Here is a 57,671-nt window from a genome sequence, read left to right as displayed (position 1 = left end):
GTGTTCGATAAGGATAAGCTGGTATTTCAGCAGGTCCCTGCAAAGATTCATATGGAGGATCTGGATCCGGCCCCGATTTACCGGGCCCACCCCGAAAAGCCAGTGGTTTCATTTTTAATCAATGTGGCCTGGGGGAATGAATACTTACAAGATATGCTTGCCGTGTTAAAAAAGAATAATGTCAAGGCCACTTTTTTCCTTGAAGGGAATTGGACCAAGAAAAATCCTGATTTGGCCAAGATGATTAAGGGCGGCGGGCATGAAATTGGAAATCATTCTTATTCACATCCCGATATGAAAAACATATCCGCACAAGCTACACGTGAGGAGATTCGAAAAACGAATGAAGTCATTGAAGCGGTTACAGGTTTGAAAATGAAATGGTTCGCACCACCAAGTGGAAGCTACCGGGATGAAACGGTGAAAATCGCGGATTCTTTCGGTATGGAGACCGCCATGTGGAGTGTGGATACGATCGACTGGCAAAAGCCAAGCCCTGAAGTCCTTCAACAAAGAGTGCTTTCTAAGATACACCCTGGAGCATTTATATTGATGCATCCGACGGAATCTACCGCAAAATCATTGGAGACGTTAATAATTGAAATAAAAAAGAAAGATTTAGATGTTGTTACCGTTTCGGAAGCAGTAGATGAAGAGCGATCGAATCCATAAAACATTGGTAACGATAGCAGCATAGAATGATTGGGAGGAATGTTAGTTGATTAAGAAATACACGTGTCAAAATGGAGTTAGAATTGTATTGGAGAATATTCCAACTGTACGCTCAGCAGCAATTGGAGTATGGATTAAGACAGGTTCAAGAAATGAAACACCAGAATTGAATGGGGTTTCACATTTCCTGGAGCATATGTTCTTCAAAGGGACAACTACGAGAAATGCGCGGGAAATTGCCGAGTCGTTCGATAGTATTGGTGGACAGGTGAATGCATTCACTTCAAAGGAATATACATGCTACTATGCCAAAGTGATGGATAACCATGCAAGCTATGCGCTTGAAATCCTTGCTGATATGTTCTTCAACTCAACATTTGATGGGGAAGAATTGAAAAAAGAAAAAAATGTCGTCTACGAAGAAATCAAAATGTACGAAGATACACCCGATGACATTGTCCATGACCTCTTAAGCAAGGCGGTTTATGAAAACCACCCCCTTGGCTATCCTATACTTGGGACGGAAAATACGCTTGAAACCTTCAATAGTGATACATTAAAAAAATACGTCCATGACATGTATACACCCGATAAAGTAGTAGTGTCCATTGCTGGGAATGTGGATGAAAAATTGATCCAGGAAGTCGAAAACTATTTTGGCTCATATCAAGGAGGGGCAGACCGTCTTGAATTGGTCAAACCTTCCTTCCATGAAAATAGGATCACCCGTAAGAAAGATACCGAACAAGCCCACTTATGCCTTGGTTATAAAGGCTTGGAAATCGGCAATGATAAAACATACAGCCTGATCACCTTAAATAATATTCTTGGAGGGAGCATGAGTAGCCGCCTATTCCAGGACGTCAGGGAGCAACGCGGCCTTGCCTATTCCGTTTACTCCTATCATTCCAGCTATCAAGATAGCGGTATGGTGACAGTATATGGGGGGACAGGCACAAACCAGCTTGACAGCCTTTATGAAACCATTCAGGAAACATTGGATACTTTAAAAAGGGATGGCATTACGGAAAAGGAATTAAGGAATAGTAAAGAGCAGCTTAAAGGAAGTTTGATGCTCAGCCTTGAAAGCACGAATAGCCGCATGAGCCGGAACGGAAAAAATGAGCTAATGTTGGGTGAGCACCGTTCCCTTGATGATATCATCATCAAGATTGACGAAGTAACAGAGGATACCGTCAATGAATTGGCAAATCAGATCTTTACGGAGCATTCCTTGTCATTAGTGAGCCCGCTGGAAAACTGGGACAAATAATAACGACTAAGCCTGAACCTTCCTTTTATTAAAGGGAGGTCAGGCTTTTTTTCTTTGAATGTGGGAGGGTCCAGTGTTTTGGACAATATTTGGATAAATGCCTTCTAAGTTTACCTTTTTCGGATATAGATTGAATAGAAGGCGAAAAAGGGGGAACCAATTTTGAGGTTAAGCGAACTGAGCGGTAAGGAAATAGTCGATGTGAATAGGGCGGAAAGATTAGGAATCCTTGGTCAGACGGATTTGGAAATAGATGAAACTGGACAAATTACCTCGTTGATCATCCCATCTGTCAAATGGTTCGGCCTTTTAAGGAATGGCAGTGAAATAAGAGTGCCATGGGATCACATAAAAAAAATCGGTGCGGATATGGTCATCATTGATTTTCAAGAAGGACTTTCACTTAAAGACGGAGAGCAAATGGACGGATAATGACGTTCGCGCCCACTCCGTGGAATTTCTCGAAATGCAATCCCGAAAACGCCTTAGCTGGCAATAGCTAAGGCGTTTTTTGATTTCTTATCACCGTTTTTTAACTAAAAACATAAGATGGCAGGGTAACTAGAGAATGTAGCAAAAACCGAATTGCTTCCTGAAGGGATTGTATCACGGGGCAAGGAATGTTTAGGATCTTTTATATAAAGAAGGTGACGGTTTTAATGCTCACAGGCATGCAAATCGCTGTAATTGGTGGAGATGCGCGTCAGCTTGAAGTTGTCCGTAAACTGACGGAGCTTGATGCAAAGCTATTATTGGTAGGTTTTGAACAGCTCGACCATGCTTTTACCGGAGCGGTTAAGGAAAAAATGGAGGATATAAATTTCAAGGAATTAGATTCAGTTATTTTACCTGTCCGGGGCACGGATTCAGATGGGAAAGTAGAAACGATTTTTTCCAGTGAAGAGGTTGTCTTAACTGAAGAAATGATAAAAAAGACCCCGGCGCATTGCACATTTTATGCAGGAATCAGTAACGATTACCTAGATGAGATATTCAAGAAAGTGGATCGCAAACTCGTACTATTGTTCGAACGTGATGATGTGGCTATTTATAATTCGATTCCCACTGTGGAGGGTGCGATCATGATGGCCATCCAACATACGGATTTTACGATCCATGGATCGAATGTAGCAGTTCTCGGACTGGGAAGGGTCGGTATGAGTGTAGCCCGGTCATTCCATGCACTGGGTGCAAAAGTGAAGGTGGGAGCAAGAAAAAGCGAAGATATTGCGAGAATCAGTGAAATGGCATTAGACCCTTTTCATTTAAATGATCTTGCTGCTGAAATGAAAAATGTTGATATATGTATCAATACGATTCCTTTTCCGATAATTACCGCACAAGTTATAGCTAAAATGCCCGTTCATACATTAATCATCGACCTTGCTTCAAAACCGGGGGGGACGGATTTTCGTTACGCTGAAAAAAGGGGAATTAAGGCGCTGTTGGCACCGAGCCTGCCGGGTATAGTTGCCCCGAAAACAGCTGGTCAGATATTAGCGAATGCACTGGGACTATTGATACAAGGCGAGTTCACGAAAAGGAAGGGGAAAATGATATGAGTCTCAAAGGTAAACGGATTGGTTTCGGATTAACAGGATCTCATTGCACATATGATGAAGTATTCCCGGAAATAGAAAAACTTGTAGATGAAGGGGCGGAAGTCATTCCAATCGTAACATCGACAGTTCAAAACACGGAGACCCGTTTTGGAAAGGGCGAGGATTGGGTCGAAAGAATAGAAAAATTGACGGGGAATCATGTCGTTGATACAATCGTCAAAGCAGAGCCATTAGGACCTAAATTGCCACTTGATTGCATGGTGATCGCTCCTTTAACGGGTAACTCAATGAGTAAGATGGCAAATGCTCTTACCGATTCGCCAGTACTTATGGCTGCAAAAGCGACGATGAGAAATCACCGTCCAGTCGTGGTCGCAATATCAACGAATGATGCACTTGGGTTAAATGGTGTCAATCTAATGAGGCTGATGGCTGCAAAAGATATTTATTTCGTTCCATATGGCCAAGATAATCCCACAGGCAAACCAAGTTCCATGGTTGCAAGGATGAGCATGATAAGGGATACGATCATAGCTGCACTGGAAAGGGAACAGATTCAACCTGTCATCGTCGAAAGATTCAAGGATGATTTAGCCTGAACTAGTATTTCTGCCTTCATCCCTCCTTCTAACGACTGACATATATGCATAAATTTGTAGGTTGAAGTTATGAAAAACCACTCCACTACCAGAATATTTTGTTAAAGTGCGACCCTTTGGAATGTTAATGTGATAAAATAAATGATATTCTGAACAAGAAGCAGTAAATCCAATAAATAACTAATTTAAGAGATAGAAAAGGAGTATGGATAAATGACTGAGACACAGGGATTGCGTATTGCAGTTGTGGGAGCAACTGGAGCGGTAGGACAACAAATGATTTCAACACTCGAACAAAGGGACTTACCGATTAAGAATATCATCTTCTTATCATCGGCTCGTTCCGCTGGAATCAAACTTACGTTTAAGGGCGAAGAAATCGAAGTGCAGGAAGCAAAACCTGAAAGCTTTGAAGGCATCGATATCGCTTTATTCAGTGCTGGAGGAAGCGTGTCTAAGGAATTGGCTCCAGAAGCAGTGAAACGCGGTGCGATAGTGGTGGATAATACAAGTGCATTCCGCATGGATGAAAATGTGCCGCTAGTCGTTCCTGAAGTAAATGAGGAAGACTTGAAACAGCATAATGGGATCATTGCAAACCCGAATTGTTCAACTATCCAAATGGTTGTGGCATTAGAACCTATCCGTAAGTCATACGGCTTATCAAAAATTGTTGTTTCCACGTATCAGGCTGTCTCCGGTGCAGGTGCAGCAGCGATAAATGAATTAAAGGAACAGGCTCGCGACTTGCTTGATGATAAAGAAATAGATCCGAAGATTTTACCGGTAAAAGGGGACGAAAAGCATTATCAAATCGCATTTAACGTCATTCCCCAAATCGATAAATTTCAAGATAACGGGTACACATTCGAAGAGATGAAAATGATTAATGAAACAAAGAAAATCATGCACATGCAAGACCTTCCAGTGGCTGCAACTTGCGTGAGGCTTCCTGTCGTAACAGGTCATTCGGAATCTGTATACATTGAAGTTGAAAACGAAGGCATTGCGGCTTCTCAAATCAAAGATTTAATGAAAACGGCACCTGGAATTGTGTTAGAAGATGAACCGGAACAACAAGTTTACCCTACGCCTGCTTCATCCGTCGGCAAGAATGATGTATTCGTCGGTCGGATTCGCAAAGATTTGGATGAAGATAAAGGCTTCCATTTATGGGTTGTTTCCGATAATCTATTAAAAGGAGCAGCTTGGAATTCCGTTCAAATTGCTGAGAGCCTTTTAAAATTAGGTTTGGTTACCGTTAAGTAATAACTTATTTTTAATGAACTAGATAAAAAATTAAATTCCAATAGGATAGAGAGTTTTTGTCAGCTTCCCTGATTGGGAGGCTGGCTTATATTTGGGGTGCTTATTATGAAAATTATCGTCCAGAAGTACGGTGGGACATCCGTTCGCGATGAGGAAAGCCGTTCATTTGCCAAGGGGCATATAGAAAATGCGATTAAAGAAGGCTATAAAGTGGTGGTTGTGGTTTCAGCAATGGGAAGAAAAGGCGATCCTTATGCAACGGATACTTTACTTTCCCTTGTAAATGGAGCGAAAGCCAGCCTTTCAAAACGGGAACAGGATTTACTTATGTCAGTTGGAGAAACGATATCATCAGTCGTATTTACGAACATGCTCCTGGAACATGGTATTGATGCGGTCGCTTATACTGGAGCCCAAGCGGGATTCTTGACGAATACCGACTATTCAAGTGCGAAAATTATCGAAATGAAATGCGACCGTCTCATGAAAGAACTTGAAGTGAAGGATGTAGTCGTTGTAGCAGGTTTCCAGGGAGCGGCTAAAAACGGGGACATCACGACCATCGGCCGTGGGGGAAGTGATACTTCAGCCGCTGCATTAGGTGCGGCATTGCAAGCTGAACGGGTCGATATTTTTACGGATGTGGAAGGAATCATGACGGCAGATCCACGTATTGCCGATCAAGCTCGTCCATTATCAATCGTTTCATATACGGAAGTTTGCAATATGGCATATCAAGGGGCGAAGGTCATTCATCCGAGAGCTGTTGAAATTGCGATGCAGGCGAAAGTCCCGATTCGGATAAGGTCAACATACAGCGAAGGTTTGGGGACCCTTGTTACAAGCATGAACAAGGGAAGCCAGGGCAGTGACATACGTGAAAGGCTCGTGACCGGGATTGCCCATGTACCAAAGATCACTCAAATCAAGGTCCGTGCGAAAAAAGATCAATATAATCTGCAGGCAGAGGTTTTCAAAGCAATGGCCAATGCCTCTATTTCAGTGGACTTTATAAATATATATCCAAGCGGCGTAGTGTATACCGTTTCGGAAGAGATGACAGAACTTGCCCTCTCGATTTTGGCCGAGCTTGGTCATGAACCGGTCATTGAAAGAAATTGTGCCAAGGTTTCAGTAGTCGGTGCAGGTATAAATGGAGTGCCAGGCGTTGCAGCGAAGATTGTCACAGCGCTTTCCGAAAAGGAAATTGCCATTCTCCAGTCAGCGGATAGCCATACGACAATATGGGTACTCGTAAAAGAGGAAGATTTAATAGAAGCTGTTAATTCCCTGCACTATGCATTTCAATTGCATGAAATGGAAGTCCAATGATCAGGGTTTTTTAATGAATAAAGGTTTTAAAAATTAAAGAGGTGTTAGATGATGATATTTGGTAGAGTATCAACCGCAATGGTCACCCCTTTCGATGGCAAGGGAAATGTCGATTTTCAAAAAACGACTTCATTGGTTAATTATTTATTAACGAATGGAACCGATTCGCTTGTAATTTCGGGAACGACAGGGGAATCTCCAACTTTATCTTCGGAGGAGAAAATTGCGTTATTGCGTCATGTTTCTAAGGTTGTAGAAAAGCGTGTGCCCATCATCATGGGTACAGGAAGCAACAATACGTATGCTTCCATCGAGTTGACAAAAAAAGCGGAACAAAATGGCGCCGATGCGATAATGCTGGTGGCCCCGTATTATAGTAAAACGAATCAAGAAGGTCTGTACCAGCATTTTAAGGCTATTGCCGCTAGTACGACTCTTCCTGTTATGATATATAATATCCCTGGGCGCGCTTCGATTAACATTGAACCGGAAACGATCATCCGCCTTTCAAAAATTCCTAATATTGTAGCCGTTAAGGAAGCGAGCGGGGATTTAAACGCTATGACCCAAATCATAGCTGGCACGGATGAAGATTTTGCGTTATATAGTGGGGACGACGCTTTAACACTCCCAGTATTGGCGATTGGTGGTGTGGGTGTAGTTTCGGTTGCTTCACATATTGCTGGTAATGAGCTGCAGAAAATAGTTGAGGCCTTCATCAGTGGGAATTTGAAAGAGGCAGCCAGGCTGCATCAGGAACTGTTACCGCTTATAAAAGGTTTATTTGCAGCGCCAAGCCCTGCACCTGTCAAAACAGCGCTTCAGTTAAATGGAATTGACGTTGGCTCGGTAAGACTTCCAATCGTGCCATTGACTGAACAGGAGCGCCTTGCATTAACCAAGGTATTAAATAAATAAAAAGACACGGAACAAGCTGATCGTTGAAGATTGGCTTGTTTTTACATAATGATGTATATGAATGGGTTATCCTTTCCGATTTCGGGATGAAAATATTGAATTTTTTAATTATCAACCGAAATAGGATAAAAGTACCGAATGTTTCTTACATAAAGGGTTGTTTTATTAAATTAAATGAAAAAGTCCCTCTGAAAATGGTAAGTGTTGTCATGTTTTTTGAACATCGGTTATAATGAATTCATTGGGAAATTATGAACGGGAATTTTTAAGGAGGATATTCGATTGGGTAAAGATAAAAATAATGGAATAAAAGTCATTTCTCTTGGAGGACAAGGGGAACTTGGTAAAAATATGTACGTCGTTGAGGTGAACGAGGACATCTACCTTCTTGATGCAGGGTTAATGCTGCCAGAAGACGAAATGCTCGGAATCGATGCGGTTATCCCTGATATTTCTTATTTGATGGATAATAAGGAACGGGTGCAGGGGATATTCATTACCCATGGTCATGAAGACCATATGGGAGCGCTTGCTTATGTCTTGAAATATTTACCAGCACCTGTTTATGGAACAAAGCTTACACTAGCTTTAATCAAAACGAAATTAAAGGAAGATGGCTTTAACGGCAGGGCAACATTCACTGAAATCGATTCGGATTCCCTTTTAAGTTTCCCTCAAGCGGCCGTGTCTTTTTTTCGGACAAACCATAGTATTCCCGATTCCGTCGGAGTCGTGATCCACACTCGTGAAGGTGCAATCGTTTATACTGGGGATTTTAAATTCGATCAAGCAGCAACAGATCTATATAAACCTGAAATCGGTAAAATGGCTGGTATCGGTGAAGAAGGTGTCCTATGCTTGCTTTCGGATAGTACCGGTGCCGAGAGGCCAGGTTATACGACATCAGAAGCAGTTGTGGCCAAAGATATTAGAGAGGTTTTTCACGCAGCCTCCGGAAGGATCATCGTAGCGTGCTTCGCTTCGAATATCAACCGGATTCAACATGTTTTCAATGCAGCGGCAGCAAGTCGCAGAAGAGTGGCAGTTGTAGGAAAAAGCCTGCAGCGCGTTTATGAAACAGCCTTGAACCTTGGCTACTTAAAGGTCGAAGAAGAGCTGATAATCCCGATTAATGAAATTAGCCAGTATGACGACCGTGAAATCGTCGTGTTATCGACAGGTCATCAGGGGGAGCCCATTGCGGCACTTCAAAAAATGGCAAAACAGACCCACAAGCAGGTAACGATCAAAAAGGGAGACACAGTTTTGATCAGTGCCTCACCCCTACAGGGCGGCGAACTTATTCTATCCAAAACCGTCGATTTGCTTTACAGGGTAGGTGCTGAAGTGGTATCTGCAAATAAATATAAAGTGCACGTAACAGGGCATGGCAGCCAGGAAGAACTTAAAATGATGATCAATTTGATGAATCCTAAATTCTTGATCCCTGTACATGGGGAATACCGCCATTTATATGCCCATCAAAAAGTTGGGGTTGCTGCGGGAATTAAACGTGAAAACATCATAATTGCCGAAAAAGGTGATGTCATCGAACTAAAGGGCAATAAAATGGGTCTTTCCGGCAAAGTCTCTGCAGGGAATATCTTGATAGATGGCAGCGGTGTTGGAGATGTGGGCAATATCGTTCTTCGTGATCGGCGCTTGTTATCCCAGGATGGCATTTTGATTGTGGTGGTCACGTTGAACCGTCAGGATAAAAGCATTGCAGCAGGACCTGAAATCATTTCACGGGGCTTCGTATATGTCCGCGAATCAGAAAAAATGATTGGGGAAGCAACTGAAATAGTAAGTGAAATCGTAAAGAAAAATGGGTCGCGCCAACCTTTTGATTGGTCCACGCTGAAGCAGGAAATGCGTGATGCGTTAAACCAATTCTTCTATGAAAAAACGAAACGCCGCCCAATGATTTTACCAATAATCATGGAATATTAAGTAAGGAACCCCTGGTTTAAACAGTCAGGGGTTCTTTTTTCTGTGTCGAACCTCTTATATCTTGAAGAATGAAGTCCGAGACTCGAGACATAATAAAGCTATAGGCTTAAGAGAAAGGGGTTGGCATAGTGGATAATGCACCATTACCAAATGAAAATGAAGGCAAGCAGGAAGGTAAGAATTCAACTTTAATCGAAAAGATCCAGCAGCTGGGGGCTACTAATGTTCCGCAACTATCTCAGGACTCAAAAATCCATTGTTTGACGATCATTGGACAAATTGAAGGACATATGCAGCTGCCTCCTCAAAATAAAACGACCAAATATGAACATGTTATTCCGCAAATTGTGGCAATTGAACAAAATCCCAATATAGAGGGGCTGCTTGTCATTTTAAATACAGTCGGAGGAGATGTCGAAGCGGGACTGGCCATCGCAGAAATGCTGGCTTCCCTTTCAAAGCCATCCGTCTCGATTGTACTAGGGGGAGGTCACTCGATCGGTGTGCCGATTGCGGTTTCGTGTGACCATAGCTATATAGCAGAAACAGCAACGATGACGATTCATCCCATTCGTTTGACAGGGCTAGTCATCGGCGTGCCTCAAACCTTTGAATACTTGGATAAAATGCAGGAAAGAGTCATTAAATTTGTTACACGGCACTCCAACGTTTCGGAAGAAAGTTTTAAGGACTTGATGTTTGCTAAAGGAAATTTAACTCGTGATATCGGCACGAATGTAATCGGAGCCGAGGCAGTTGAAATCGGTATGATCGATGATGTAGGAGGAGTAGGCCAGGCCATGAGAAAACTAAATAGCTTCATGGAAGAAAGAAGGCCAAAAATTGCCGGGGAAGAGGAGGGGCTTCTGCAATGACGCTTTATACGATCGTTCCTGAAGAAATAATTTTCCCTCATCACCATGAGAAGACGGCAAATTTAATTGAAATGATCTATAATGGTGTACATGTAATGGTTGAACATGACGGTGGCCGCACGTTTCGCATCGATCGGATTGTAAGCACAAATCCTGAAGATTATATGAATGTACACATTCAGCCGGGGGCTGTCATAAATGTGTTCGAACAGATGAATCATTTAGTAAAAACGACTAACTGAGGTAAATTATGATATACTGGAATGAAAATCAGCAGCCGCTTGGCTGCTTTATTCATTATATGGGCAAAATGTTCGTCTAAATAATAAATGGTATATATAACAAGGACATGTCCATATATATTTGATATAATCAGTGAGCGAACGTTTGTTTCGAGAAGGGAAAACATGTAGTGATGTTGAATAGGAAAGTTAGAATAGTTTCATGAAGAATCAGGTGATATTATGGCAAAGAAGAAACGCAGAAAAAAGAATAGTACAGAGAAGTTAAAACTAACGCTTAAATATGAATTGATCGGCCTCACTTTAATTGGTTTGGCCATCATTGCCATTGCCAAGCTTGGAGCAGTGGGAAACGGGACGGTCTTTTTAATCCGCTTCTTCATGGGGGAATGGTATATCCTGCTTTTGTTGGGAGCAATTGCAGCTGGCTTCTATTTGATGATAAAGAGGGAGGTCCCTTACCTGCTAAAACGGCAATTCGTCGGGATGTACTTTCTTGTCGCGAGCATGCTCCTGTTAAGTCATGTGACACTGTTTAACATGCTAGCAGATGGAGGACCGTTTACGAAGCCAAGCGTCATTTCGAATACTTGGGAACTATTCTGGATGGAAGTGACCGGCAAGGCCAGCACAAAGGACCTTGGGGGCGGTATGATTGGAGCGATATTATTTGCAGCCTCATACTTTTTATTCGACGAAGCTGGATCGAAAATCGTTTCATTCCTTTTTATCATTGTAGGTGCCGTCCTATTGACCGGGAAAACGTTAGGTGAAACCCTCGGGAAGTTTTTCAGGGGTCTTGGCGGCTTTTTCAAACAGCAATGGTCCGCATTCAGAGATGATATGAAAACGTGGAATGACGACAAAAAAGAAAAGAAAAAGAATCCCGTGAAAAAGAAGAAACGGGAAAAAGATCGTGTGGAGGAAATGGATCAGCCCCTTCATCAAGAAGAGGAAACACAGCAAATGGCGACCGAACGAATCATTTCCAGCTTTGCTGATAAAGCATATAGCGACGAAAACGAAATAATTCCCGTAGTTACGGAACCTGCAGCTGAAAGTGCAGAGGAACAGGATGATGCCGTTCCGCCAATGAATTTTACGGAAGTGGAGAATAAAGAATACCTTTTACCGCCTCTTTCCTTGTTACTGCAGCCCAAAAAAACGGACCAAAGCGGAGAGTACCAATTGATCCATGAAAATGCGGCAAAGCTTGAGCGCACCTTTCATAGCTTTGGAGTGAAAGCGAGGGTCACTCAAGTTCATTTAGGCCCAGCCGTAACCAAATATGAGGTCCATCCGGATGTAGGGGTGAAGGTAAGTAAAATTGTCAGCCTATCCGATGACTTGGCCCTTGCACTTGCCGCAAAGGATATTAGGATCGAAGCGCCGATTCCCGGAAAATCGGCTATCGGAATAGAAGTGCCTAACTCCGAAGTGGCAATGGTGTCATTAAGGGAAGTATTAGAGGCCAAAGAAGTTGACAAGCCTGACGCAAAACTGCAAATAGGCTTAGGGCGGAATATTTCTGGTGAAGCGGTTAAGGCGGAGCTTAATAAAATGCCGCATTTACTAGTGGCTGGTGCTACCGGCAGCGGGAAATCCGTTTGTATTAACGGGATTATCACGAGTATTCTGATGCGGGCAAAACCGCATGAAGTGAAAATGATGATGATCGATCCAAAAATGGTGGAGTTGAATGTCTATAATGGGATTCCCCACTTACTCGCACCTGTAGTGACCAATCCAAAGAAAGCTGCACAGGCTTTGCAAAAAGTGGTCAGTGAAATGGAAAGGCGCTACGAGCTATTTTCTCATTCCGGTACCCGTAATATTGAAGGCTACAATGATTATATTAACCGGTATAACATTGAAGAAGATGCCAAACAACCGCTCTTGCCTTATATCGTAGTCATTGTCGATGAGCTGGCAGATTTGATGATGGTCGCCTCAAATGATGTAGAGGATGCCATCACACGGCTTGCACAAATGGCACGTGCCGCGGGCATCCACTTGATTATTGCCACTCAGCGGCCATCCGTAGATGTAATTACAGGGGTCATTAAAGCGAACATCCCATCTCGGATTGCTTTTAGTGTCTCATCAATGACCGATTCGAGAACGATCCTCGACATGGGCGGAGCCGAAAAACTGTTAGGACGGGGTGACATGCTCTTCCTGCCTGCAGGAGCTTCAAAACCGGTTCGCGTTCAAGGGGCCTTTTTATCCGACAATGAAGTCGAGGAAGTTGTCACATATGTCATTTCACAGCAAAAAGCACAATATAACGAAGAGATGATACCGGATGAAATTGCAGAAACTTCAAATGGTGAAGTCGAAGATAATTTATACGGGGATGCGGTGTCCTTGATCGTAGAAATGCAGACTGCATCTGTTTCCATGCTGCAGCGCCGTTTCAGGATTGGCTATACCCGGGCAGCAAGATTGATTGATGAAATGGAAGCGAGGGGAATTGTCGGTCCATATGAAGGCAGTAAACCACGAAATGTATTGGTTACTAAAGATGAACAGGATGAAGCTCATTCATCATAGTTGAAAAAAACCGGGCAGCAGCCCGGTTTTTTAATTATTCATCGCTTCGTCTAAATGTTTAAGGCAGAAGTCGGTAATCATCGCTTCTTCATCTTCTTCTAAATCGAATTCGAGTGCGCCTTCGTTCCCTTTTTCAAAAATATCATATTTAATCAATTTGCCTTTTTGTTCTTCCACGGCAAAAAGCACCCGGATATATAAACCATTTTCTGAAAAGAGCTCATCCTCTTCAGGCACTTCGATATCCAAGAACAACTCGTAACGTTCCCCGGACAAAATACCAAATGGATCATTCAATTTTTCAATAGTGTATTCTGTAATCTTTAACATCTTGTGTACATCCCTTCAAAGAAGATAAATCCTATTATACAGGAAAACATCATCTTGAACAGAGCTGCATTCATTTTGCATTTTCAAATGAATTTATCTGATTTAGGAGAATAATCGTACAAATTCCGCAGCTGTATCTAGATTGAAAGACACAGGGAAGGGTAATTTTTCCTAAATTCTTTTAAAGTAAATAGTAAAACACTATTTATTTATGTCAAAAAAAATGTTATATTATTTTCGATTAGTAGGAATGATTCAACATCAGAGGTCTGATGTCTTAAGAAATTAGCTGGGGGAAACTGTATGTCAATAAAATCAGATAGTCGACATTTATATTTGCAGGTCATTGATTACCTGAAGCAGGATATTGAAGCAGGGGTCTATCAGGAAAATGAAAAATTCCCTTCAGAATTCGATCTTGCAAAAAAATTGGGAGTGAGTAGGGCGACACTTCGAGAAGCGCTGCGAATTTTAGAAGAAGAAAACATCATCATTCGCCGCCATGGAGTTGGGACTTTCGTCAATCCGAAACCTCGGTTCACTTCAGGTATCGAGCAATTAAAAAGTGTCACGAACATGATTGAAGAGGCAGGAATGAAACCGGGTACGATTTTCTTAAGCTCGACGGCCCTAGAACCTACAGAAGAGGATATTCGCAGGTTTTCTTGTTCAACAGATGAACGCATCGTCATCATCGAGCGAGTAAGGACAGCGAATGGGGAGCCAGTTGTCTACTGTATTGACAAAATTCCTGAATCTATACTATCAGAAAATTTTGACCGTAATGATGAGTCTCTTTTTGATATTTTGGAAAGAGATGCGCATCGGAAAATTACGCATGCCGTAGCGGAAATTGAGCCTATTGGATATCATGAGAAAGTTTCTCCTATCCTTGAATGCTCTCCAGAAGCCGCACTGCTCGTTCTAAAGCAGATGCATCTGGATGATTGGGACCAGCCTATCCTGTATTCTGTTAACTACTTTAAAGCCAATATGTTCAGCTTTCATGTTCTTCGTAAACGTGTGTAGGCCTTGCTCTGCATACGTGTGAATGCAAGCGTTTGTTTTGGATTCCGTAAAAGTCAAATCAAACGTATGCAAAAAAAATTAACGAGAAGTGAAAACGCAAACATAAATGACTTTTCAGAACATTCCTGCTCAAAAAACTATGTAAATTAGGGGGATAAAAATTGAAAAAGCGCAAATTAGGATTAGCTCTTTCACTTGTTCTTGCAGCCGGTACGCTACTAGGGGCATGTGGTAATTCAGAGAATGATGATAAAGAATCTTCAAACGGGAAAAACAAAGATAACTTCACGGTTGCGATGGTAACTGATACTGGCGGCGTGGATGACGAGTCGTTCAACCAATCCGCATGGAAGGGCATTCAGGAATTCGGTAAGGATAATGGTCTGGAAAAAGGTAAAGATGGCTATAACTATCTGCAATCTAAATCAGATGCCGATTACGCTAAAAACCTGAATACGCTTGTACGTGAAGATTACCAACTTATTTATGGGATCGGTTTTCTTTTAGCCGAATCTGTTGGTGAAGTGGCTGACCAACGTCCGGATTCAAACTTTGCTATCGTGGATACTGTTGTTGATAAAAAGAACGTAGCCAGCATTAATTTTAAAGAGCAGCAAGGTTCATTCCTTGTAGGTGTTATTGCCGGATTGCAAACGAAAACAAACAAGGTCGGTTTTATCGGCGGAGTTGAATCTGAATTAATCAAGAAATTCGAAGTTGGCTTTAAGGCTGGGGTTTTATCTGTAAATCCGGATGCGAAAGTTGAAGTTAAATATGCCGGGGATTTCAATAAAGCTGATATCGGTAAATCAACTGCAGGCTCCATGTATTCTTCTGGTATCGATATCATTTATCATGCTGCTGGCGGAACTGGAAAAGGTGTATTCACTGAAGCTGTCGAGCAAAAGCAAAAAGATCCAAAGAGGGAAATCTATGTTATCGGTGTAGATAGCGACCAAGCTAAATTAGGGGCAGTTCCTGGAACTGACGACAACATCACGCTGACTTCCATGTTAAAACGTGTTGACGTAGCAGTTAAAGACCTTTCCGAGAAAGCGAAAGAAGGAAACTTCCCAGGCGGAAAAGTAATTGAGTACGGTATCGAAGAAAATGGTGTAGGCATTTCCGATACAAAAGATAACGTAACAGAAGAATCTTTAAAAGCGGTCGAAGAGTGGACAGAAAAAATTAAATCAGGTGAATTCGTAGTTCCGGGCACGGATGAAGAATTCAAAAAACTTGGTTTATAAGCTTTAATGCCAGAAAGAATAGGGAGGCAGAAGTGCCCTCTATTCTTTCTTTTCCCAACTGAAAAATATCGAATGAAAAACTATGATAGAATCGTAGTTTTTCATTTGGTTTTTTTAAAAATCAATAAGCTAGTAGAAGCAATTAAATGATTTAAGAATATTTACACTCATTTTAGGAGTTGATAATACGTGGAATATGTAATTGAGATGCTCAATATCCGTAAGGAGTTCCCCGGCATCGTCGCAAATGATAACGTTACCCTTCAGGTTAAAAAAGGGGAGATTCACGCATTATTAGGTGAAAATGGTGCGGGTAAATCCACTTTGATGAACGTTTTATTCGGCTTATATCAGCCTGAGCAGGGAGAAATCCGTGTGAATGGCAAACCAGTCAAGATTACCAGTCCTAACATTGCCAATGATTTAGGGATTGGGATGGTCCATCAGCATTTCATGCTCGTTGACCCTTTTACAGTAACGGAAAATATCATTTTAGGAAAAGAACCATCAAAAGCGGGTAAGATCGATTTGAAAGAAGCGAGCGAGGAAGTTAGGAAACTATCAGAACAATATCAGCTTCGTGTTGACCCCTATGCAAAAATTGCCGATATATCAATAGGGATGCAGCAGCGTGTCGAGATTCTTAAAACTCTTTACCGCGGTGCGGAGATATTGATTTTTGATGAACCGACCGCTGTATTGACCCCTCAAGAAATCAAGGAATTGATATATATTATGAAAGCCCTTATCAAAGAGGGGAAATCTATCATTTTAATTACACACAAACTTAAGGAAATCATGGAGGTTTGTGACCGGGTAACGGTTATACGCAAAGGGCAAGGAATCGGTACAGTGAATGTCAACGAAACGAACCCTGCCGAATTGGCCAGCTTAATGGTCGGTAGGGAAGTTCTATTCAAGACGGAAAAAACGGCAGCTACTCCTTCGGATGTAGTTCTCGAGGTTCAGGAACTGGAAGTCAAGGATTCCCGGGGCGTTTCAGCTGTTCGGAATTTGGATTTAACTGTCCGGGCAGGAGAAATTGTCGGTATCGCTGGTGTAGATGGGAATGGTCAATCCGAATTAATTGAAGCATTGGCTGGCCTAAGGAAGACAACAGCAGGTTCGATAAAGCTAAACGGAAAAGAGATCAGGAATCTTAAGCCGCGTAAAATCACTGAAGCAGGTGTCGGCCATATTCCAGAAGACAGACATAAGCATGGTTTGGTTCTGGATTACAGCATTGGTGAAAATATTGTCTTGCAAACTTACTATCAAAAGCCTTTTTCAAAAGCCGGTATCTTGAACTCAAAGAAAATATTCGAAAAAGCCCGTTCATTGATCAAAAGTTACGATGTTCGCACCCCGAGTGAATATACCCCGGCAAGGGCGCTTTCTGGAGGGAATCAGCAAAAAGCGATCATCGGCCGGGAAGTTGATAGGAACCCGGATTTATTGATTGCCGCACAGCCAACACGCGGGCTTGATGTCGGAGCGATCGAGTTTATCCATAAACGTCTGATTGAACAGCGTGATGCAGGAAAAGCGGTACTTCTCATATCATTTGAATTGGAAGAAATCATGAATGTGAGCGATAGAATTGCCGTTATATACGAAGGGGAAATCGTCGCAATTGTCGATCCGAAAGAAACGACTGAACAGGAGCTTGGCCTTCTTATGGCCGGCAGTAAACGGACGGAAGCAGGTGGAAAACAAAATGTCTAAGTATTTATCTAAATTAACGAGTCCGTTAATAGCAGTTATCCTCGGCTTAGTCGTTGGGGCAATTATTATGTTAGTAAGCGGCTATGACCCAGTTGCAGGCTATGGCTCCATGATAAATGGAATTATTGGGGATTCTTATTATGTAGGGGAATCCGTCAGGACAATCATTCCTTATATCCTTGCTGGTTTGGCAGTGGCTTTTGCTTTCCGTACGGGCCTATTCAATATCGGTGTGGAAGGGCAATTAATTGTAGGATGGCTGGCGGCAGTTTGGGTCGGTATTGCTTTTGATCTTCCAAGGATCATCCATTTGCCATTTGCCATCTTAGCTGGTGCAGCTGCTGGCGCGTTGTGGGCATTTATCCCTGGTTATTTAAAAGCTAAGTTTCGCGTACATGAAGTAATCGTTTCTATCATGTTGAATTATACAGCTTTATATGTGACGAATTATTTAATTAGGAATGTAATGACTGAAAAACTGGATAAAACAGAAAGAATTGCTGATACAGCATCACTCCGGTCTCCTTTTTTTGAAAGCATTACGGATTTTTCCCGGATGCATTGGGGAATAGTGGTAGCAATTATTTGCGTGATCATCATGTGGTTCCTTCTTGAAAGAACAAAAACTGGTTTTGAACTGAAAGCGGTAGGTTTCAATCAGCACGCATCCGAATATGCAGGGATGAGTGTAAATAAGAACATCATACTTTCCATGGTTATTTCAGGTGCGTTTGCAGGGCTTGCAGGTGCGATGGAAGGCCTTGGAACTTTCGGTTATGCTGCTGTCAAAGGCGGGTTCACAGGCATGGGCTTTGACGGGATTGCAGTAGCCTTACTAGGAGCGAATACGGCTATTGGTGTTGTGCTGGCAGCTTTATTATTTGGGGGACTGAAAGCAGGTGCCTTAAATATGCCGCTAGAAACCGGCATACCAAGTGAAATCGTTGATATTGTCATAGCATTGATCATTTTCTTCGTTGCATCCAGTTATTTTATTCGTTGGATTGCCGCTCGATTTAAGAAAGGGGTGAAATAAGTGGATTTTTACCAAGTATTACAAATTATTATTCCATCTATGATTGCTCTAGCTGCTCCACTTATTTTTACTTCACTCGGGGGAGTGTTTTCTGAACGGGCAGGTGTCATAAACATCGGTTTAGAAGGCTTGATGGTCATTGGTGCCTTTACAGGGATTGTTTTTAACTTAATGTTTGCTGATGTATTTGGGGAATGGACTCCTTGGCTCGCTGTCTTGGCGGCAATGATTGCCGGCTTGCTGTTTTCCATTCTGCATGCTGTTGCATGCATTACGTTCAGGGCGGACCAAACTGTCAGTGGGGTCGCCATCAACTTGCTGGCAGTAGGTCTGACCATGTTTTTGGTGAAGCTGATTTTTGACAAAGGTCAAACTGATAGAATCACAGAAACATTCCCAAGGATTGATGTTCCGTTACTAAGTGATATTCCATTTATAGGACCCATCTTTTTCGCAAATGGTTATTATATCGTATATATAGCGATCCTAATATCCTTTGTCGTTTGGTATGTACTTTATAAAACACCATTCGGGTTAAGGATCCGTGCAGTGGGTGAGCATCCGATGGCTGCTGACACGATGGGTGTCAATGTTACGAAAATCCGCTATGCTGCCGTTTTATTATCAGGTGCTTTTGGCGGTATCGGCGGAGCGATTTACGCTACCATCTTTTCGAATGAATTCAATCATGCGACAATTAATGGTCAAGGTTTCATGGCCATTGCAGCCATGATTTTTGGTAAGTGGCACCCGATCGGGGCAATGGGTGCTGCCTTATTCTTTGGTTTGGCTCAAAGTTTAAGTATCGTTGGATCGAGCCTTCCCTTCTTCAAGGATATTCCATCGGTTTACCTCTTGATCGCTCCTTATGTTCTGACGATCATTGCACTAACTGGATTCATTGGACGTGCAGATGCTCCGAAAGCATCCGGACAGCCATACATCAAAGGGAAAAGATAAGTATTTAACCGGTCAGCAAACTATGCTGGCCGGTTTTTTCTTTTGAGATTGAGCCATAAGTGATGGTGAGCTGGTGAAATACCAAAAAAAGTAGCTGTAACTTGCATGATTTTTCCTTTCACATGTATATTTTAAGTAGATGTTTAAAAGGGTTCCAATCTACAAACAATAAGCTAATAAAGGTGATTTATATAATGAGGAGGATTATTCATGTCTATTGCTTCCGATACAATTACGGAAAAAAGCGGCTATAAGCTTCATGTGGTCAAGACGGATAAATATAAAACGAATACTCTCGTGCTGAAGATGAAAGCCCCGTTGACAAAAGAGGACGTTACATATCGTGCATTGCTGCCATATGTGTTACAAAGCAATACAAGTAAATACCCTACAACACCCGAGCTTCGATCTTATCTTGATGATTTATATGGAGCAGGGTTTTATGTCGATGTAGCTAAAAAAGGAGAATATCAAATCATAAGTTTTACGATCGATATCGTCAATGAAAAATTCCTTAGTGATTCAACCCCGCTTCTCGAAAAGGCTTTTGGGTTATTATCAGAGGTGATCTTTAATCCGAAGAAGAACGGCGAAGCCTTTGACGCTAAAACGGTTTCCAATGAAATCCGTTCTTTAAAACAGCGGATTCAATCCATTTCCGATGACAAGATGCGATATTCAGCTACACGCCTCGTAGAGGAAATGTGCAAAAACGAACCATATGCTTTAGAAGCGAGCGGCAATCTTCAAGACTTGGAAACGATAACTCCAGAATCCCTATACGCCTATTATAAAAAAGTGCTGACCGAGGATGAAATCGATTTATATGTAATCGGTGACATCAATGAATCGGAAGTGGAGGCTCTATCTGACAAGTATGTGTCGTTGCAAGAACGAGTGCCTGTGAGACTGTCAAGGAAGCCGGGCAAGGTAGTGGAGAAGGAAAAAGAAATCATTGAAAATTCGGATGTGAAACAAGGTAAATTGAATATCGGTTATCGAACCCAAGTTGCATACGGTGATCCGGATTATTATGCTCTTCAGCTATTCAATGGGATTTTTGGTGGCTTTTCACATTCGAAACTTTTCATTAATGTCAGGGAGAAAGCTAGCCTTGCTTATTATGCAGCTTCAAGGCTCGAAAGTCATAAAGGACTTTTAATGGTCATGGCCGGCATTGAAAATGCCAACTACAAGCAGGCATTGGATATCATCCATGCACAAATGAAGGAAATGAAGCAAGGTAACTTTTCCGAAGAAGAACTGGCACAGACAAAGGCGGTCGTTAAGAACCAACTCCTTGAAACCATTGACGTTTCGAGAGGGCTTGTGGAAATTTTATATCATAATGTGGTTTCCGGGCAGGATATATCACTCGACGATTGGTTTGCAAAAACAGAGCGGACGACAAAGGAAGAAATCATTGCAGTCGGTCAAAAGATTCAGCTTGATACGATTTATTTCCTAACGGAAGCGGAGGTGCAAGGGTGATGGAAAAAATAACATTCACTCAATTGAAAGAAGAACTTTTCCATGAAAAAATGGATAATGGTCTCGAAGTATATATTCTTCCGAAAAGTGGGTTCAATAAATCATTTGCGACTTTCACGACGAATTATGGTTCAATCGACAACCATTTCAAACCATTGAATGGAACGGAATTTTCTAAAGTACCTGATGGGATCGCCCATTTTCTTGAACATAAGCTATTTGAAAAGGAAGATGGTGATGTTTTTCAGCAATTTTCAAAGCAGGGCGCATCTGCAAATGCCTTTACTTCTTTCACCCGTACAGCATATTTATTTTCCAGCACGTCCGATTTCGATAGGAATCTAACTACATTAATCGACTTTGTCCAGGATCCTTACTTTTCGGAAAAGACGGTAGAGAAGGAAAAAGGAATCATTGGGCAGGAAATCAATATGTATGATGATAATTCAGACTGGCGATTATATTTCGGTACGATAGCCAATATGTATCATCAACACCCAGTGAAAATCGATATTGCCGGAACTGTGGAATCGATTGCGGATATTACGAAAGATATGCTTTACGAATGTTATAATACGTTTTACCATCCTAGCAACATGCTCCTATTCGTTGTAGGACCGGTAGATGTCGAAAGCACCATGAAACTGATTCGGGATAATCAAAATAATAAAGGGTACAACGAACAACCTGCAGTGGAACGTAAATTTGACGAAGAGCCGGAAGGCGTTGCCAAGGATAAAGAAGTCTTAAGGATGAATGTCCAGACACCAAAAGTGATGCTGGGCATCAAGGCCATCAATGTGCAACAATCCGGTTTACAGCTTTTGAAAAGGGAATTGGCGACCAATATTTATTTGGAAATGCTGTTTGGCAAGAGTTCACCTTTACATGAGGAGCTATATGAGGAAGGGTTGATCGATCAAAGCTTCTCTTATGATTATACACAGGAACAAGGCTTTGGGTTTGCGTTAATTGGCGGGGACAGTGCCAAACCTGATGAGTTGACGGAGTCTTTATTTGCTATCCTGCAAAAATCAAAAGCAGGAACCGGACTGAATGAAGAAAGCCTGCAAAGGACAATCAAGAAAAAAATCGGTTCTTTCCTTCGTTCCCTGAATTCGCCGGAATATATAGCGAATCAATTCACCAGATATGCATTCAATGATATGAACTTGTTCGATGTTGTATCGGTATTGGAAAAACTAACGATCGAAGATATCAGGGAGATCGCCAAGGACTTAATATCCGATCAACGGATGACTGTCTGCCAGGTACTTCCTAAATAATATAAAGGGGGGCGGCAATGTGGGGAAACGTTTTGCCCTTATTACTGGAGCCAGCGGAGGAATCGGCAGGGAAATCGCAATAAAGCTCGCCGAGGAGAGTTACTCACTTTATTTACATTATAACAGCAATGAAGAAGCGATACTTGAACTGATTGAAGAACTGAAGCCTCATCAAGTCGAACTTATTCCTGTTCAAGCGGATTTGGCTGCAGCGGATGGATACAAGAAATTGGCGGAAAATATTTTTGCCCTCCATGCAATCGTCCTTAATAGTGGCAATAGCTATTATGGGCTTATATCGGACATGGATGAGACAATCGTTAATGAAATGGTCCAGCTGCATGTAACGAGCCCTTTCCAATTAACAAAGGAACTGCTTCCAAAGCTTATGTACCAAGAACAGGCTGCCATCGTTGCGGTCACATCGATTTGGGGGCAGACAGGTGCATCTTGTGAAGTATTATATTCTATGGTCAAGGGCAGTCAAAATGCTTTTATCAAGGCACTTAGCAAAGAGGTATCGCTCAATGGGATCCGGGTGAATGCCGTTGCCCCCGGTGCGATTTCCACTTCCATGCTCGAATCATTCAGTGCGGAAGATCTGGAGATCATCAAAGGCGATATCCCGATGGGCAGGATGGGGCATTCCAAAGAAGTCGCCGAGGCCGTATACTATTTGCTTTCCGACAAGTCGTCTTATATAACCGGGCAAATTTTAGGCGTAAATGGCGGATGGTACACATGATTTTTTTTAGACATGTATAATTTTATCGGTTCCTTCACAAAATATCTATGTACTATTTTGAAGGAAAGGGTGACCATTCATGTCTGTACTGGACAATTGGGATCAATGGAAAAATTTCTTAGGCGACAGATTAAATCAAGGTGAACAACAAGGTTTGTCAGAAGGTGCTGTTAACAACTTGGCTTTCGAAATCGGTGATTACCTGGCTAATCAGGTTGAGCCCCAGAATGATCAAGAGAAAGTGCTTGCTGATCTTTGGTCGGTCGCAAGCGATGAAGAAAAGCATGCCATGGCAAGCGTCATGGTCAAGTTAGTCGAGAACAATGCAACGAAGTAAAATATCAATCCAAAAGGCCCTGTTATTAATTAACAGGGCCTTTTGGATTGAAGTGGATGACTATTTATCCCCTTATATAAAAATGAATATTTTTCTAGGGTTTTTCCTTTTAACTTATCACGAAATGCTATATTATAGAAGCTAGACAATTAATATTAAAGTGTTCAGACCTTGAAAATTTACGATGGATAAGTTTTTTGCCCCTGAGAGGGTAAAGACTTTTAGGCTTAAGGAGTGTTATCGTGGATAATAAAGAATGGTATTTTGAATATGAAATTCAAGTCAACCGTCCTGGTTTATTAGGGGATATTTCTTCCCTTCTGGGTATGCTTTCCATTAATATCATCACCATCAACGGGGTCGATGAAGGCAGGCGTGGTTTACTTTTGTTGGCGAAAGACAGCCGTAATATAGAAAGATTCGAGTCAATCCTCCGTACGATGGATACGATTAAGGTCATTAAGCTTAGGGAACCTAAATTGCGTGATCGCCTCGCAGTCAGGCATGGACGTTATATTCAACGCGATGCCGATGAGAAAAACACCTTTAGGTTTGTTCGTGATGAACTAGGCTTGCTTGTCGATTTCCTGGCCGAGCTATTTAAACAGGAAGGTCATAAATTAATTGGGATACGAGGGATGCCTCGTGTCGGGAAAACTGAATCTATCGTAGCCTCGAGTGTATGTGCTAATAAGAGATGGTTGTTTGTGTCATCGACCCTTTTAAAGCAGACTATCCGCAGTCAGCTAATTGAGGATGAATATAATAATGATAATTTGTTCATTTTAGATGGAATTGTTTCCACTCGCCGTGCAAATGAGCGTCATTGGCAATTGATTCGCGAAATCATGAGGCTTGATGCTGTCAAAGTAATCGAACATCCGGATGTCTTTGTCCAAAATACGGAGTATACCCTTGACGACTTTGATTATATTATTGAATTGCGAAACAATCCTGAAGAAGAAATAACATATGAAGTTGTCGACCAAAAAGACCAGTTTTCAGGGTCCGATTTTGGTTCCTTTGACTTTTAAAATGGCAGGTGTTTTATTTGACTGAGTTAGGTAATCGATTAAAGGAAGCTAGGGAAGCCAAAGGTCTTAGCTTGGATGATTTGCAGGAATTAACTAAGATTCAAAAGCGTTACCTCATTGGCATTGAAGAGGGAAATTACAGCATGATGCCTGGAAAGTTCTATGTACGTGCATTCATAAAGCAATATTGTGAAGCGGTCAGACTGGATTCGGATGAGATTTTCGAACAATATAAGAGTGAAATACCATCGGTCTATAGCGAGGAATTGCCAGAACAGCTTTCAAGGGTCCAATCCAGAAAAACGATACCGGCAGGGGATTCGAAGGTTGTAGAAATGTTACCGAAGATATTGGCTGTCGTTTTAGTAATTGGTGCTGCCATATTGATTTGGGTGCTGGTATCGAACTATATGAGTAACCCGGATAATGATGACAAAAAGAACGCTAAAGAGAATGAAGCCGTGGGCTACAATAAAAGTGATGGGTTTAACGAAGAAAAAGAGAATGCAGACCAAAAACAGAATGAAGAAAAATCGGATTCATCTGATGAGAAGAATGAAGATGATGCAGTTGTCAAAGATGAAAAGAAAGAGCAAAAACTTGCCGTCACCAGTTCCAGCGGTAAAAATAGTACGTATGAATTAAAAAATACCGATACCTTTAAATTAAAGGTGACCTCCAAAGGCTCACCATGGGTAGGCATTAAAAATGGTGAAGGTAAATTACTTTTCCAGGGCACTATCGACAAGGACAAAAGCCAGGAAATTGATTTCACCAATGAGAAAGAAGCTGTCATCAATATAGGCAGAGCATATGAAACTGAGATTTATGTGAATGATGAGAAGCTGGAGTATTCCATTTCACCGACTGAAGTGAATACGCAATTGGTTACGATACAATTTACGAAAGCCGAATAGTCATCTTATAGATGACTATTTTTGCTCTATTTAATAGTAAGGCGGCGTGAAATGGTTTACCCGGCATATAAGATTGGATTTTGAGTTAAATTATACATATAAGCATTATTTTAGTCTAAGACGCATTGCCCGAATGGCAGGCGTAAATTTTGGAGGTAAAAGTTTTGAATCTGCCTAATAAGATTACAGTAGCAAGAATCTGTTTAATACCTGTATTTTTAATCATCATGCTCGTTCCTTTTTCATGGGGGACGCTAACTTGGGGAGAATACAGTTTGCCAGTGGCACACCTGGCTGGAGCCATCCTCTTTATTATCGCTTCCACTACGGATTGGATCGATGGCCATTTTGCCAGAAAATATAATATGATTACTGATTTAGGGAAATTTTTAGATCCATTGGCTGATAAACTTCTGGTTTCGGCTGCCTTAATCGTTTTGGTTGATCTAGATTTAATGTACGGTCAATCTTGGATTGCCATCGTGATCATAAGTCGCGAGTTTGCAGTCACCGGATTGCGTTTGGTGTTAGCGGGTACTGGGGAAGTGGTAGCAGCGAACCAGCTTGGAAAAATTAAAACATGGGCACAAATTGTTTCCATTTCGGCTTTATTGCTGCATAACCTTCCATTTGCCCTCATTTCACTTCCTTTTGCAAATATCGCATTATGGATTGCATTAATCTTTACAATCTGGTCAGGTTTGGATTATTTTATAAAAAACAAAGAAGTATTTGTTAATTCAAAGTAAAACGAATGGTGGTTTTGAAAAGATGGATGCAGAAATCATTGCAGTGGGCTCAGAGCTTCTTTTAGGGCAAATCAATAACACTAATGGAAGATTCTTATCGCAGCAGTTTGCGGAAATGGGGATCAACGTTTTTTACCATACTGTGGTCGGGGATAACGACCGCCGTTTACAACAAGCCATAGAAATTGCTGAATCAAGGGCGAACTTGATTGTTTTTACCGGTGGACTTGGTCCTACCAAAGATGATTTGACGAAAGAAACGATTGCCCGCCATATAGGGAAAAAGCTCGTTTTTAATGATGAAGCTTTGCAATCCATTGAAGCTTACTTCCAAAAACGGGAACGTCCGATGACGGAAAACAACAAAAAGCAGGCCCTTGTCTTAGAAGGCAGTGAAGTGTTGGCAAACGATCATGGAATGGCACCGGGAATGGTCTTGTCCAAATCTGGGATTACATATATGCTTCTACCTGGACCGCCAAGTGAAATGGAGCCGATGTTTTTAAGTTATGGTTATGAAAAGATCATGAGTAAATTGGAAAAGCATGAACGGATCGATTCCAAGGTTCTACGGTTCTACGGTATAGGTGAAGCCGAACTGGAAACGGTGATTGAAGATCTCCTTGTCAATCAAACGAATCCGACAATTGCCCCTCTGGCAGCCGAAGGGGAAGTGACGTTAAGGATCACCGCTAAAGACTCATCTAAAGAAAAATGCGAAGAGCTTATATTGGAAGCGGAAAAAGAAATTCTTAGCAGGGTCGGCAAGTTCCATTATGGAAGTGATAATACTTCGCTAATAAAGGAACTTGTAAAAGAATTAACGGTCCGCAAGCTTTCAATTGCGGCAGCTGAAAGCTTGACCGGAGGGATGTTCCAAGAACAGCTGACAACCATCCCTGGCGCCGGTAAAGTCTTCAAAGGCGGGATTGTCTGCTATACGAATGATGCGAAGTCCAATGTCCTCGGCGTCAGTGATGATACCATATCCGAGTATGGGGTGGTCAGCGGTGAGTGTGCTATGGAAATGGCCTCTAATGTCCGGAGCAAGCTCGATGCGGATGTAGGCATAAGCTTTACGGGCGTTGCAGGGCCGGATGAACAAGAAGGCAAGCCTGTAGGTACAGTATTTATTGGCATTTCCTATCGGGATGGAAACACTCATTTCAAGGAGTTGAATCTTTCAGGAAGCAGGGCGCAAAACCGTATTCGGAGTGTGAAATACGGCTGCCATTACCTATTAAGGGATTTATAAACGCTATAAGCAGAGCTTTTTACAGCTCTGCTTTTTATTTTGTTTTTAGAAGTTTGTTTCTTGAAAAATAGGGAAAAAAAGAAAAAAGTTAATTCAATGAAAATGTTTTTTTGAGGGAGTAAGTGAAACGAAATGGAGATTTCCTTTAGATAAAACGCTTTTTTACAAAGAATATCCCGAAAGAAAAAAACGAATGAATGTTCGACTTTTTGCTTGGCAAAATTGTAAAAAGAGTATATAGTAAAGATAGGTTTTGAGACAGGGTACAAACCTTGATCTCAAATAATTGCTAACGTAAGTACACCTTTAATCGGGCAGCCGATTATTTGAATATAGAGGAGGAAATTGAGTGAGTGATCGTCAAGCGGCTTTAGATATGGCGTTAAAACAAATTGAAAAACAATTTGGTAAAGGTTCCATTATGAAACTTGGGGAACAGTCTGATCGTAGGATTTCAACGATTTCAAGCGGTTCTTTAGCATTGGACGTAGCATTGGGAGTGGGCGGATATCCAAGAGGCCGGGTCATTGAGATATATGGACCTGAAAGCTCCGGTAAAACGACTGTTGCATTACATGCTATTGCAGAGGTACAAAAGACTGGCGGCACGGCTGCATTCATTGATGCCGAGCATGCTTTAGATCCAGCATATTCAGAAAAACTTGGTGTGAATATCGATGAGTTACTGCTTTCACAGCCTGATACGGGTGAACAAGCCTTAGAGATTGCTGAAGCGTTAGTTCGAAGTGGAGCGGTGGATATCATTGTCATTGACTCGGTGGCAGCACTTGTTCCTAAAGCTGAAATCGAAGGCGAAATGGGAGATTCCCATATGGGTCTTCAAGCCCGAATGATGTCTCAGGCACTTAGAAAACTGTCTGGTTCCATTAATAAATCAAATACCATTGCCATTTTCATCAACCAAGTCCGTGAAAAAATCGGTGTTATGTTTGGGAATCCGGAAACGACTCCGGGAGGCCGGGCATTGAAGTTCTATTCAACTGTTCGTCTGGAAGTGCGCCGTGCGGAACAATTAAAACAAGGTAATGAAATCGTCGGTAATAAAACGAAAATCAAGGTTGTAAAAAACAAGGTTGCTCCACCATTCCGTCAAGCAGAGGTTGACATCATGTATGGTCAAGGGATTTCACAAGAAGGTGAAATAATCGATATGGGTGCAGATCTTGATATCGTCCTTAAAAGCGGCTCGTGGTATTCATACAATGAAGAGCGTGTCGGACAAGGTCGCGAAAATGCGAAGCTGTTCTTGAAAGAAAACCAGGATATCGCTAAGGAAATTTCTCAGAAAATCAGAGATCACTATAATCTTGATGGAGAGCATGAACTACCGCCAGAAGAAAATGAACCAGAAGAGCATTTTGAATTGCTTGATTAATGATATACATAAAAGGCCTAAGCTTGTTCGCTTAGGCCTTTTATGTATATTTTGAGAAAAGTGCGAAATTTTCAGCGGATTAAATGGCATTGAAATCAGATTTACAGACTTCTTCCATAATGAATGCTGTAGATTATGATGGTTGATATAAAGAAAACTTGAATAATCATTGATACATAAGGGACAAACGCTTGACAATAAAAATTCTCAACTATACAATTAATATGTATATTTTACAATTTTTCAAACTAAAATTTTGAAAATTAAGTGCTGTATATTGAATTTATGTGCAATGTACTTGCCGACAGTTCAACATTTTATGTAAAAAGTTCATAGCAAGGGGAGGTGAAACGATGGAACCCATGACAATCATCTTCACTTTGCTTGGCCTAATCGTCGGTGCAGTTGTTGGTTATTTTATTCACAAATCAAAATTTGAGAGTAAAATAGCAGGGGCAAAGGGCTCTGCAGAACACATCCTTGAGGATGCGAAACGTGAAGCGGAAGCACTTAAGAAAGAAGCCTTGTTGGAAGCAAAAGATGAAATTCATAAAGTTCGTGCCGATTCGGATCGGGAAGCCCGTGAAAGAAGGAACGAATTACAAAAACAAGAAAATCGGTTATTGCAAAGAGAAGAGAATCTGGACCGCAAGGATGAAACGTTAGACAAACGTGAGAGCCTTTTGGAGAAAAAAGAAGATTCTCTAAACCAAAGACAACAGCATATTGAAGAGATGGAAAGCAAAGTGGACGAGACGGTTCGTAAGCAGCAAACAGAGCTTGAACGTGTTTCCGGTTTAACTCGTGAAGAAGCTAAAGCAATCATTATCGACCGAATGGAAAACGAGCTGGCTCACGATGTAGCGCTTATGATTAAAGAAAGTGATACCCGTGCCAAAGAAGAAGCTGATAAAAAAGCAAAAGAAGTCCTTTCTCTTGCCATTCAGCGTTGTGCGGCTGATCATGTTGCAGAAACCACCGTTTCTGTAGTAAATCTTCCAAACGATGAAATGAAAGGACGGATAATCGGACGTGAAGGACGAAATATCCGGACGTTAGAAACGCTAACAGGTATTGACCTTATTATTGATGATACTCCTGAAGCTGTCATTTTATCCGGATTCGATCCAATTAGACGGGAAACGGCACGCTTGGCTCTTGAGAAACTTGTTCAGGACGGACGGATCCATCCGGCTCGCATTGAAGAAATGGTTGACAAAGCAAGACGTGAGGTAGACGAACATATTCGTGAAATTGGTGAACAAACAACTTTTGAAGTTGGAGTTCACGGTCTCCATCCAGATCTCATCAAAATACTAGGACGTTTGAAGTTCCGTACCAGTTATGGGCAAAACGTACTTAAACATTCAATTGAAGTGGCCCAGCTTTCAGGTTTACTGGCAGCTGAGCTTGGTGAGGATGAAGTTCTTGCCCGCCGTGCAGGTTTATTGCATGATATTGGGAAAGCGATTGATCATGAAGTGGAAGGCAGTCATGTTGAAATTGGCGTTGAATTAGCAACCAAATATAAAGAGCATCCAACTGTCATTAACAGCATCGCTTCACATCATGGCGATACGGAACCAACTTCCATCATATCAGTGCTTGTGGCTGCCGCTGATGCATTATCAGCTGCAAGACCGGGAGCTAGAAGTGAAACGCTTGAAAATTACATTAGAAGACTTGAAAAACTTGAGGAAATTTCCGAATCCTATGATGGAGTGGAAAAATCTTTTGCGATTCAAGCCGGACGAGAAGTGCGGATTCTAGTGAAACCAGAACAAATCGATGATCTTTCGGCCCATCGACTCGCACGTGATATCCGGAAAAGGATTGAAGAAGAGCTCGATTACCCAGGTCATATAAAAGTCACGGTCATCCGTGAAACAAGAGCAGTCGAATACGCTAAATAATTGTAAATGAAAGACGAAGTGGTGCAAACCACTTCGTCTTTTCTATTTTCGATATTAGTCGTTAAGCGTAATTCCGATAATTACCCCAAATTATGTTACAATACATACTTGAATAATTCATATAATTAGGTGAATCTAGAAAGGATTTTACAATGAAATTGCTATTTATTGGAGATGTAGTAGGGTCTCCCGGTCGTGACATGATCCAAGAATACCTTCCTAAGTTAAAAGAAAAGTATCGTCCGCATATCACGGTCATCAATGGCGAGAATGCAGCAAGCGGCCGGGGAATTACAGAAAAGATATACCGCAGTTTTTTAGAGTGGGGAGCGCAGGCGGTGACCATGGGAAACCATACATGGGATAATCGTGATATTTTCAACTTTATCGATGAAGCGAAATATCTCGTCCGTCCAGCTAACTTTCCAGACGGGGCACCTGGAGAAGGAATGAAATTTTTAAAATTGAACCATCATGAAATAGCGATCATCAATTTGCAAGCGAGAACGTTCATGCCTGATTTGGACTGCCCGTTCAAAAAGGCGGAAGAACTCGTGGCGGAGGCTCGAAAAAAGACACCGATCATCTTTGTCGATTTTCATGGAGAAGCTACGAGTGAAAAGCAAGCTATGGGGTGGTTCCTGGATGGGAAGGTTACAGCCGTTGTCGGTACACACACACACGTCCAGACAGCCGATAACCGTATATTACCTGCAGGCACCGCTTACATATCAGATGTAGGCATGACAGGACCCTATGATGGCATCCTTGGTATGGAAAGAGGGGCAGTCATCCATCGGTTCCTAACTAGCCTTCCTGTTCGTTTTGAAGTGCCAAAAGAGGGTCGGACCCTATTAAGTGGGGTTCTCCTTGAAATTGATGATAAAACCGGCAAGGCAATAAAAATAGAAAGGATACTGATTAACGAAGATCATCCTTTTTATCAATGATTCAAACGGATGGACAGTCAAACTGTCCATCCGTTTTTCCATTCATTAATAAATGGTGGACAATCACGGTTTTCTTTGTCATACAAGTTTTACTTGATGAATATAGTAGCAGTGGAAAGTGTTATAACTATTGAGCCAAGTTAGAATCGGCAGGGAAAACAAGGAGGACTAGGAATGGAAATATTAAAAGTTTCAGCAAAATCTAATCCTAATTCTGTAGCAGGCGCACTAGCGGGAGTGCTCAGGGAAAGAGGAGCAGCCGAAATTCAAGCAATCGGTGCAGGTGCGTTAAATCAAGCCGTCAAGGCAGTAGCAATCGCGAGAGGGTTTGTCGCACCTAGTGGAGTCGACTTGATTTGTATTCCTGCCTTTACAGATATACTTATTGATGGCGAAGAGAGAACGGCAATAAAACTAATCATTGAACCAAGATAATTTCATGTTTGGATGCCCTGTTTGTCGGAAAGGCGAGCAGGCTCTTTTTTGTCCTGAAATCCAATGACGGAAAATCAATGTCCCTTTATAATGGAATATATAATCTTAAAAAAGATACAGGAAGGGGAATTACATTGGCGATTTTTGATGCACATTGTGATGTGCTGATGAAAATGTTCATCGATCCGGATATTTCTTTTACGAATAGTGATAAATTACATATAACAAAGCGGGGATTATTGGATGAAGGGGGAAAAGTCCAATGTTTTGCAATATATATTCCTGAAAAAGTCCACCCTGATATGAGGTTTCAAGCGGCTTTGGCAATGGTGGATATTTTTCATGAAAAGATTTTATCAGAGCCGGATATGAAATTTATCAAGACCAGGGCAGACATCGAATCTTTAAAAGAACAGGAAATAGGTGCAATGCTAACTTTGGAAGGGTGCGATTGCATTGGGAATGATTTGTTAAAACTGAAAACACTTATTCATCTTGGAGTGTCCTCCGTAGGTCTAACTTGGAATTACGCTAACTTGGTAGCGGATGGGGCATTAGAAACAAGAGGAGGCGGCTTGACAGGGTTTGGAACAGAGGTAGTGGTCCTATTGAATGAGAAATCAATTTGGTGTGATTTATCCCATTTATCTGAAGCTGGATTTTGGGACACCCTAAAGTTGGCGGAATTCCCAATTGCCTCCCATTCGAATGCTTATCATCTTTGTCCGCATCCACGAAATTTAAAGGACGGGCAGATAAAGGCCCTTTTGCAGAAAAATGGGGTGATTGGCGTAACCTTTGTCCCGCAATTTCTTTCAAATGGCGGTTCGGCTACGATTAAGGATATCTTGAAACATATAGAGCATATATGCAGTTTGGGAGGGGAAAGACAAATTGGATTAGGGTCTGACTTCGATGGAATCGAACATATGGTAGAAAATTTAATGTCTTATAATGATTATCATAACTTAATCAATGAACTGAACAGGCTTTATTCCAGTGAGTTTGTAAAAGGTCTCCTTTTTGATAATTTCACTCGTAATTTTCCGCTTGAAAAGGTAATATCTTAAGTGATTTTCAATTCATACTATATAGATATGAATAAATATTCTGAAAATATAAAAAATAAAAGCAAAAAGGTTGCAATTTCATGATTTAACCGATAGAATTGAAAGCGTTTAGTACACCTTTCCTAAATTAGAACGATTAATTATACATAGTTGAATGTTCTGAAGAGAGGTGCGGTTAAATGCATTTATATACGAACGTCCTAAAGGAGTGTAAGACATGATCAATCAACTTTCATGGAAAGTTGGCGGACAACAAGGTGAAGGTATTGAAAGTACAGGAGAAATATTCTGTATTGCCCTCAATCGCTTAGGTTATTACTTGTATGGCTACCGTCATTTCTCATCCCGAATCAAGGGTGGACACACGAATAACAAAATTCGTGTAAGTACTACGGAAACTCGTGCTATCTCTGATGATTTAGACATCTTAGTTGCTTTTGACCAAGAAACAATTGACGTCAATTATAAAGAATTACATGAGGGTGGCATCATAATCGCGGATGCAAAATTCAAACCTGTCTGCCCAGAAGATACAAAGGCAGAATTATATATTGTTCCATTTACGGAAATAGCAGCCGAATTAGGAACATCATTAATGAAAAATATGGTGGCCATCGGCGCGACATGTGCTGTGCTAGGAATGGAAATTTCCGTATTCAACGATGTGGTTGATGAAATATTCGGCCGTAAAGGTGAAGAAATCGTTAAGAAGAATATGGATGCCATTACTGCTGGCTATAAGGCAATGGAAGTGTTGCTTGGAGAAAAACTGGGAGCAATGGAACTGGAAAAGGCAGACGGCCAAAAACGAATGTTCATGATCGGTAACGATGCCATCGCTTTAGGCGCAGTTGCAGGCGGTTGCCGCTTCATGGCAGCTTACCCGATTACTCCGGCCTCTGAAATTATGGAATACTTAATTAAAAAACTTCCTCAATTTGGTGGGACGGTCATACAGACTGAAGATGAAATCGCGGCGGCTACAATGGCAATCGGTGCAAACTACGGTGGTGTACGTGCCATCACAGCTTCAGCTGGACCTGGACTTTCCTTGAAAATGGAAGCGATTGGTTTAGCGGGCATTACCGAAACGCCAATTGTCATCGTCGATACTCAACGTGGCGGTCCATCTACGGGACTTCCTACAAAACAGGAGCAATCCGATTTAATGGCGATGATTTATGGTACACATGGTGAAATACCTAAAATCGTCATGGCTCCGAGTACTGTTGAGGAAGCTTTTTATGATACGGCAGAAGCATTCAACCTTGCAGAGGAATATCAATGTCCAGTTATCGTTTTATCCGACCTACAGCTATCATTAGGTAAACAAACGGTTCAGCCGCTTGATTACGGCAAAGTGGAGATAAGACGCGGAAAATTGGTTGACTTTGAAATTGAAGAGTCTGAAAACAAATCTTACTTCAAACGTTATGAAGTAACGGAAGACGGAGTCTCACCACGTGTAGTGCCTGGTATGAAAAATGGAATTCACCACGTTACAGGTGTTGAACATGATGAAACGGGCAGACCTTCCGAGACGGCATTGAATCGTAAATTGCAAATGGATAAACGGATGCGTAAGTTGAATAATTTAACTAACACATTCCAAACACCAGTATATAAAAACACACCGCATGAAGAAGCGGATTTATTAATTCTTGGCTTTAACTCAACACGCGGGACGATTGATGAAGCGATCGGCCGGTTAGAAACGGATGGAATGAAAGTGAATCATGCGCATATCCGTTTGATTCATCCTTTCCCAGCAGATGAAGTCCTATCATTGGTGCAAAGTGCTAAGAAAGTAGTAGTTATTGAAAATAATGCGACTGGACAATTGGCTAATATTATCAAGATGAATGTTGGACATGTTAATAAAATTAAAAGCATCCTAAAATATGATGGCAACCCATTCCTCCCGCATGAAATTCACACACAATGCAAGGAGATGTTCGAATATGGCAACGTTTAAAGAATTTCGGAATGATGTAAAACCTAACTGGTGTCCTGGCTGCGGAGATTTCTCCGTTCAGGCTGCCATGCAGCGTGCGGCAGCGAATGTAGGATTGGAGCCGGAGAATTTGGCCGTAGTTTCCGGTATCGGCTGTTCAGGTCGTATATCGGGTTACATCAAGTCCTATGGTTTTCATGGCATCCATGGCCGCTCACTGCCAATTGCCCAAGGAGTAAAAATGGCCAACCGTGAATTGACCGTTATAGCTTCAGGCGGTGACGGAGATGGTTTTGCAATCGGGATGGGACACACAATCCATGCGATCCGCCGTAATATCGACATTACGTATATCGTCATGGATAACCAGATTTATGGATTGACAAAAGGCCAGACTTCCCCTAGATCCGCTGCTGGATTTAAAACCAAATCCACTCCAGAAGGATCAATAGAACAAGCTGTTTCACCTATGGAATTAGCATTGTCAGCTGGTGCTACGTTTGTCGCCCAAAGCTTTTCCACTGACTTGAAAGACCTGACGGCGATCATTGAAGCAGGGATAAACCATAAAGGGTTCTCCTTTATCAATGTTTTCTCTCCTTGCGTAACATATAATAAGATCAATACGTATGATTGGTTTAAACAAAACTTAACTAAATTGAACACGATCGAAGGCTATGATTCATCAAATAAAGAACAGGCCATGCAGACTTTGATGCAACATGACAGCCTAGTGACAGGGATTATTTATCAAGACTCTTCACGCCCTTCGTACCAGGAATTAGTGCCAGGGTATGCTGAAAAAGCGTTAAATAAATCAGATTTGACACTGGATCAAGCGCACTTTGATAAGCTTGTTGCGGAATTTATGTAAAAAATTAAAAGGTTCACCCCTTAAGAGGGGTGAACCTTTTTTGTGATTAATTGGAAAGCTCAAGTAGAGAGAATCACTATCCTCTCAATATTAACTTATTAAAAACCGTTATTGCATCCACAGCCGAATGAGAAGAGATTGCAACGATTCCTTCTGCGACAATGGCGGTGGCGATCCCGGTCACGATCCCGGTCGCGATCCCGGTCCCGATCGCGGTCGCGGTCGCGCCTATTACAGCCTCTCACAGCACGACAAAAATCGTCTGCGATTCTATCGTTATCCCGATCGCGGTCCCGATCGTGGTGCCGATCGCGGTCGCGCCTATTGCAGCCCCTTACAGCACGACAAAAATCATTTGCGATTCTATCGTTATCTCTGTCCCGGTCGCGGTCCCGATCATGATGATCGTGATTATTGCATCCACATGACATATAAGTCACTCCTTAATAATTTTGTTGTACAAGATATCTTATTCGAGAGTGGACGAGATGCTATAGAAACATGCCCCATTTAACAAAAATGTACGAACGCCCTAAAAATCATCATTATTAATGTGAAAAGGCCGGTACAAAAGCGATTATGGTATTTTTGTGATTCATTTTTCATATCTTTACATATTAAGGTAGATGAAGAGAGCAGCCCTATTTCAGGGGGAATGTACATGTTGAGAGGTAAAATGAAAGCCATCGTCAAACACCACCGAGGTTATGGGGCCCAATTACAAGTGGTCGATATACCGGATATTCGTGATGACGAGGTCTTGATTCGAGTGAAGATGACCTCGATCTGCGGAACGGATATTCATATTTTCACGTGGGATGAATGGTCACAGGGAAGAGTGAGTCCGCCATACGTATTTGGGCACGAATTTGCTGGGGAAGTAATCGAGATAGGGGCAAGGGTCAGCAATGTTTCAGTTGGTGATTGTGTATCTGCCGAAACACATATCGTTTGCGGTACATGCAGGCAGTGTTTAACTGGGAAATACCATATTTGTCAGAAAACGAACATTATCGGTGTTGATAAACAAGGGTGCTTTGCAGAGTATATAGCTCTGCCAGCCAAAAATTTATGGAAAAATCCAAGTGATATGCCACTCGATATAGCTACCATCCAAGAACCGATGGGTAATGCAGTCCATTCCGTGCTGGCTGGGGAGGTGCTGGGTAAAACGGTGGCAATAATCGGCTGTGGTCCAATTGGGCTTATGGCAATTGCGGTTGCAAAGGCCGCAGGAGCTGATAAAGTATTCGCTCTGGATATTAATGATTATCGACTTCAGCTTGCAAAAAAGATGGGTGCTACAGACCTCATTCATTCAATTAAACAGGATCCATTGGAAATCACGAAAGGACTCACAAGTGAGGATGGGGTGGATGTTGTTTGCGAAATGAGCGGTAATCCTGCAGCTATCCAACAAGGGTTTAAGATGGCGACGAATGGTGGAAGAATATCAATACTAAGTCTGCCTTCTAAGCCCGTCACGCTTGATATAACGGAGGATATTGTATTCAAGGGCCTTACTGTCCAAGGGATAACCGGGAGGAAGATGTTTGCAACCTGGCAACAGGTTTCAAGTCTGCTTGAAAGTGGCAAGGTTGATGTAAAACCAATGATTACCCACCGTTTTTCACTTAGCGATTTTGAAAAGGGATTTGAACTGATGATCAAAGGTCAGTGCGGTAAGGTTCTCCTTATTCCTTAATCATCTAAAAGGTGGAACTTGCATTGTTTACATTTGAAAAATCTTGAAAGGAGAAATCGTCATCCAAAAATGAGAAGAGGCTAATTTTGTAATAGCCTCTTTTTTCATGTTCTTATTTTCCTCATTTGTGAAAAATTTCTTACAATTGAAGAAGCCATGACAGAATGATTGTTTCTTGCAGTTAAAAGCTTTATACTATAATAATGTGGATATATCACACTTAATAGCTAATATTTATTGGTAATTCTTAAAAAGGAATCCGTATAAAACCATTTGAAGATAGGTCTTGAAATAGTTGGTGAAAGAAATAAACTAACTATTTTGAAAGGAGATTAACTATGAACGAGAAACAACGATTAGAATCACAACAAGTACAGGCTGAGAACCCAGCGGACAAAAAATCCGAAAAGGACTTCAGTAAGTACTTTCAAGCCGTTTATATTCCACCTTCCTTAAAAGATGCGAAAAAGCGAGGAAAAGAAGAAGTAGAATATCATGATGACTTTGCAATTCCTGAAGGTTTCCGTGGAATGGGAGAAGGTAAAAAGTTTTACATCCGCACTTTTGGCTGTCAAATGAACGAACATGATACAGAAGTCATGGCGGGCATCTTTATGGCACTTGGTTATCAGCCGACAGACACGGTGGATGATGCTAACGTCATTTTACTTAACACTTGTGCGATTCGGGAAGGCGCAGAGAATAAAGTGTTCGGTGAATTGGGGCATTTAAAATCATTGAAATTGGAAAAGCCGGATCTACTGCTTGGGGTTTGCGGTTGTATGTCACAAGAGGAGTCAGTTGTAAAGCGGATTCTAGAGAAGCACCATTTTGTGGATATGATTTTCGGAACGCATAATATCCACCGGCTGCCGCAAATTCTTAATGAAGCTTATCTTTCCAAGGAAATGGTCATTGAGGTTTGGTCCAAAGAAGGTGATGTAATCGAGAACCTTCCGAAAGTGCGTAAAGGAAAAACGAAGGCATGGGTCAATATCATGTACGGCTGCGATAAGTTTTGCACTTACTGCATCGTACCTTACACAAGGGGGAAAGAAAGAAGCCGCAGGCCTAAAGATATCATCCAAGAAGTCCGTCATTTAGCGGCACAGGGTTACAAGGAAATAACCCTGCTTGGACAGAATGTTAATGCTTACGGTAAAGATTTTACGGATATCGAATATCGTTTCGGCGATTTGATGGATGAAATCCGTAAAATCGATATTCCACGTATTCGTTTTACGACAAGCCATCCCCGTGATTTTGATGATCACTTGATTGAAGTATTGGCTAAAGGCGGCAATCTCGTTGACCATATCCATCTTCCAGTTCAATCGGGAAGTACGGACACACTTAAAATCATGGCCCGTAAATATACCCGTGAACAATATTTAGAGCTCGTAAAAAAGATCAGGGAAGCTATTCCAAGTGCATCGCTAACCACTGACATCATTGTGGGCTATCCGAATGAAACGGAAGAGCACTTTGAAGAAACGATGTCTTTATACCGTGAAGTTGGTTTCGATGCGGCCTATACCTATATCTATTCACCACGTGAGGGAACACCGGCTGCGAAAATGCAGGATAATGTACCGATGGAAGTGAAAAAGGAACGTCTGCAACGCTTGAATGCCCTTGTCAATGAAACGTGTGCATTGAAAATGAAAGAGTATGATGGACAGATTGTTGAAGTGCTCGTTGAAGGAGAAAGCAAGAAGAATGCGGAAGTATTAGCAGGTTATACAACGAAAAATAAGCTCGTGAACTTCAAAGGACCAAAATCCGCTATCGGCCAAATAGTAAAAGTGAAAATCACCGGAACGAAAACTTGGTCATTAAATGGGGATATGGTTGAAGAAGCAACGGCGATTGAGGTGGAGTAATATGACTAAATATACTAAAGATGACATTCTGAACAAAGCGGCCGAGCTTGCTGAAATGATCGCCAGCACGGAAGAAGTCGATTTCTTTAAACGGGCAGAAGCTCACATCAATGAAAACCAAAAAATCCGTGAAATGATCGCCAGCATCAAGAGCTTGCAAAAACAGGCTGTAAACTTCCAGCATTACGGTAAAGAGAAAGCATACAGCCAAGTTCAGGCCAAAATTGATGCACTGGAAAAACAATTGGATGAACTTCCGATCGTGCAGGAATTCAAACAATCCCAAGTGGATGTAAATGATCTTTTGCAAATGGTCTCATCACAAGTATCGAACAAGGTGACGGACCTGATCATTGAATCGACCGAAGGGGACGTCCTTCGCGGTGAGACAGGTTCACAGGTACAAGCAGGCGGCGGAAGCTGTTCATGAATATAAAAAAAGCCCTTCTGATTTCTGAAGGGCTTTTTTATATGCGGAAATCCTTATACAGTGCCCATTCGTGACACATATCCCAAAACTTGCGCATAAAATAACCTAGGTTTAAAACATTACAGCAGTTTTCAAACAATTAAAATTCTACGCACACTAGACTTTTACCACGCATAGGATGAATGGAAACTGTATGAGGAGGGTTCGCTAGCATGTCACAATATAGAGAGATAATTACTAAAGCGGTGGTGGCAAAAGGACGTAAATTCACAAAGTCCTCTCACACCATTTGCCCGGCTCATCATCCTTCTAGCATTCTAGGTTGTTGGATCATCAACCATAAATACGATGCAAAGAAAGTCGGCAAAAAGGTAGAAATTCACGGCAGCTACGAAATCAACGTCTGGTATTCTTATAACCAAAATTCGAAGACGGAAGTTGTAACTGAAAAAGTGCAATATACCGACGTTATTTCGCTGAAATACCGTGATCCCGATTGTCTTGATGACCATGAAATAGTTGCAAAAGCTGTCCAACAGCCGAATTGTTTAGAAGCTTGCATCTCCCCATGTGGACAAAAAATCATTGTCCATGTGGAAAGGGAATTCTTTGTGGAAGTCGTCGGCGAAACGAAAATTTGTGTCGCTGTTAGTCCAGATGGCCGCTGTGAGGATGACTGGGGCTCTGATTTCGATGATGAGGATTTCGAAGATTTAGATCCGGATTTCCTTGATGAATTCGAAGACGAATAGAATTTAGAAATTAATACCGGATGACATTCCCTTCATCCGGTTTTATTTAATTTGAAGCGGGACAAGCCCCGTGCAGGCCTGGGCATAATTAAAAATAGGGATGGAGTGTAACTATATCCGTGCGTATGGCTTTGCAAAGGCAGCCCAAAAAAAGTTTGATTTCAAAGTATAATTGATTTTCCATGCAATTTCGAATACAGGCAATGTTGCTTTCCCGTATGTTATAATGAAGGACATAAATGTGTAATAGATTTTAGTTTGGAAAGGTTTTGAAGGAATGGCTGGATATACTCCGATGATACAGCAATATTTAAAAATTAAGGCAGAGTATCAGGATGCCTTTTTATTTTTTCGTTTAGGCGATTTTTATGAAATGTTTTTTGACGATGCACTGAATGCATCACAAGAGCTCGAAATCACATTAACGAGCCGAGAAGGCGGTAGTGAAGAGCGAATTCCGATGTGCGGCATTCCGTATCACTCGGCTGCTAATTATATTGATATATTGATAGAAAAAGGTTTTAAAGTAGCTATTTGTGAACAAACCGAAGATCCGAAGCAAGCCAAAGGTGTGGTACGCAGGGAAGTTGTCCAGCTGATTACTCCGGGAACGAAAATGGATAGTAAGGGTCTACGTGAAAAGGAAAATAATTATATTGCCACCATCACTTATTTCACGGATGGACAGTTTGGCTTTGGATACAATGATTTATCGACAGGGGAAAATAAGGTCACTTTAATTGAGAGTTTCGAGGAAGTCCTGAATGAATTTGCCATCCTTGGTGCGAGTGAAGTGGTCATTGCCGAGGATTTCAATGAAGAATGGAAAAAAAGGCTGCAAGAACGGGGCGCTGCCGCTCTTTCACTAGAGAGTAATTTAGTTCAAAGCGAGTCATTCGTTGCATTGCTTCATCTATTAAAAGACCAGAAACTGGCGACAACGATCTCACGTTTATTGAATTATCTTTACCGTACCCAAAAACGCAGCTTGGATCATTTACAGCCAGTGCTGGCATATGAAACATCACAATATATGAAAATTGATTATTATAGCAAACGCAATTTGGAATTAACTGAAACCATTCGTTCCAAAGGTAAAAAAGGCTCATTATTATGGCTGCTTGATGAAACGAAAACAGCGATGGGCGGAAGGATGTTGAAACAATGGATTGATAGACCGCTCATTAATAAAAAACAGATCGAGCGGAGACAAAACCTTGTTGAAACCCTGAAAAGTCAATACTTCGAACGGCAGGACTTACGTGAACGCCTTAAGGAAGTGTACGACTTGGAGCGGCTTGCCGGAAGGGTGGCCTTCGGGAATGTAAACGCTCGTGATTTGATTCAACTGAAACGTTCATTGCAGCAAGTGCCGATCATTCGTGAAATCGTGAAGTCAATGGCTTCCAATCAGGATATTTCAATTCTCGCCGATAAATTGGATCCTTGCGAAGAAGTGACGGATTTGCTTGAAACGGCGCTTGTAGAAAACCCGCCATTGTCCGTGAAGGAAGGGAATATCATTCAGGATGGTTTCCATAAGGAGCTGGATACATACAGGGATGCCAGCAGAAACGGGAAAACTTGGATTGCGCAGCTTGAACGCGAAGAGCGGGAACGTACCGGGATCAAATCATTGAAAATCGGATATAATCGTGTATTTGGCTATTACATTGAAGTCACACGAGCCAATTTGCATCTGCTTGAAGAAGGCCGGTATGAACGGAAGCAGACCTTGACGAATGCCGAACGTTATATCACACCTGAATTGAAAGAAAAGGAAGCTTTGATTTTACAAGCAGAAGAAAAAAGCATCAGTTTGGAGTATGACCTATTCCTCAATCTTCGTGAAGAGGTCAAAAGCTATATCCCGCGCTTACAGGATTTAGCGAAAGGCGTCAGTGAACTGGATGTCCTGCAGTGCTTTGCAACGATTAGCGAAGAACGTCATTATGTGAAGCCAGTCTTTTCTGATGATCGAAGAATCGTACTGAAGGAAGGCCGGCATCCAGTGGTCGAGAAAGTCCTTCAATCACAGGAGTATGTCCCCAATGACTGCTTTATGGATGGAGACCGGGAGTTACTTTTGATCACAGGGCCCAATATGTCGGGTAAAAGTACGTATATGCGTCAAATTGCGCTAACATCGATTCTAGCGCAAATTGGATGCTTCGTATCCGCAAATATAGCTGAATTGCCTATTTTTGATAAGGTGTTTACTAGGATTGGCGCGGCAGATGATTTGATTTCCGGTCAAAGTACATTCATGGTCGAGATGCTTGAAGCAAGAAATGCCATCATGAATGCGTCAGAAAACAGTTTGATATTATTTGATGAAATAGGGCGGGGAACATCAACTTATGATGGGATGGCGCTTGCTCAGGCCATCATTGAATATATTCATGAGGAAATTGGGGCAAAGACTCTCTTTTCGACTCACTATCACGAATTGACTGTATTGGCAGCGGAACTGCCAAAATTGAAAAATATCCATGTCAGTGCCATTGAGCAAAATGGAAATGTCGTTTTCCTTCATAAAATTAAAGAAGGGCCAGCAGATAAAAGCTATGGAATCCATGTGGCTAAGCTAGCTGATTTACCGGAGCAGTTAATAGATCGGGCGGCCGCTATTTTAGCGCAGCTAGAGAATGAAAATGGACATGAAAAGACGATGCCTGAACAGCCTGCTGTTGCTGTAGAAGCACCTATTGCCGAAGCTGACCCGGTTACATCCGTCAATGAAGCGCAGCTTTCCTTCTTTGGGGAAGAGGCTCCTAAAGGAAGAGTGAATTCTTCACCTAAGGAAAAAAAGGTGCTGGATGACATAAAATCACTGGATATCCTTGAAATGACGCCGCTTGAGGCAATGAATACCCTTTATAAATTACAAAAGAAACTTAAATGAGAATTAAAGCGAGGCGATAAAAATGGGAAAAATCATACAGCTTGATGAGGCTTTATCTAATAAAATCGCAGCTGGCGAAGTTGTTGAACGCCCAGCCTCAGTCGTTAAGGAACTTGTGGAAAACGCAATAGATGCAAACAGTACCATTATAGAGATTGAATTGGTGGAGGCTGGACTTGGCTCCATTCGGATCGTGGATAACGGCGATGGGATTTTGGCTGACGACATAGAAGCGGCATTTAAACGCCACGCCACAAGTAAAATAAAAGATGAAAATGATCTTTTCCGAATTCGAACACTGGGCTTCCGCGGTGAAGCAATGCCCAGTATTGCTTCAGTTTCCCGTTTTGAAATGAAAAGCAGCACAGGCGAAGATGTGGGAACGCGCATACTTCTTGAAGGCGGCATGGTCAAGGAACTCGAGGCTTCATCCAGCCGGAAAGGAACGGATATCCTGGTTTCCGATTTGTTTTACAATACTCCTGCAAGGTTGAAATATATGAAAACCATTCATACCGAGCTAGGAAATATTACGGATGTCGCTAACAGGCTCGCACTTTCGCATCCGGATGTTTCCATACGGTTATCACACAACGAGAAGCGAATCCTGCATACGAATGGTAACGGTGATGTCAGGCAGGTGCTAGCCGCAATCTATGGTACGAATATTGCCAAAAAAATGATTCCGGTTCAGGCAAGCTCCTTGGACTTCAAATTATCCGGATATATCGTTATGCCTGAGGTCACCCGGGCTTCAAGGAATTATATTTCAACAATGATTAACGGCCGCTTCATTAAAAACTATGCGCTCGTGAAAGCAATCCTGGATGGGTACCATACACTTCTTCCAATTGGGCGTTTTCCAATTGCTTTGTTGAATATTGAAATGGATCCGATTCTTGTCGATGTCAATGTACATCCATCCAAAATGGAGGTAAGGCTCAGCAAGGAACTGGAATTGTATAGTCTTGTATCGGAAACGATTAAATCTTCGTTTAAAAAGATGACTCTAATACCAAGTGGATATACACCAAAGCCGGAACAGGTGAAAAGTGAGCAAACTACGCTGGAATTGGACCATGTTGTCGAAAGCGGCAAGCGGGTCCTTGAAGAAGCCAAGAAAGAAGCTTCACTCTTGAAGGACACCTTGATTCGGGAAAAGCAGGAACAAAAGAGTCACGTGGATCATAATGAAGATTTCAATCTTGAACCAATAAAGGAAATAATCTATAGCAATGAACAGCAGCAAATGGAAGATGCCCATATTCCGGTCTTACAAGTTGATGAAAGCAAACCGAATTACGAGTCAGCTGAAAAGTATACAACCTACACTGTCGAACAAGAGGATGAAATTGAGGTGAATGAACCGGATAGCCGCATCCCTCCCATGTACCCAATTGGGCAAATGCATGGTACCTATATTTTCGCCCAAAACGAAAAAGGTTTGTACATCATAGACCAACATGCTGCCCAGGAACGGATCAAATACGAATATTTTAAAGAAAAGGTCGGACGCGTTGAAAACGAGCTACAGGATATGCTGGTTCCCATCACCCTTGAATTTTCAACAGACCAATGCATCAGGATAAATGAATATCGTCATGAATTGGAAAAAGTCGGCGTCTATTTAGAAGAGTTTGGCTATAACGCCTATATTGTCCGATCGCATCCACAATGGTTCCCTAAAGGAATTGAACAGGAAATCCTTGAAGAAATGATAGAGCAATTGCTATCGATGAAAAAGGTCGACATCAAAAAATTGCGTGAAGAAGCAGCCATTATGATGAGCTGTAAAGCCTCAATAAAGGCAAACCGTCATCTGCGCAATGATGAAATCCAAGCACTATTGGACGAACTAAGGCGGACAACCGATCCCTTCACATGCCCACATGGAAGACCTATCATCATCTCTTATTCCATTTATGAAATGGAGAAAATGTTCAAGAGGATCATGTAATGAAAAGCAATGGAGAACCCTTATGTAATAGGGTCCTCCATTGCTTTTTTTGATGGTCAAGTAGAATATCAACTGTATCAGAAGAACAAGACGCACTGGGGCTATTTCAACAACTCCAAGTGCTGTCGGGACAGCTAAAAAGTTTGATATGAAAGTAATTGGATATAATGCTCCACCTAAAAATCCTAATGGTTATATTTCTTGCAAGTATAGAAAGGAAACAAAAATGACATCCGTGCAAACGCATACAGTCATTATACAAACAGTCGGCCTTACTGGCACTGATACGCTTAAAAGAATCCATTTCTGTAGGTTCAAGCCTCAAAATAAGTAATGCTTCAGTTCCAATTTTAAGCGAAGATGCTGGTCCATTTTTCATTATAGCAATTCTAAATGGGGTTTTCTTAGGGATGCAGATTATGATTTATAATAAAATTAAAGATTTTAAATTAAAAGAAACATTTTAGCAACTGTATGAAAAAAAGAAGACACAAATCCGTAATATAAAGGGTTCGATAAACGGACAATTATTCATTTTTCCTGTGATAAAGTGATAATATGAAAGTTTTGGAGAAGTCTTCTAAATAGCGCGAGTGTTTTTAGTTGTACACTATATTCCCTTTTATTGAATGAGTTGCTCGGAGTATGGCCGGGTGATCTTTCTTTTTGTTAACATTAATATAATTCAAAGAAAAATTTAAACGTACTGGAAATTGACAATCTTTTCATAATATTTATTCCTAGAGTTGGAAGGGAATACCCCCTAAGAAGTTTGTTTATAAAAGAAAAATTAAAGTTAGGTATTTCGTATCTGAAGAACATGTTAAAATGTAAAAACAAAATTCCAGAGTGTTACAAAGAGTCAGGCAGTTAAATTTTATAGAACTGGTTTCAACAACATCTTGAAAAGTGTAGGTTCCTTTTAAAGATAAGATAAGTTCTGGCCAATCACAAAATTGAAGTGAATGATCTGTTGTTATAAAGGGGAATCAATCAATTTGAAAATTTCTTATATTATAAGAAGAAACTCGGTAGAATATATATAAGAAAAGTAAATCTCAGTTGCCAAGTCTATGTTGGATTTTAATACCTATAAACAACATTGGGTGACACCATAATGAAAGATGTTGCGAAAGTATATGAGATCGGCTTTTTAAACGGGTCATGTAGTGAAAAGCAATGGAGAATCCTGATGTTATGGGGTTCTCCATTGCTTTTTTTCTTCCGATTTATTAGACGTCATCAATGAAGGTGTATACGCCTTGAACAGGCCATGGATAAGGTCATCAATAATAATAATATGGGGGGGTGGGCTGGAATTGATAGTTATATGCCGGGGCATTATACATTTGGTTAGCATAGTGATTATTATATTGGGGATATTGCTGCATGTCTTCTTCGGACGCTCGATGGCAGTTGGCTGGCGGACCGATGAATGTTGAGGGTTGAACCGGTGCAATCGCTTTTTTCCATTGGTTTTCATCCATGCAATACGTATGCGCCATAATATTTGCAGGTGTCAATTTCAAGATATCCGAACCTAGAATCACCTCAGGTGTCGGTGCATTAAAAATGGCCAGCAGGTGAGTATTATCCGTATTAGCCACTTCATAATGCCACCAACCTTGTGGAACGTTGGCTACTTGGCCAGGTTTAATGGGATAATTTTGGATTTGCTTAGTAAAAGGATTCAGTAATGAAACGGTTGCGGCTCCAGAAATGCAATACACTAGCTCTGCAGCATTTTGGTGATAATGCGGTTCTACGACATTATTTGAACTAAGGTAAATATCTAATAAAGAAACATTTTCGAGAGTGTTCAATTGTTTGATACCTAATATATTTATATAGTTTTGATTGTCTTTTTTCATTAAATTGCTTTTATTAATATCAAAAAAGTATTGTGTGGATGGTGAAGTATAGTCCATATAAGAGACCATGGATTTATCATTCCTTTTTTTAAGACTTGATTTTTCAGGATATGTTAGATCTCATTTTAATGTGCAATAACCCAGTGGGTTATTTGCTCATGGAGCTAATAAGGAGTGCTGATCAGTCATCGAATGAATGAAATACAATGATTTCATGTAACGAATAGGCCCATAACTGATGGTTATGAGATGAATGTTATTTTTATATAATTTAAAAGCGGAACCACTAATCTGATTATTGGATATAATCAGACTTTTAATAAGCAGAATTTTTCCATTGCGTGACTTTAAATTACAGTGATATAATGTTCTCTGTGATTTTAAAGTTTAACATAGGAAGTGGCTAAATTGTCGAACAATTCAAAAGAGAGTAAATTCGTCCCGTACGTATCTGCATCTAAATCTCTACCGGAATTGACTGCAACTGCAATCATTCTAGGGATCATTCTTGCAATCGTATTCGGGGCGGCAAATGCATACTTAGGCCTACTTATTGGTTTAACTGTCTCTGCTTCAATACCCGCAGCGGTAATTTCAATGGCTATCTTAAGAGGGGTTTTTCGCAGGGATTCAATATTAGAAAACAATATTGTGCAAACGATGACCACGGCAGGTGAGGCTATTGGTGCCGGTGCTGTATTTACCATACCAGCATTATTCATGTGGGACATGGACGTGAGTCAAGCGTTCATCATTTTCGTTGTATTAACTGGGGGATTTTTAGGGGTCTTCATGATGGTTCCCCTTCGCCAGCTTTTGATTGTAAGGGAACATGAAACATTACCATATCCTGAAGGTACGGCATGTGCCGAGGTCCTGAAGTCAGGAGAAAAGGGTGGTACAAGCGCGAAACTAATCGGAGCCGGTTTGGTTATCGGCGGTGTCGTTAAAGGGCTTGGTGATGGGTTTAAGCTTTTCAAGACAGAGGTTGAAACAGGAATCACGAATTTTAAAAATGCAGTGGTTGGTCTTGATGCCTTTCCTTCCCTTTTGGGTGTAGGTTATATTATTGGACCGCGTGTTGCAGGACAAATGCTAGGTGGGGGTTTATTAGCCTGGGTCGTTCTAATACCGGCCATCAGCTTTTTTGGCGGAAGCAATGGAACAGCCATTTTCCCTTCTGATGTACCGATAGGTGAATTGGATGCATGGGGAATTTGGGATAATTATATACGCTATATTGGTGCTGGTGCCGTGGCAACTGGCGGATTGATCACATTGATCAAAACATTACCAATACTTTTCAGTTCGGTTTTTGATACTCTTAAAGGCGTAAAAGCCAATAAAGGACAACTAAAATCAGGTTCGATCCGTACAGAAAAAGACATGCCGGCTAAATACGTTTGGTTGGGAACGATCATCGTAATTTTAATCATTGCTTTCACACCTATAACAGATGTCGGAATCATCGGTGCGATTGCAATTGCGATTTTTGGATTTTTATTCGTGACAGTGGCTTCAAGGGTTGTTGGAATCGTCGGAAGTTCTTCTTCCCCTGTTTCTGGAATGACGATAGCTACACTGTTGATTGTGGCCATTGTCTATAAAGCTACTGGTTTTACTGGTACGACTGGAATGGTAGCCGCATTAACCGTCGCTGCGATCATTTGTACAGCACTTGCGGTTTCAGGTGATGTTTCACAAGATCTAAAAACAGGATATATCGTCGGCGGGACACCATGGAAACAACAAGTTGCCATGATGATCGGTGTTGTTGCTTCCGCTTCCGTAATTGGTTTTATCCTGGTTCTGATGGATAATGCCTATACGATGGGATCTGCAGAACTACCTGCACCTAAAGCGGCACTAATGAAAATACTTGCTGAAGGTGTTCTAGGGGGGGATTTACCTTGGACCCTCATCTTTATCGGTGCAGCTATTTCCATCACATTAGAATTTTTCGGTCTGAATTCACTTGTTGTTGCAGTCGGCATTTACTTGCCGGTTCATACTAGTGCCCCAATCATGGTCGGTGGATTTATTCGATTCTTCGTTGAGTTCTTCTCGAAAACAAAAGAAGCGCTTAAAGCACGGGTTGATAGAGGTGTATTATTTGCTTCTGGTTTAATAGCAGGTGAATCATTGATTGGTGTTCTTATTGCCATATTAATCGCAGCAGGTGTTCAAGTTCCGGCTGCGGCTAAATTAGCCAGCAATTTGCTGCCATTCTTACTATTCCTTGCTCTTGCTGGATTGCTTTGGTTCGTATCCAGCAAAGGGAAAAAAGAAGATGCTTCGTAAACGCCAATCAAAAAAGAGGAACCTGTTAACTATGGTTCCCCTTTTGGAAAGACGCGTCACTATGGTACATGAATCTTCGGAAGCAACTTTTCTGGTCATTCAAAGGACCAATTTTGTGGAACGAATTACAATTCGTTTCTTTAAACAGCCATCAGTCCGTAAAATCAAGCTTGATAAGTTTGGGGCATATGCCATTAAACAGATGCAGTTCCAAAGGAATGTAAATCAGATTTCTGAAGCGATGAGTGAACATTTTGGTGAGGAAGCAGAGCCAGCCTTACCGCGGTTGATGAAATTTCTGGAAATTCTTGAGGCTCATGATTGGATCATATGGGATGATGAAGAAGAAAAATGAAAAAAAGCTGAAGCTCTTTTTGATGCTTCAGCTTTTTTCTGTTTTGGATTTGAAAACAAGATTTTCATTAGGTTCATGACATTTTAATCATCTCCATTTTACAAAAATGGAATGAGAGTATAATTATTTGTAATAACTTTATAAACATTGTATTCTTGTACCGTTAGTCATGAGTAATAACAGTAATATTCAATTTTGAAGAGCAGGTGGGTTATTATGGGAAGAGTACAAGGTAAAGTAGCATTAGTGACAGGTGGAGCTTCAGGTATAGGATTATCCATATCCACACTAATGGCTAAAGAAGGCGCAAAAGTCGTGATTGCTGATTTTAATGAAGCAGGAGCAAAGGAAGCGGCCGAAAACATTAAAAAACAAGGTGGGGAAGCGGCAGGAGTATTCTTGGATGCTGGACTAGCAGATTCTATCCAGGCAGCAGTCGACTTTACAATTGAACAATATGGAACGGTTACGGTACTTGTTAATAATGTGGGTTTAACTAATCTGCATAAAGATCTGGATGTCGTGAATTTAGATTTGGAAGAATGGGACCGACTTATGGATGTGAATTTAAAAAGTGTCCTCTTGGGAAGCAGGTTTGCGATTCCTCACATGATTAAAGCGGGAGGGGGTTCGATAATCAATACGGCCTCCATGGCTGGATTTACAGGTGACTCCGTACGATCTGCATATGGTGCGTCCAAAGCGGGGGTAGTGAATTTGACTCGTTATATCGCTGCACAGTATGGTAAAGATCATATTCGTTGTAATGGAGTGGCACCGGGCCTTATTTTAACTCCTGCAGCGAAAAATAATATGCCTCCTGCCGTACTCGATATTTTTGCCAAATTTAATGCATTGCCATATCATGGTGATGCGGATGATATAGGTTATACCGTTCTATTCCTTGCTTCTGACGAGTCCAAATTCATTACAGGTCAGACGATCCAAGTGGAAGGCGGTCATTATATATCCAACCCAAGCATCTCTGATTTTAATGATTATGTAACTAAAGCAAAATCCAATTAATTGTCTGGACATTCTTATATCAAAACCTTACCCTGGATAAGATCAAGCTTATCCGGGGTTTTCAGTTAGGAAGACCTATATTTAAAAACATGAAGCAGGTGCAAATAACAATGGAAGAAACGAATTATGATGAAATGCTCAACATCAGGACGGTAGGCGAACAAAAAAATTTCAATGATTCTTTGCATTATCACCGCTACGAACCTACGCCATACAGTGCATTAGAACATTTATTCAAAAAATATGCTCTGAAAAGAGATGATCGCATTGTGGATTTTGGCTGCGGTAAAGGACGCTTGAATTTTTTTATCCATCACTTATTTCAATCAGCCGTGGTTGGCGTGGAGATGAATGAAAATTTCTATAAAGAAGCGATCGAGAATCTGAATGGCTACATGAAGAAAAGGAAAAACAACAATGGCAATATAGAATTCCGCTGTTGCTTGGCAGAAGAATATGATATTGATACGAAAGACAATCGTTTTTATTTTTTTAATCCGTTCTCTGTACAGATTTTCATGAAAATCATCAATAACATTTTGCTTTCCTTTGAAAAAGAACCGCGCCAAATCGAACTTATATTTTTTTATGCTTCACAGGATTATATTTTTTTCCTCGAAAATCAAACCGCCTTCGAGCTGAAAAACGAAGTGATGTTACCTGGCTTGACTGAATCTAATCCTTTTGAGAAATTCGTCATATACGAATTGTTGAATTGAATGGATACTCGTTTTTTTGTGATGATCAAGTAAATATAAAAAAACACCGAAGCAAGCAATCATTGGTGCTTGCTTGCAATGAGTGAAGCCATTAAAGGAAATTCTCTCCCTTTCCGCCGACTGTCTGCAGAGCCTCATCAAAGCAAGCATCCAGCGGAGTCTTGTCGTCAGGAGTATCGCAAATTACTTCAATCTTGTGAGAGTTTCCATCAGTAAAAAATGTCTCCTTTTAAAAATCATGATTCGGTGTGAGAGTTCCGAATTAGAATCAATTTGCCGTATAAAAAGTATATTGAAAGAAGACGGATGCCTTAATTAATAAGGCATCCGTCTTCTTTTATATATTTATAATCAATAGTTCCGCTCGATGACAAAGTGTGCACGATCGCCTCTAAAGAGAGTTTTAGAGAATTCAATGACCGATCCATCATTCTCATATGTGTAAGTTTCTAATGAAAAACAAGGTGAGCCGCTCGGTACATCCAATTTATCAGAAATGGAATCGTCGGCAAGTGAAAACTCCAAGTGTTCGACGGTTTTTTTTACTTTTAAATTGAATTGTGTTTCAAGTACTTTAAAGAGTGATTTTTCGCAGGCTTCGATATTAAGCCCGGGTGTTTTATACCAAGGGAGAAAGGCAATTTCATATTGAAGGGGGATGTCGTTTACGTAACGTATCCGTTCCAGTTTGTTTACGGGGTCTCCAATATTTTGTTTGAAAAGCTTGGCAAGGGTAGCGTTTGCTTCAATCACCTTTAAGCTAATGACCTTTGTAGAAGGGTTTTTACCTTGCATCGTGACTTGCTCAGAGAATTTTTCAACCGTGCTTGAAAGAAATTGCTTCACTTTATTCTCCGCAACGAAAGTCCCTTTGCCTTGGACACGGTAGATGTAGCCTTCGACGTTCAATTGCTGTAAGGCCGTACGAACTGTTGTCCTGCTTACTCCGTATATTTTACAAAATTCAGCCTCAGTCGGTAATTTTGTATTTGGTTGATATTCGCCATTTTTTATGAGATCGATAATCGATTCCTTGACTATGGAATGCAATGCCGCTTCTTTATTCATGGTCTCCACAGTGATTCCTCCTATGTTCATTCCCAATCTATACATATAGATTATCTCGGATAAGTTCAATAATCAACTTTAAATCGAAAATTTGTAGTAACAAATTAAAAATTGTGTTGATATTTTCTTGATTTGTAACTACAATGTATGTATAGGGTAATAATGCCCATTTCATATAGCCTTTCAAAGGGAAGTGATAAGACAAAGCAACATCGATTATTACAAAAATGCGGTTTAGTCTTACTTAAAAATACTGAATAATCAATCATTAAAAGGGGGGTAATTTCAATGAATATCTTATTATGTTGTTCTGCGGGAATGTCTACTAGTTTATTAGTTACCAAGATGGAGGAAAGCGCTAAAAAACAAGGGATCGAATGTCGTATATGGGCTGTGGGTTCTACAGAAGTGAACAATGAAATAGATAAGGCCGATGTGATTTTATTAGGTCCGCAGGTTAGATATCTTCTTTCCAAGTTACAGGAAGCGGGGAAAGAAAAGGGTATTCCAGTCGCAACCATCAATCCAATGTTCTATGGACTATGTAATGGTGAAGAAGTACTGAAACAAGCCACTACTTTAATAAAAGGAGAATAAGGATATGATGACTTTTATTGATAAGTATATTATGCCTGGGGCGGTAAAGGTAGGAAATAACCGGCATTTGCTTGCAATTCGTGACGCATTGATTGGAATGATAGCGATTACAATGATTGGATCATTCGCCGTCCTGTTTAATAATCTCGGGCAAGTCATCAAGCCTTACGGAAGAATTATGGAGGCCATCTTCGGTCCTGCATGGAATACGCTGGGTGGTGATATTTGGTTTGGAACCTTTGCATTCATGACGGTATTCGCTGTATTCGGCATCTCTTATAAATTAGCACGATCATACGGTGACGATGGTTTTGAAGCGATGCTGGTTTCAGCCGCCTGTTTCTTCTTATTATTGCCTCAAATCGGAAATGTCACTTTAACCATCGATGATAAGGATGTAACAGGTGGGGCGTGGGGTTTTGTAAGCGTTAACTATTTTAATGCTACAGCCTTATTTACAGGAATTGTCGTTGCCTTAATTGCCACTGAAATCTTTGTGAGACTTTCACGAGTGAAATATTTAGTCATCAAGCTGCCTGACGGAGTACCCCCAGCGGTAGCACGTTCATTTGCAAAGTTAGTGCCGGGTATGGCGACGATCTTTATCGCTGGTGTATTCGGACTGCTATTCCGTAAAGTTACGGATGGGCAGGTACTGAATGACTGGCTTAGTAAAGTGATTGTATCTCCATTGCAAAGTGCAGTAGATTCATTGCCATTCGCTATTTTACTAGTATTTCTTGTTCATTTATTATGGATGATCGGTTTGCATGGACCGAATATCCTCGGCGGGATAACGACACCGCTTTTTGAAAGTTCAGGAGTGAAAAATATCGATTTATATGCAAAAGGCGTCAAAGACATGGATCAATACGGGGTATTGGCGGGTTCTTTCTTGGATGCATTTGTTTATTTAGGCGGATCTGGTGCAACATTGGGCCTGATCATTGCAATGATCATTGCCGGTCGGAAACGCTATAAACAGATGATTGCACTCGGAGGGGCACCAGGAGTGTTCCAGATTAACGAACCCATTCTTTTCGGATTGCCTATCGTTCTGAATCCAATGTGGTTCATCCCATTTGTTCTCGGCCCGGTAATTACAACGGTGATCTCTTATATCGCGGTAAGCAGCGGAATGGTTTTCCCGATCGTCGCTAAGATTCCTTGGGTTACCCCTCCCATCGTGGGTGGATTCCTGGCCACTGGCGGGCATATGTCCGGAGCGGTCCTGGCTGCAATCAACTTAGTCATTTCAACAGCGATTTATTTACCATTCGTTTATGCTCAAGTGAAGATAGACACCAAAAATAAAACAGAGCTTACAAAAGATTCAGAAACGCTAAGCGTTTAAGAAAGTAGTGATGAAAATGGAAAAAGAAGAATTATACCAACTATCCTTTCAATTGATTTTATATAGCGGGAATGCGAGAAGCTTTGCAATGGAAGCGATGCAGGAAGCAAAGAAAAGGAATTTTGATGCTGCTCGCGTGAAAATAGCCGAGGCTGAAACGGAATTACTGCAAGCCCATAAATACCAAACCCAATTAATCCATGCTGAGGCGGGCGGGGACCAATTTGATCTTCCCATTATCCTGGTGCATGCACAAGATCATTTAATGACAGCGATGACTATAAAGGATCTTGCAATTGAAATGATTGATCTACGCGAAGAATTCTTACATGCAGATGCTGTGAAGGAGAGGACTGCTGAATGAGCAAGGGGTTGAAGATTGTCACGATTGGCGGAGGTTCGAGCTATACGCCTGAACTGATCGAAGGCTTCATCAAATATCATGAAAAACTTCCTGTGAGTGAAATTTGGCTTGTGGACATTGATGCGGGAAAGGAAAAGCTAGAAATTGTCGGGAATTTGGCAAAAAGGATGATTGAAAAGGCTGGTGTGAATATTGAAGTCCATCTCACGCTAGACAGAAAGAAAGCGCTTAAAGGCGCTGATTATGTAACAACCCAGCTGCGGGTTGGCCAGCTCGCAGCAAGGGCACTTGATGAAAAGATACCATTGAAACACGGAGTGATCGGACAGGAGACGAACGGACCAGGCGGGCTTTTCAAGGCTTTTAGAACGATTCCCGTCATTCTGGATATTGCTCATGAAATGGAGGAATTATGTCCGGAAGCATGGCTGATTAACTTCACGAATCCTGCAGGAATGGTAACGGAAGCAGTTCTGCGTCACAGTAATATTTCCAAAATCATCGGCCTTTGCAATGTGCCGATTGGTATGGAACGAGGTGTTGCGGATTTAATGGATGTAGAGCCATCAAGAGTCCGGATCGACTTTGCTGGCTTGAACCATATGGTTTACGGCTTGGATGTATTCGTTGATGGCGAGAGTGTCAAAGATCAAATCATCCATTTGATTACAGATCCATCTAAAGCTGTAACGATGAAGAATATCCATGCAATGGGCTGGGAACCGGAATTTCTAAGAGCGTTAAACCTGTTTCCGTGTCCATACCACAACTACTATTATAAAACGGGAGATGTGCTAGCCCAAGAGTTGGAGGATGCAGAAAAAGGGGAAACGCGTGCAGAGGTCGTTCAAAGACTTGAAACAGGTTTATTCGAGCTATACAAAGACAAGGATCTGGCTATCAAGCCGCCGCAGCTTGAAGAGCGCGGAGGTGCGTACTACAGTGATGCTGCTGTGCGGTTGATTTGCTCGATGCATACAGATAAGCGAGATATTCAAGCGGTAAATACCGTAAACCACGGTGCGATTGAAGGCATCCCCTATGGCTCGGCGATTGAAACCAGTTGTGTGATAACTAAGGATGGTCCTAAGCCAATCAATGTAGGTGAGCTTCCTGTCGCAGTCCGCGGTTTAATTCAGCAAATCAAATCCTTTGAAAGGGTAGCCATCGAAGCTGCAATTACAGGGGACTATGATACTGCGCTGCTTGCCATGACGATCAATCCACTCGTTCCAAGTGATCGGGTTGCAAAACTTATCTTAGACGAAATGCTAGAGGCGCATAAAGATTATTTGCCGCAGTTTTTTGAAAAAAAGGAGTTGCAGGATAATTTATCATGATTGAAGTCCTTGTAAATGCAGATGATTTCGGGTTAACTAAAGCGGTGAATTATGGGATTTTGGATAGCCACAAATATGGAATTGTCAATTCGGCAACGATCATGATGAATGCTAAAGCAACGGAGCATGCAATTGAAATCGCAAAGAAGACACCTTCATTGAAGGTAGGTATACACTTAGTGCTGACATGGGGTAAACCTTTATTGAATGATGTTCCGAGTTTAGTTGACGAATCTGGTTTTTTTAAAAAGCAAGGGGTGATATATGGGGACCCTGCTGGTATTTCCTTGAGGGAATTGGAGAGGGAGTGGTCAGCACAAATCGAAAGATTCTTGGAATTTGGTCTATTTCCGACTCATTTTGACAGCCATCATCATGTACACGGGATCACAGCATTTCTACCTGTAATAAAAAAGCTGTCTGATAAATACAGATTGCCAGTGCGAAATGCCGGAAGGCACCTGGCTGGGATTCAAACCGTTACAGATGTATTCCTGGATGATTTTTATGGAGATATGGTGGTTGAAGATTATTTTCAAAACTTGAAGGGGAGGGTAACGGATGGGGCAAGCGTGGAGATCATGACCCATCCTGCTTATATGGATGAAGAATTAATGGAAGTCTCCTCTTATAATGATAAACGCTTGAAAGAAACCCGGATTTTGACTAATGCAAAATTACCTGAGGGATTTTCCCTTAGATACAGCATTAACCAAGTTAAGATTTGATTTCTTTAATTACAAGAGAGGACCATTCATCAATGATGAATGGTCCTTTTAAATTCAATGAGTGCTATATCTAAAAATTAATAAGCTAGGCTGAATAGGGCCTTGATGTGTGATAGATAGCGAACATTACTTGCTTCTTTCATCAATGTAGCCGGCAGGCCTTTAAGGGAAGTGTTATTGGCCCCAACGGTTGCCACCGCGTCCTTACGGCCAAGGCTCGCAAGTGTACCTGAGTTCACAGGTGCAAATTCTTCAAGTTTCTTGCCTTCAAATGCTGCATATAGGTTGTATCCAACAAGCTCACCCATTTGCCAAGCATTTTGTGCAGTAGG

The 57,671-nt window shown here is 41.4% G+C and carries 50 protein-coding genes and 1 pseudogene (1 of these 51 running past the window's edge); 47 read left to right on the top strand and 4 right to left on the bottom strand.

Annotation, left to right across the window (positions count from 1 at the left end):
- The 12 genes from BW986_RS06785 to BW986_RS06725 all read left to right on the top strand — a co-directional run.
- A protein-coding gene (locus BW986_RS06785) for a polysaccharide deacetylase family protein (protein WP_076366451.1) crosses the window boundary here: on the top strand, positions 1-672 show its 3' portion. The gene continues 288 nt to the left of window position 1, outside the view; 672 of the gene's 960 nt are visible here — the last part of the coding sequence; its start codon lies off the left edge, out of view; its stop codon occupies positions 670-672.
- A 46-nt stretch (positions 673-718) separates the two neighbouring features.
- Positions 719-1,945, top strand: a complete 1,227-nt coding sequence (locus BW986_RS06780) for a M16 family metallopeptidase (protein ID WP_076366449.1) — start codon at positions 719-721, stop codon at positions 1,943-1,945.
- 162 nt (positions 1,946-2,107) lie between these two features.
- Positions 2,108-2,377: a YlmC/YmxH family sporulation protein gene (locus BW986_RS06775; protein WP_076366447.1), complete on the top strand. Its 270-nt coding sequence runs from the start codon at positions 2,108-2,110 to the stop codon at positions 2,375-2,377.
- Between the two features lie 227 nt (positions 2,378-2,604).
- Positions 2,605-3,507: a dipicolinic acid synthetase subunit A gene (gene dpaA, locus BW986_RS06770; protein WP_076366445.1), complete on the top strand. Its 903-nt coding sequence runs from the start codon at positions 2,605-2,607 to the stop codon at positions 3,505-3,507.
- Positions 3,504-4,106 carry a dipicolinate synthase subunit B gene (locus BW986_RS06765; protein WP_076366443.1) on the top strand — a complete coding sequence of 201 codons (603 nt, stop codon included), beginning with the start codon at positions 3,504-3,506 and terminating at the stop codon, positions 4,104-4,106. Before dpaA ends, BW986_RS06765 begins: the two co-directional genes overlap by 4 nt.
- A 213-nt stretch (positions 4,107-4,319) precedes the next feature.
- Entirely contained in the window at positions 4,320-5,375 is a 1,056-nt protein-coding gene (gene asd, locus BW986_RS06760) for an aspartate-semialdehyde dehydrogenase (RefSeq protein WP_076366441.1), read from the top strand.
- Positions 5,376-5,480: 105 nt separating this feature from the next.
- On the top strand, positions 5,481-6,707 hold the full coding sequence (dapG, locus tag BW986_RS06755) for an aspartate kinase (RefSeq protein WP_076366439.1): 1,227 nt from the start codon (positions 5,481-5,483) through the stop codon (positions 6,705-6,707).
- Positions 6,708-6,755: 48 nt separating this feature from the next.
- Positions 6,756-7,625: a 4-hydroxy-tetrahydrodipicolinate synthase gene (dapA, locus tag BW986_RS06750; protein ID WP_076366437.1), complete on the top strand. Its 870-nt coding sequence runs from the start codon at positions 6,756-6,758 to the stop codon at positions 7,623-7,625.
- Between the two features lie 282 nt (positions 7,626-7,907).
- Entirely contained in the window at positions 7,908-9,578 is a 1,671-nt protein-coding gene (locus BW986_RS06740) for a ribonuclease J (RefSeq protein WP_076366433.1), read from the top strand.
- 128 nt (positions 9,579-9,706) lie between these two features.
- Positions 9,707-10,453 (top strand): ClpP family protease, encoded by a 747-nt coding sequence (locus tag BW986_RS06735; protein ID WP_228467355.1) that lies wholly within the window; start codon positions 9,707-9,709, stop codon positions 10,451-10,453.
- Positions 10,450-10,695, top strand: a complete 246-nt coding sequence (locus tag BW986_RS06730; RefSeq protein WP_076366429.1) for a YlzJ-like family protein — start codon at positions 10,450-10,452, stop codon at positions 10,693-10,695. Before BW986_RS06735 ends, BW986_RS06730 begins: the two co-directional genes overlap by 4 nt.
- 222 nt (positions 10,696-10,917) lie before the next feature.
- Entirely contained in the window at positions 10,918-13,248 is a 2,331-nt protein-coding gene (locus BW986_RS06725; RefSeq protein ID WP_076366427.1) for a DNA translocase FtsK, read from the top strand.
- A 30-nt stretch (positions 13,249-13,278) separates the two neighbouring features.
- Here BW986_RS06725 and BW986_RS06720 read toward each other — a convergent pair whose 3' ends face one another.
- Entirely contained in the window at positions 13,279-13,578 is a 300-nt protein-coding gene (locus BW986_RS06720; RefSeq protein WP_076366425.1) for a DUF6509 family protein, read from the bottom strand.
- 303 nt (positions 13,579-13,881) lie between these two features.
- Here BW986_RS06720 and BW986_RS06715 point away from each other — a divergent pair, with 303 nt between their 5' ends.
- The 26 genes from BW986_RS06715 (at position 13,882) to mutL (ending at position 45,616) form a co-directional block, all read left to right on the top strand.
- A complete protein-coding gene (locus BW986_RS06715; protein WP_076366423.1) occupies positions 13,882-14,607 on the top strand; it encodes a GntR family transcriptional regulator in 726 nt (241 codons plus the stop codon).
- Between the two features lie 161 nt (positions 14,608-14,768).
- Positions 14,769-15,857 carry a BMP family lipoprotein gene (locus tag BW986_RS06710; protein WP_076366421.1) on the top strand — a complete coding sequence of 363 codons (1,089 nt, stop codon included), beginning with the start codon at positions 14,769-14,771 and terminating at the stop codon, positions 15,855-15,857.
- A 189-nt stretch (positions 15,858-16,046) separates the two neighbouring features.
- Positions 16,047-17,582, top strand: coding sequence for an ABC transporter ATP-binding protein (locus tag BW986_RS06705; RefSeq protein ID WP_076366419.1), 1,536 nt, complete (start codon positions 16,047-16,049; stop codon positions 17,580-17,582).
- A complete protein-coding gene (locus tag BW986_RS06700; RefSeq protein ID WP_076366417.1) occupies positions 17,575-18,618 on the top strand; it encodes an ABC transporter permease in 1,044 nt (347 codons plus the stop codon). The genes BW986_RS06705 and BW986_RS06700 overlap by 8 nt, the downstream gene beginning before the upstream one ends.
- On the top strand, positions 18,619-19,578 hold the full coding sequence (locus BW986_RS06695; RefSeq protein ID WP_094246576.1) for an ABC transporter permease: 960 nt from the start codon (positions 18,619-18,621) through the stop codon (positions 19,576-19,578).
- A gap of 210 nt (positions 19,579-19,788) precedes the next feature.
- Positions 19,789-21,069 carry an EF-P 5-aminopentanol modification-associated protein YfmF gene (gene yfmF, locus BW986_RS06690; RefSeq protein WP_076366415.1) on the top strand — a complete coding sequence of 427 codons (1,281 nt, stop codon included), beginning with the start codon at positions 19,789-19,791 and terminating at the stop codon, positions 21,067-21,069.
- Entirely contained in the window at positions 21,069-22,355 is a 1,287-nt protein-coding gene (gene yfmH / locus BW986_RS06685; RefSeq protein ID WP_076366413.1) for an EF-P 5-aminopentanol modification-associated protein YfmH, read from the top strand. The genes yfmF and yfmH overlap by 1 nt, the downstream gene beginning before the upstream one ends.
- A gap of 19 nt (positions 22,356-22,374) precedes the next feature.
- Positions 22,375-23,100, top strand: a complete 726-nt coding sequence (gene ymfI / locus BW986_RS06680) for an elongation factor P 5-aminopentanone reductase (protein WP_076366411.1) — start codon at positions 22,375-22,377, stop codon at positions 23,098-23,100.
- 79 nt (positions 23,101-23,179) lie between these two features.
- Positions 23,180-23,437 carry a DUF3243 domain-containing protein gene (locus BW986_RS06675; RefSeq protein WP_076366409.1) on the top strand — a complete coding sequence of 86 codons (258 nt, stop codon included), beginning with the start codon at positions 23,180-23,182 and terminating at the stop codon, positions 23,435-23,437.
- A gap of 242 nt (positions 23,438-23,679) precedes the next feature.
- Positions 23,680-24,471, top strand: coding sequence for a DUF3388 domain-containing protein (locus BW986_RS06670; RefSeq protein ID WP_076366407.1), 792 nt, complete (start codon positions 23,680-23,682; stop codon positions 24,469-24,471).
- A gap of 8 nt (positions 24,472-24,479) precedes the next feature.
- Positions 24,480-25,388: a helix-turn-helix domain-containing protein gene (locus BW986_RS06665; RefSeq protein WP_311316529.1), complete on the top strand. Its 909-nt coding sequence runs from the start codon at positions 24,480-24,482 to the stop codon at positions 25,386-25,388.
- 164 nt (positions 25,389-25,552) lie between these two features.
- A complete protein-coding gene (pgsA, locus tag BW986_RS06660; protein ID WP_034313524.1) occupies positions 25,553-26,137 on the top strand; it encodes a CDP-diacylglycerol--glycerol-3-phosphate 3-phosphatidyltransferase in 585 nt (194 codons plus the stop codon).
- A gap of 22 nt (positions 26,138-26,159) precedes the next feature.
- Positions 26,160-27,392, top strand: a complete 1,233-nt coding sequence (locus tag BW986_RS06655) for a competence/damage-inducible protein A (RefSeq protein ID WP_076367889.1) — start codon at positions 26,160-26,162, stop codon at positions 27,390-27,392.
- 349 nt (positions 27,393-27,741) lie between these two features.
- Complete coding sequence (gene recA, locus BW986_RS06650; RefSeq protein ID WP_076366403.1) at positions 27,742-28,788, top strand: recombinase RecA; 1,047 nt, start codon at positions 27,742-27,744, stop codon at positions 28,786-28,788.
- A 353-nt stretch (positions 28,789-29,141) separates the two neighbouring features.
- A complete protein-coding gene (rny, locus tag BW986_RS06645) occupies positions 29,142-30,701 on the top strand; it encodes a ribonuclease Y (protein ID WP_063231807.1) in 1,560 nt (519 codons plus the stop codon).
- A gap of 152 nt (positions 30,702-30,853) precedes the next feature.
- Positions 30,854-31,651 (top strand): TIGR00282 family metallophosphoesterase, encoded by a 798-nt coding sequence (locus BW986_RS06640; protein ID WP_076366401.1) that lies wholly within the window; start codon positions 30,854-30,856, stop codon positions 31,649-31,651.
- A gap of 174 nt (positions 31,652-31,825) precedes the next feature.
- Positions 31,826-32,086, top strand: coding sequence for a stage V sporulation protein SpoVS (gene spoVS, locus BW986_RS06635; protein WP_029281188.1), 261 nt, complete (start codon positions 31,826-31,828; stop codon positions 32,084-32,086).
- 134 nt (positions 32,087-32,220) lie between these two features.
- Positions 32,221-33,156 carry a dipeptidase gene (locus BW986_RS06630; protein WP_076367887.1) on the top strand — a complete coding sequence of 312 codons (936 nt, stop codon included), beginning with the start codon at positions 32,221-32,223 and terminating at the stop codon, positions 33,154-33,156.
- Between the two features lie 217 nt (positions 33,157-33,373).
- Entirely contained in the window at positions 33,374-35,131 is a 1,758-nt protein-coding gene (locus BW986_RS06625; RefSeq protein ID WP_076366399.1) for a 2-oxoacid:acceptor oxidoreductase subunit alpha, read from the top strand.
- Positions 35,118-35,984 carry a 2-oxoacid:ferredoxin oxidoreductase subunit beta gene (locus BW986_RS06620; protein WP_057278380.1) on the top strand — a complete coding sequence of 289 codons (867 nt, stop codon included), beginning with the start codon at positions 35,118-35,120 and terminating at the stop codon, positions 35,982-35,984. The genes BW986_RS06625 and BW986_RS06620 overlap by 14 nt, the downstream gene beginning before the upstream one ends.
- A gap of 664 nt (positions 35,985-36,648) precedes the next feature.
- On the top strand, positions 36,649-37,689 hold the full coding sequence (gene tdh, locus BW986_RS06610) for an L-threonine 3-dehydrogenase (protein ID WP_076367885.1): 1,041 nt from the start codon (positions 36,649-36,651) through the stop codon (positions 37,687-37,689).
- Positions 37,690-38,027: 338 nt separating this feature from the next.
- Positions 38,028-39,572 (top strand): tRNA (N6-isopentenyl adenosine(37)-C2)-methylthiotransferase MiaB, encoded by a 1,545-nt coding sequence (gene miaB / locus BW986_RS06605; protein WP_076366395.1) that lies wholly within the window; start codon positions 38,028-38,030, stop codon positions 39,570-39,572.
- 1 nt (position 39,573) lies between these two features.
- Positions 39,574-40,002, top strand: a complete 429-nt coding sequence (locus BW986_RS06600) for a YlbF/YmcA family competence regulator (RefSeq protein ID WP_034313499.1) — start codon at positions 39,574-39,576, stop codon at positions 40,000-40,002.
- Positions 40,003-40,214: 212 nt separating this feature from the next.
- On the top strand, positions 40,215-40,754 hold the full coding sequence (locus BW986_RS06595; protein WP_034313495.1) for an outer spore coat protein CotE: 540 nt from the start codon (positions 40,215-40,217) through the stop codon (positions 40,752-40,754).
- A gap of 277 nt (positions 40,755-41,031) precedes the next feature.
- Positions 41,032-43,659, top strand: coding sequence for a DNA mismatch repair protein MutS (gene mutS, locus BW986_RS06590; protein ID WP_076366392.1), 2,628 nt, complete (start codon positions 41,032-41,034; stop codon positions 43,657-43,659).
- Positions 43,660-43,681: 22 nt separating this feature from the next.
- Positions 43,682-45,616, top strand: coding sequence for a DNA mismatch repair endonuclease MutL (mutL, locus tag BW986_RS06585; RefSeq protein WP_076366390.1), 1,935 nt, complete (start codon positions 43,682-43,684; stop codon positions 45,614-45,616).
- Positions 45,617-46,902: 1,286 nt separating this feature from the next.
- Here the strand turns inward: mutL and BW986_RS06580 are convergent.
- Positions 46,903-47,556: a cupin domain-containing protein gene (locus tag BW986_RS06580; protein WP_076366388.1), complete on the bottom strand. Its 654-nt coding sequence runs from the start codon at positions 47,554-47,556 to the stop codon at positions 46,903-46,905.
- Positions 47,557-47,895: 339 nt separating this feature from the next.
- Between BW986_RS06580 and BW986_RS06575 the strand changes: the two genes are divergently transcribed.
- The 4 genes from BW986_RS06575 to BW986_RS06560 all read left to right on the top strand — a co-directional run bounded on the left by BW986_RS06575 (position 47,896) and on the right by BW986_RS06560 (position 51,888).
- A complete protein-coding gene (locus BW986_RS06575) occupies positions 47,896-49,788 on the top strand; it encodes an OPT family oligopeptide transporter (RefSeq protein WP_076366386.1) in 1,893 nt (630 codons plus the stop codon).
- Entirely contained in the window at positions 49,778-50,143 is a 366-nt protein-coding gene (locus BW986_RS06570; RefSeq protein WP_081395528.1) for a PqqD family protein, read from the top strand. Before BW986_RS06575 ends, BW986_RS06570 begins: the two co-directional genes overlap by 11 nt.
- 216 nt (positions 50,144-50,359) lie before the next feature.
- Positions 50,360-51,169 carry an SDR family NAD(P)-dependent oxidoreductase gene (locus tag BW986_RS06565; RefSeq protein ID WP_076366382.1) on the top strand — a complete coding sequence of 270 codons (810 nt, stop codon included), beginning with the start codon at positions 50,360-50,362 and terminating at the stop codon, positions 51,167-51,169.
- A gap of 110 nt (positions 51,170-51,279) precedes the next feature.
- A complete protein-coding gene (locus BW986_RS06560; RefSeq protein WP_076366380.1) occupies positions 51,280-51,888 on the top strand; it encodes a methyltransferase domain-containing protein in 609 nt (202 codons plus the stop codon).
- 351 nt (positions 51,889-52,239) lie between these two features.
- On the opposite strand, the gene BW986_RS06555 is transcribed toward BW986_RS06560, so the two are convergent.
- Positions 52,240-52,956, bottom strand: coding sequence for a GntR family transcriptional regulator (locus tag BW986_RS06555; protein WP_076367883.1), 717 nt, complete (start codon positions 52,954-52,956; stop codon positions 52,240-52,242).
- 288 nt (positions 52,957-53,244) lie between these two features.
- Here BW986_RS06555 and BW986_RS06550 point away from each other — a divergent pair, with 288 nt between their 5' ends.
- The 5 genes from BW986_RS06550 to chbG are packed head-to-tail and all read left to right on the top strand — an operon-like array spanning position 53,245 to position 57,339.
- Positions 53,245-53,553: a PTS sugar transporter subunit IIB gene (locus BW986_RS06550; protein WP_076366378.1), complete on the top strand. Its 309-nt coding sequence runs from the start codon at positions 53,245-53,247 to the stop codon at positions 53,551-53,553.
- A gap of 4 nt (positions 53,554-53,557) precedes the next feature.
- Entirely contained in the window at positions 53,558-54,907 is a 1,350-nt protein-coding gene (locus BW986_RS06545) for a PTS sugar transporter subunit IIC (protein ID WP_076366376.1), read from the top strand.
- Between the two features lie 16 nt (positions 54,908-54,923).
- Positions 54,924-55,271 (top strand): PTS sugar transporter subunit IIA, encoded by a 348-nt coding sequence (locus tag BW986_RS06540; protein ID WP_076367881.1) that lies wholly within the window; start codon positions 54,924-54,926, stop codon positions 55,269-55,271.
- Complete coding sequence (locus BW986_RS06535) at positions 55,268-56,611, top strand: 6-phospho-beta-glucosidase (RefSeq protein WP_076366374.1); 1,344 nt, start codon at positions 55,268-55,270, stop codon at positions 56,609-56,611. The genes BW986_RS06540 and BW986_RS06535 overlap by 4 nt, the downstream gene beginning before the upstream one ends.
- On the top strand, positions 56,608-57,339 hold the full coding sequence (gene chbG, locus BW986_RS06530) for a chitin disaccharide deacetylase (RefSeq protein WP_076366372.1): 732 nt from the start codon (positions 56,608-56,610) through the stop codon (positions 57,337-57,339). Before BW986_RS06535 ends, chbG begins: the two co-directional genes overlap by 4 nt.
- Positions 57,340-57,416: 77 nt before the next feature.
- On the opposite strand, the pseudogene BW986_RS06525 reads toward chbG, so the two are convergent.
- Positions 57,417-57,671: pseudogene (locus BW986_RS06525) on the bottom strand (NAD(P)/FAD-dependent oxidoreductase); the annotation flags it as partial.

The organism is Peribacillus simplex, assembly GCF_900156045.1.
Taxonomy (GTDB): domain Bacteria; phylum Bacillota; class Bacilli; order Bacillales; family DSM-1321; genus Peribacillus; species Peribacillus simplex_D.
Note: the sequence above shows the minus strand (reverse complement) of the source record. Positions and strands in the feature narration are given on the sequence as shown.

Excerpts from the sequence above, each read along its gene's own strand:
- BW986_RS06545 (WP_076366376.1), top strand. The coding sequence starts at position 53,558 with ATGATGACTTTTATTGATAAGTATATTATGCCTGGGGCGGTAAAGGTA.
- BW986_RS06620 (WP_057278380.1), top strand. The coding sequence starts at position 35,118 with ATGGCAACGTTTAAAGAATTTCGGAATGATGTAAAACCTAACTGGTGT.
- BW986_RS06625 (WP_076366399.1), top strand. The coding sequence starts at position 33,374 with ATGATCAATCAACTTTCATGGAAAGTTGGCGGACAACAAGGTGAAGGT.
- BW986_RS06580 (WP_076366388.1), bottom strand. The coding sequence starts at position 47,556 with ATGGTCTCTTATATGGACTATACTTCACCATCCACACAATACTTTTTT.
- dapA (WP_076366437.1), top strand. The coding sequence starts at position 6,756 with ATGATGATATTTGGTAGAGTATCAACCGCAATGGTCACCCCTTTCGAT.
- mutS (WP_076366392.1), top strand. The coding sequence starts at position 41,032 with ATGGCTGGATATACTCCGATGATACAGCAATATTTAAAAATTAAGGCA.
- BW986_RS06730 (WP_076366429.1), top strand. The coding sequence starts at position 10,450 with ATGACGCTTTATACGATCGTTCCTGAAGAAATAATTTTCCCTCATCAC.
- BW986_RS06560 (WP_076366380.1), top strand. The coding sequence starts at position 51,280 with ATGGAAGAAACGAATTATGATGAAATGCTCAACATCAGGACGGTAGGC.
- BW986_RS06535 (WP_076366374.1), top strand. The coding sequence starts at position 55,268 with ATGAGCAAGGGGTTGAAGATTGTCACGATTGGCGGAGGTTCGAGCTAT.
- BW986_RS06765 (WP_076366443.1), top strand. The coding sequence starts at position 3,504 with ATGAGTCTCAAAGGTAAACGGATTGGTTTCGGATTAACAGGATCTCAT.
- BW986_RS06595 (WP_034313495.1), top strand. The coding sequence starts at position 40,215 with ATGTCACAATATAGAGAGATAATTACTAAAGCGGTGGTGGCAAAAGGA.
- BW986_RS06540 (WP_076367881.1), top strand. The coding sequence starts at position 54,924 with ATGGAAAAAGAAGAATTATACCAACTATCCTTTCAATTGATTTTATAT.
- mutL (WP_076366390.1), top strand. The coding sequence starts at position 43,682 with ATGGGAAAAATCATACAGCTTGATGAGGCTTTATCTAATAAAATCGCA.
- asd (WP_076366441.1), top strand. The coding sequence starts at position 4,320 with ATGACTGAGACACAGGGATTGCGTATTGCAGTTGTGGGAGCAACTGGA.
- BW986_RS06700 (WP_076366417.1), top strand. The coding sequence starts at position 17,575 with ATGTCTAAGTATTTATCTAAATTAACGAGTCCGTTAATAGCAGTTATC.
- yfmF (WP_076366415.1), top strand. The coding sequence starts at position 19,789 with ATGTCTATTGCTTCCGATACAATTACGGAAAAAAGCGGCTATAAGCTT.
- rny (WP_063231807.1), top strand. The coding sequence starts at position 29,142 with ATGGAACCCATGACAATCATCTTCACTTTGCTTGGCCTAATCGTCGGT.
- BW986_RS06715 (WP_076366423.1), top strand. The coding sequence starts at position 13,882 with ATGTCAATAAAATCAGATAGTCGACATTTATATTTGCAGGTCATTGAT.
- BW986_RS06655 (WP_076367889.1), top strand. The coding sequence starts at position 26,160 with ATGGATGCAGAAATCATTGCAGTGGGCTCAGAGCTTCTTTTAGGGCAA.
- BW986_RS06555 (WP_076367883.1), bottom strand. The coding sequence starts at position 52,956 with ATGAATAAAGAAGCGGCATTGCATTCCATAGTCAAGGAATCGATTATC.
- spoVS (WP_029281188.1), top strand. The coding sequence starts at position 31,826 with ATGGAAATATTAAAAGTTTCAGCAAAATCTAATCCTAATTCTGTAGCA.
- BW986_RS06725 (WP_076366427.1), top strand. The coding sequence starts at position 10,918 with ATGGCAAAGAAGAAACGCAGAAAAAAGAATAGTACAGAGAAGTTAAAA.
- dapG (WP_076366439.1), top strand. The coding sequence starts at position 5,481 with ATGAAAATTATCGTCCAGAAGTACGGTGGGACATCCGTTCGCGATGAG.
- yfmH (WP_076366413.1), top strand. The coding sequence starts at position 21,069 with ATGGAAAAAATAACATTCACTCAATTGAAAGAAGAACTTTTCCATGAA.
- chbG (WP_076366372.1), top strand. The coding sequence starts at position 56,608 with ATGATTGAAGTCCTTGTAAATGCAGATGATTTCGGGTTAACTAAAGCG.
- BW986_RS06675 (WP_076366409.1), top strand. The coding sequence starts at position 23,180 with ATGTCTGTACTGGACAATTGGGATCAATGGAAAAATTTCTTAGGCGAC.
- dpaA (WP_076366445.1), top strand. The coding sequence starts at position 2,605 with ATGCTCACAGGCATGCAAATCGCTGTAATTGGTGGAGATGCGCGTCAG.
- BW986_RS06565 (WP_076366382.1), top strand. The coding sequence starts at position 50,360 with ATGGGAAGAGTACAAGGTAAAGTAGCATTAGTGACAGGTGGAGCTTCA.
- BW986_RS06640 (WP_076366401.1), top strand. The coding sequence starts at position 30,854 with ATGAAATTGCTATTTATTGGAGATGTAGTAGGGTCTCCCGGTCGTGAC.
- miaB (WP_076366395.1), top strand. The coding sequence starts at position 38,028 with ATGAACGAGAAACAACGATTAGAATCACAACAAGTACAGGCTGAGAAC.
- BW986_RS06600 (WP_034313499.1), top strand. The coding sequence starts at position 39,574 with ATGACTAAATATACTAAAGATGACATTCTGAACAAAGCGGCCGAGCTT.
- BW986_RS06720 (WP_076366425.1), bottom strand. The coding sequence starts at position 13,578 with ATGTTAAAGATTACAGAATACACTATTGAAAAATTGAATGATCCATTT.
- BW986_RS06570 (WP_081395528.1), top strand. The coding sequence starts at position 49,778 with ATGCTTCGTAAACGCCAATCAAAAAAGAGGAACCTGTTAACTATGGTT.
- BW986_RS06550 (WP_076366378.1), top strand. The coding sequence starts at position 53,245 with ATGAATATCTTATTATGTTGTTCTGCGGGAATGTCTACTAGTTTATTA.